The following is a 41,524-nucleotide window of genomic DNA, read 5'->3' on the forward strand; positions in this document are numbered from 1 at the left end:
CAGGGCCAGCAGCTCGCCCTCGACGACCAGGTCGCGGACCTTGACGATGTTCGGGTGGGTGAGCCGCAGCAGCACCGAGCGCTCCCGCAGGAACCGCATCACGACATCGGGGTCGGCGGCGAGCTCCTCGCGCAGGATCTTGATCGCCACGAGCTGCCCGGGCGCGGTGCCGGGGACCTCGACGTCGGCGCGGACCCGGGCGCGCCAGACGGTGCCGGTGGCCCCTCGTCCGAGGGTCTCCTCCAGCAGATACTTGCTCCCGACTGGCCGCACTTGTCGCACTCCTCGCCGTGCCGCCCGCGCGGGCGGCTCCTCCGCCGGTGCGGTGAGCCTGCCGGGCCCGTGTTTCCGGCCACTCTAACGGGGCCCGTTCACGTTTTTGAGGCGACCGGCAGGGCGTTCGCCCGGGTTGGGGGACATCCCCTACGGGAAGACCCGCAGGGCCCACCGGCGGTTCCACCGGGGCCGCCGGGCCTGCCTCCCCGGGCACCGGTTGACCTGACTCTCCGTCGCCCACGAACATGGCGATGATCGCAAGATCGTCAAATCCGGTACCGTGCGCGGACTGTCCGTGACGGATGGCAGGATGACACTCGCCACTCTTGTGGCCCAACCGGTGTCGCGGGCACCCCCGCTCCCACGCGGCGGCCCGGGCAGCGGCACAACGGCGTCACACCAGCAGAAGGGACCGCGGGCGAGATGCAGATCCGGCTGACCGTCCTCCGACCGCGCAGCGGCCCGGCAGTCGCCGGCTCCGCCATCCCCTACGTGGACGTGCTGGTCACCGCACCCGTGGGCACCGCGCTCGGCTCCCTCGCCGGGGCCCTCGCGGGCGCCGTCGGCGTGCGCGGACCGCGGGCCGCCACCCACGTGCACCTCTACGCCGGGGCGCGCCGGGTGGACGAGCACACCCTCCTCGGCCACCCCCCGCTGCTCGACGGCGCCGTCCTCTCCCTCAACGAGCCGGACCCGACCGCCGACGACCCGGACGACACTCCCGCCGCCGCCGAACTCCGTGTCGTCGGCGGCCCCGACGCCGGCGGCGTGCACCGGCTGCACGGCCGGGAGATCCGGGTCGGCCGCTCCGGCGAGGCCGACGTCCCGGTCGACGACCCCGACGTCTCGCGGCTGCACCTCGCCCTGCACCTCGCCGAGGACGGCACCGTCACCGTCCGCGACCTGGGCTCCACCAACGGCACCACCGTGGACGGGCGGATCGTCCCGCCCGGAGCACCCGAGGAAGCCGTCCCGCTCGACGGCACCGGCCTGCTGCGGCTCGGCGAGACCACCCTGCGGGTGACCGTCCCCGACACCCAGGACGGCTCCGGGGCGCCGGCCCGCGCCGCCCTCCCCGACGGCCACGGCCACCTCCAGCTCGCCGCCCCCGCGCCGGTCCGGCCCGCCCCGGCGCTCACCGAGCCGCCCAGTGCGCCCGAACCGCCCACCGGCCGCGGCCGCGGCCTGCTCTCGCTCCGGCTCGGCCGCGCCGCCGCCGAACCGCCCGAGGAGAGCGCCGAGCGCCACCACGCGGCCGTCCGCACCCGGCAGGCCGCCGCCCAGCGCGAGCGCTGGCCCGACCTCGCCACCCTGCTGCTCAACGCGCTCGGCCGCGGCCCCCGGCTCTGGGAGCGCGGCCCCGGGCACCCCGACGCGCTCACCCTCCGGCTCGGCACCGCCGACCGGCCCGGCGGCCCCGGCACCTCGCCCGGCACCGTGCTGCCCGCCGTCCCGGTCACCCTCGACCTGCAGACCGCCGGCAGCCTCGGCCTCAGCGGCCCGCGCGAGCGGCTGGACGCGCTGACCCGCGCCGTCGTCGCCCAGCTCGCCGCCCTGCACCCGCCGACCGGGCTCAGCCTGGTGGTCGTCGACGCCGACCCGGCGCGCACCCCGCAGGACCGCGTCGACACCTGGGCCTGGGCGCTGTGGCTGCCCCACCTGCGCCCCGCCGAGGGCCAGGACTGCCGACTGCTGCTCGGCCTCGACGACGAACAGGCCACCGCCCGCCTCACCGAGCTCACCACCCGGCTCAGCGGCCCGATCGGCCTCGGCGGCCACCCCGCCACCGTGGTCGTGGTCGACGGCCGCCCCGCCACGGAGGCCGCCCGGCAGGCCCTCGACCTGCTGCTGCGCCAGGGGCCGGCGGTCGGCATCTTCCCCGTCTGCCTCGCCGAGCAGCCGGAGCTGCTCCCCCGCGGCCTCGGCGCCACCGCGCTGATCACCGGCGAGGTCGGCACCCAGCTGTCGCTCGACCGCCCCGGCCCGATCGCCCGCGGCCGCGAGACCCTGCACGAGATCTCGCTCGACGCCGTCTCCGACGCCTGGGCCGAGCGCCTCGCCCGGGTCCTCGCCCCGCTGCGGGAGGCCACCCCGGCCAACCGGGGGCCGCTGCCGGACGCGCTGCGGCTGCTCGACCTGCTCCAGCTGGACACCGTCACCCCGGCCAAGCTCTCCGCCCGCTGGGACGCCCACGCGGGCGGCCTCGGCGCCGCCACCGCCCTGCTCGGCACCACCCGCGACGAGCTGTGCGTGCTCGACCTCGCGGACCCCGAACTCACCCTCCCCTCCCCCGACCCGGGCGGGCCGCACCTGCTGATCGGCGGCGCGCGCGGCTCCGGCAAGACCGAGCTGCTGCGCACCCTGATCGCCTCGCTCGCCGTCTCCGAGCGGCCCGAACGCCTCGCCGTCAGCATCGTCGAGGGCCGGGCCACCGAGGACGGGCTGGCCGGCTGCACCGAACTCCCGCACGTCACCGGCCTGGTGAACGCGGGCAGCGACCCGCGCGCCGCGCTGCTCGCCGCCGAGGCGCTGGAGGACGAGCTCGCGCTGCGGGAGCGGCTGTTCGACGGCCTGGACTTCGCCTCCTGGCACGCGGCCCGCATCCTCGACGGGGAGGCCGTCCCGGTCCCCGCCACCGTGGGCGCGCCGACGGTGACCGGCACCGCGACCGCCGCGCGGATCATCCAGCCGCGCAGCCCCGAGGCCGCGGTGGCTCCTGCGGCCGCCGCCGGGCCCTGCCCGCCCCGGCTGGTCGTCGTCGTCGACGACTACGACGCCCTGCTCGCGCCGACGTCCCCGGCGGGTCGGCCGCTCGCCCGGGCGCTGGCCGCCGTCGCCAGGCGAGGGGGCCAGCTCGGGGTCCACCTCGCGGTGACCACCGGCAGCCCGGAGGAGACCGCCGGCACCGAGGTCGACGACGCCGCCCTGCTGCGGATCGCCCTGCGGACGGACGACCCGGCCGACTCCGATCTCCTGATCCACCTCGGCGACGCTGCGGCCCTGCCGGACTCGACCCCGGGCCGCGGCTACCTGCGTCTGCCGGACGGCGGGGTCACCGCGTTCCAGGCGGCCCGCATCAGCGGCCGGATCCCCCGGACGGCGACCCTGCGCCCCACCGTCGTCGCCATCGACCCGCTCACCCTCGGCGCCCCGCCCGCCCGCCGCCCCGTCCGCGAGCTGGGCAACGGCCCCACCGACCTCGCCCTCCTCGCCAGCGCCCTCCAGCGCGCGGCGGCCCGCTGAGGCGGAGGGCAGAGGAAAGAGGAAGCGGGCCCACGTCCGGGAACGCGGGCCCGCTGTGTCCGATCCCTCTCAGACCTCGAACTCCCCCGCCCGCACGCCGGCGACGAACGCCGACCAGGCGGCAGCGGTGAAGACCAGCGAAGGCCCCGAAGGATCCTTGGAGTCACGCACGGGCAGCACGCCGACAACTCCGTCCGCGACCTCGACACACTCGTTGTCCGGCCCGCTGAACGAACTCTTCCTCCACATGGCCACAGAGTGGTCGAAGGTCTGCATCATGCGCCGAACTCCTTGATCGAGTTGCTCAAGACACGGTGAGAAGGCGGAGAGGTGGAGGCGGGCCCACGTCCGAAGACGCGGGCCCGCTGTCCGGTCTGCCTCAGAAATCGAACTCCCCGGCACAGACCCCGGCGACGAACGCCAACCAGGCATCAGCGGAGAAAACCAACGAAGGCCCTGACGGATCCTTCGAGTCACGCACGGGCAGAACCCCGGGAACCCCGTCAGCAACCTCAACGCAGTCCCCGGTCTCCCCACTGAACGTGCTCTTCCTCCAGTTCACGCGACTGAGATCGGGAACAGACACCTTCAGCACCTCCGCTTGATACCGCCCTACAACTCTCCTCCGACCCGGGCCAGCAGGTCGAGGCTCTCGGAGACGCTCAACGCACTGGACCGCAGCGAGTCGAACGTGAGCGTATAGGCAGACGTCTCCTCCTGTGTCTCCAGATAGAGCATTCCTGCCCGATGCTCCAGACACACAACATCGGAGAAGGCCGAAGTCGGGAAGCTGAAGAGCACAAACGAGCCCATGATTCCCGCGTGGGCACCCGCGCTGAACGGAAGCACCTGCAACTCGATGTTCGGGCGGTCACTCACCTGCCGCAGGTGTTCCAACTGTGACCGCATGACCTCCACTCCGCCTACTTGCCCACGAAGTGCGGCCTCCCCCAGGATCACGCTGAGCCTGGACGACTCAGCGTGATCCAGAAACCTCTGCCGTTGCAGGCGCACCGCCACAAGCTCGTCGATCCGCTGCGGTGGGATGTCGAAAGGTGATGCCTGGTAGATCGCTCTTGCATAGTCCGCCGTCTGCAACAGACCCGCCACCATCATCGGCTGGAACGAGCGGATGTGGCTGGCGCTCTCCTCGTAGTCGATGTAGTCGACATACGAGGGCGGCGAGATGTCGAACTGCTGCGCCCAACCTCGCTCCGAGCTCTTCCGGTTGAGCGCGACCACCTCCTCCACGTACGCCGGGTCGTCCACGCCGTAGAACGTGAGCAGATCACGCAACTCGCTACTGGAGATCGGCAGCCAGGCATTCTCCATACGGCTGATCTTCGAACGATGGCAGTCGATCCGCTTCGCCGCCTCATCGGGCGTTCTGTCGGCCGCTTCCCGATGACGGATGAGCAAGCTCGCCACGCGACGACGTCGAACTGATGGACGCAACTGGGACAAGTGATCAACTCCCCGACTCCACAGGTGGAATGGCCTCAGAGTACCCATTTACCAAGATCGGAAATTGTTCTTCGAGGAACAGTTGCGAAGATTCCACCTCCAGGCGCATGCTACCCAAAGTGGCTGACTCGTCCACGTTGAGTGATGATCACTCGGGCATTCCCGTGCCCGTCACCCTCCACCGGGCTGCCAGTTCGCCCGGACACCCCCCAACCCACCGGAGGTGGCTCCCCCATGCCCGGAACCGACAGGCCCACCGGCCCGACCCCCGCACGCGACGCCTGGCTCCCCCGCTCCCGCAGATCGCCGCAGCTCGCGCGGCGGATGCTGCGCGAGCTGCTCGACACCGTGCCCGGCGGCCACGACTTCCTGGAGGTGGGCGAGTTGCTCACCTCGGAGCTGGTCGGCAACGCCGTGCTGCACTCGGGGATGCCGGGGCGGCTGATCCGGGTCTTCTTCGACGTCGACGACACCCGCCTCCGCATCGAGGTCCACGACGCGAGCGCGCACCCGCCCGTCCCCCGGCAGCCGACCGCGACCGACGGGTGCGGTCGCGGCCTACTCCTCGTCGAGGCCCTCGCCCTCAAGTGGGGCCACTCCCCGCGCACCGAAGGCCCCGGCAAGGTCGTGTGGTGCGAGTGCGGCCCCTACCCGATCGGAGCCGCGCCGTGACCCCGATACCTGAGGGTGGGGCCGAGGCCACCGCCCTCGGCCCCACCCTTCTCTCCGAACACTTCGCACGCTCCGTGGCGATTGTGCTACGTTCCGCACTATCAACAGAACATAGAAGACCCCGGCGGTGCTGGAACACCCCGGGGTCCGGCACCAGGAGCAGCAACTCCAGATGCAGATTCATCGTAGCGCCCACGCGCGCTCATTCACCGTGCTTCCCAACGGCCTGTTGCAGGACCGGCGGCTCAGTTACACCGCCCGCGGACTCCTCGCCGACCTCCTCTCCCGCCCCGACGGGTGGCGCGAGGACGGCCGGCACATGGCGGACACCAGCCCCCAGGGGCGCGGCACTGTCCGGCGGGCACTCAAGGAACTCACCGACGCCGGGTACTACCGGGTCGTCCGCGTCCGGTGCTCCAACGGGACGATCCGCTCCGAGGCCCACGTCTTCGACCTCCCGCAGCTCTCACCACCGGCACGACCGAGTGTCCCCCACCCGGTCGCCGGTGAACGGGGTACCGGCCGCCCTGACGCCCCTCCCGTAAAGAACCCGGAAGAAGTACCCACCCTCCCGGCCGAGTTGCCCGACGAGCAGACTCGCGAAGCCGTGGCCGCACTCTTCCGCGCCATCCGGCCCGAACCGCGCCTGCGCCTCGGGCTCGCCGAGGCGCAGGCGCTCGCACCGCTCGTCCGCCGGTGGCTCGAACACGGCAGTACCGCCACCGACCTGGCCCACGCCCTGCTGCCCGGCCGGCCCACGCCCCTGCACTCGCCGGTCGCACTCCTCCGCGACCGGCTCCGGCGCAAACTCCCGCCCCCGCGCGCCGGGGCCGCGCCCGCCACGTACTCCGAGTGCCCCCTCTGCCACGACCCGGTCCCCCGCCCGGGCCCCTGCAGCCCCTGCGCGGCGGTCACCTCCCACACCCCCACCACCCCAGGATGCGCCGCCACCGGCGCCGCCCTCGCCCGCGCCGCCCTGCGCCGAAGAGAACATCCCTGCCAGGGCGCGCCCTTGACGGGCTTCTTGCCCTCCGCAAGGGTACGAACGTAACAATGGGCACCCGGCTCGCTAAGGGAGGACACCATGGAGCTGGATTTCATCGGTATCGACCCTGAGACCGGCAAAGAGGGCTCGCCGACAGCGTGGGTGGACCGTGCACGCGGGGAGATCGTGATCCAGGGCTGGAACGCCGGCGAAGAGCTGGTAGCCACGATCGGGGGAACCTCGTGGGCCCCCGGCCACGCTGCCGGAATACCCGCCAGTGAGACCGTGATCAGGATCCCGGCCCGAATGATTCCGATCCTGAGGGAGGCGTGCAATGTGGCTGAACGCACCGGCCTTTGAGCAACTGCTGCGCTCCGCACAGCACTCCGCGATCCATCTGGAGCTGCGCGACACCTACGCCGTGCCGGACGAGGCGCAGGCCGTCGAGCACTTCCGGCAGACGGGCGAGTCGGACCTGGACCCGGCCTCGGAGTACTGGCAGGACTGGACAGCGATGCTGCGCGAGGCGACAGCCCGAGGTGTCGTCGTCCGGCGTGCCCGGATCGTCTCCGAGCCGGTCACGCTCTACACCCGCTACCTGCACGCCATGACCCCGGTCAACATCGCGATCGGGGAGGAGGTTCACTGGCTTCCCCGCCGCGACGCATCCGACCTGGCTCTGCCCGGCAACGACTTCTGGGCCTTCGACGGCCGCTGCGCCCGCTTCAACCACTTCACCGGTGACGGTGACTGGGCGAACGAACGCACCTCGTACACCGAGGACGCGTCCGTGGTGAAGCTCTGCGTAAACGCCTTCGAAGCGGTGTGGGAACGGGCGATCCCGCACCACCGCTACACCGTCTGACCGTTCGAGCGACCGCTACCGTGCCCGCATCCCCGTCGTCCAGTGCCCGAGCAGCCCGGGCCGCCGTCGCGGCACGCCTGCGCGAACTGATGCTGGATGCCCGGATCGACGGCAAGGAGCTCTCGGCACGCTGCCGGTGGCACCCGTCGAAGACGTCCCGCATCCTGAGCGGAAGATCCACACCCTCCGAGGACGACATCAGGCGTTGGTGCGGAGCGTGCGAGTCGGACGACCAGGCAGACGATCTGATCACGGCATCCCGTGCTGTGGAACTGATGTACCTGGAATGGCGCAAGCAGCACCGCCACGGCATGCGCCGGGTCCAGGAGGACTCCCTGGCGCAGCACACCGGCACCGCACTCTGCCGTGCCTACGTCTCCAATGTCGTCCCCGGCTTCCTCCAGACCGAGGGCTATGCGACGGCGCTCATGCGCGGTATTACGGCCTTCCAGGGCACCCCGGACGATGTCGCCGATGCCGTGGCGGCCAGGTTGAAGCGCGGTCGCCTGCTGCACGAGGGCAACCACCGCTTCGTGGTCCTGGCCGAGGAGGCCGTCCTGCGGTACCGGATCAGCGACCGGGAGACGATGTCCGAGCAGCTCCGGCATCTGCTCTCGGTGATGCCGCTCCCGTCCGTCGCCCTGGGTGTCATCCCCTTCTCCGCCCCGCGTCGCGTGTGGCCGCTGGAAGCCTTCTACCTCTTCGACGACGAGGAAGCCTCGATCGAGACACTGACAGCCGAGATCAGTGTCGTGCAGCCACGTGAGCTCGCGGACTACCACCGGGCGTTCGCGGAACTGGCCAGGATTGCCGTCTACGGAGCCCCCGCCCGCGCCCTGATCGCCACGGCGATCGCGGCACTCGACTGAGAATCCGCAATCAGCCGCAATCGCGTTGAGTGTCCATCCGATTACTCCTTACCGTCGAACCGGCCGCGCACCCCGTGCGCCGGCCAGGTCGAACCCACCGAAGGAGCTCGGCATGAGCCTCGTGCACACGGAACGAATCATCGGACGAACCCTGGTCGACGACGCACTGTTCGAGCGCCTGGTGCATCGGGTCACCAGCGATCGGAGCATGGACCCGCAGCTCGCGGAACGGGTGGTGGACCAGGCCCTCGCGTTCCTCGGTACGTGCGCCGTCAGCTCCGACGCCGCGCTCTCGCCGTCCCACGTGGTCGACCACGGCTGGCACGCCTTCCTGCTGCACACCCACGAGTACGCCGCCTTCTGCGACCGGATCGCCAGCAGGTTCCTCCATCACCGTCCGGACGACGGCGGCAGCCCGGTGAACGGTGCGGACCTCATCGCCACGACGGCCGCGCTCCGGGCTGCCGGGTACCAGGTCGACCCGGAGCTCTGGGCCGTGTCGGCCGACTGTTCCGAGGGCAGCGGGGGCGATGGCTCCGACACCAGTGGAAGCGGCGGCTGCGCGCAATGCCACCAGGGCTGCCACAACTCCAACTGACCGGCCGGGCCGGGCGGCGCTGCGGCCGCCCGGCCTCCTCCCTGCCCCGAAGGAACGCCATGCGCCACCGATGGACTGACCTGCCGTCCGAAGTACGAAGCCTGATCGCCGAGAAGTCCGGCGTCGTCACCGCCGTGACGACGCCGGACGCGGGCGGGACCGCCGACTTCGCAGCCGTCGTGCACACCGCTGCCGACCGGGTCTTCGTGAAGGCCGCGCGGCTCGACAGCCCGGATCTCTGGATGGCCCGCAAGGAGGCACAGGCGGCGATTGCCGTCCGGGGAATCGGTGCCGGCCTGCTGTGGCAGGCGGAGGCCGACGGGTGGCTGGTCACGACGTTCGAGTACGTGCCCGGGCGTCACGCCGACCTGTCGCCCGGCTCGTCGGACCTTCCACTGATCGCGGGAACGCTGGCCGGCCTCGCCGACCGGCTCACCCCGGCGCCGCCGCTGCGGACACTCAGCCTCGCCCAGCGCTGGGAAGGCTCGGCACTGTGGTCCGAGATCGCGGACACCGACGGCCTGACCAGGTGGCAGTCCGAGCACCTGGACGGGCTCGTCTCCCTGGAGAGCCGGGCGTCGGAGGCGGTCGCGGGTAACACCCTCGCGCACACCGACATGACCGGGCCGAACATCCTGGTCTCCGGCGCCCGGGTCCGGATCGTCGACTGGTCGTGGCCCGCGCCCGCCGCGGCCTGGGTCGACACCGCCTCGCTGGTCCCCCGGCTGATCGCCGCCGGTCACACCGTCGAGCGGGCGCAGCGGTGGGCGATGACCGTGCCGCACTACGCCGTCGCCGAGCCCTCGGAGGTCGCGGCGCTGGCCGCCGTGATCGCCGCCCGATGGCGGTTGTACGCGGTCCGTGACGGGGGCGGGTGGGTCACCCTGTCGGAGGCGGCCGAGCGGTGGGTGGCCGGTCTGCTCCCGATCGCCACTACCCGGCCATGAAGAACTGGGCCACAATCGAACGGCCGTGGGGCCCGCTTGCACCGGGCCCCACGGCTTCTGTCGTGCTGTGATCAGGCGTTGTTCTGCTTCGGCTCGTCGCCCGGCTTGTCGGTGATCGAGCGGCTCAGCACCGCCGAGTGGCCGACCACCGTGCCCGCCTTGCCGAGGTCGCCGTCGGTGACGACGACCTCGCGCTCGCCGAGGAACTCGTGGGTCTTCGGCTCGAAGATCCACTCGGTCCGGACGCCGCTGTCCTCGTGCGCCACGGCCACGCCGTGACGGCCCGAGGCGTCCACCGAGTCCGCGACCGCGCTGACACCGGGGATCTTCGCCGCCGCCCGGTAGAGGGCGGCGCTGACGGCCGGCGGAGCGATCTGCTCGCGCAGCAGGTCCCCGATGGTCGTGAACGCCTGCTGGTCAGGGGTACGGCCCTGGCCCTTGGTCTCGGCGTAGATCTTCTTCAGCAGCGCGTCCGGGTCGGTCGGCAGACCGGCCAGGTAGTTGTAGGTGGGCGCGCCCAGGCTCGGCTTCTTGGCCGGGTCGAGCCACAGCCCGCCGTCGGGACGCGGCGCGGGGCGCTTGTCCCCTTCCTTGACGGCGGCCTCGCCGGCCTTGCCGAACTTCCCTTCCTCCTTCAGCACGCCCCACTGGCTGCCGTCCACCGACAGCCAGATCTGGCGGCGGTGCGGCGCGTCGACCTTGGTCTCGCCGGTGGCCAGGTTGGTCCCCGCGAAGGAAACCTTGCTGTCCACGTAGACGAACTGGTTCTTGCCGGGCTTCGGGTCGGGCTTGCCGGCCGCGGTGTCGGCGGCCTGGGTCAGCAGCTGGACGGCGGCGACCGGGGCGGCGTTCAGCGTGCTGCCGCCGCTCTCGGCCTGCTGCGCGCCCTGGACCTGCTGCTCGCCCTGCTGCTGGGCCAGCGGGGCCTTCGAGGCCGCGCCGTCACCGCCGCCCGGCAGGACCATCGCCAGGGCCAGACCGCCCGCCAGGGCCGGAATCGCCACCCAGCCGAGCTTCCCCCGCCGGACCCGCGTGGGCTTGGTGTCCCGGATCTCACTCATCAGATGTCCCCTCAACAGCCGGTGGCGGTCGGAGGAGAGTTCGGGCCGCGCCGGCGGCGGCAGCAGCCGGGCCAGTTCGGCACGCTCGTGCTCGTTCATCGGTTCGTCTCCCGTGTCGACCGGGCCGCATCGGCGCGGCCAACCCGTACCTGTCCGGGCTCGGGGCGGAGTTCCCGCCCTTTCCCGAGTTCTTCCTCGGCGAGTGCGCGGAGCTTGGTGCGGGCGCGCGAGAGCCGCGAACGCACCGTTCCGACCGGCACTCCGAGCGCCTCGGCGGCACTGGCGTAGTCGAGCCCGGCCCAGACGCAGAGGCCGAACACCTCCCGCTCGGCCTTCCGCAGCCGTTCCAGCGCCCGCCGCGCCGCGGCCAGTTGGGCGCTGTCGTCAAGCCGCCCGACGAGTTCGTCGGCGAAGTCCGGCACCACGTCCCTGACCGGCAGCCGCTCCATCGCGGCGCGGTGCCGCCGGGCCGCCCGGGTCGTGTTCCGCAGCACGTTGGCGGCGACCCCGAACAACCAGGGGCGGACCGGCTCGTCGCTCTCGCGCAGCTTGTGGCGCAGCCGCCACGCTTCCAGGAAGGTCAGTTGGACGATGTCCTCCGCGACCGCCCAGTCCCCCGAGACCCGCACCGCGTACCGGTACAGGTCGTCTGCCGACTGATCGAACAGCTCCCCGAACGCCCATTGGTCCCCGTTCCGTATCCGTCCCCGCTGTGACAGCTCCACACCTCCACCTGTCCGCGGCGCCGGAGCGGTTCCGAAGCGGTTGCGACCCGGTTGCGACCCGGCTGGGAAAACCGTTCCGAAGAGCGTTCCGCGGCCGGACACGAAGCGGCGGGCCCGCGTCCACCAGGGACGCGGGCCCGCCGTTCACCACGACAGCCTCGTCAGCGCATCGAACCCGTGCGGAGCAGGGTGCGGATGACACGCATCGCGACCGAGAGGCTGGACAGCTCGTAGTTGTCCGAACCCCTTATGTCGTCGAGGGTGCTCTTGGCGCGGTTCAGCAGGGTCGCGTTGAGCTCCGCCCAGGCGGTGTACCGCTCCTCCGGGGTGGCGCCCTCGGGGCCGCAGGCCAGGATGTCGGCGGTCAGCGCCGCGTGGGCCGCGAAGAGGTCCTCGCGGATGGCGGCGCGGGCCATGGACGACCAGCGGTCGGTCCGGGGCAGCTCGATGATGCGGTCGAGCAGGTGGGTGATCTGCAGCCGGTCGGCGAGGTCGTAGTAGAGCTCGGCGACCTGGGCGACGTCCTTGCCGGACCGGTCCGCGACCTCGGTGATGTCCAGGGTCGGGAAGGTGGAGGACAGGCCCGCGATCCGGGTGGCGAGCTCCTCCGGCACACCGGCGGCGGCGAGTTCCCCGTAGATGTGCTCGAACCAGACCAGGTCGTCACCGCGCAGCGGCTTGGGCAGCGAGCCCCACACCTGGTTGACCCGGTCGTGGAAGAACTCGATGGTGCCGGCGATGTCCAGCGGCTGGCGCCGGTTGTTGAGCATCCACCGGGTGGCGCGCTCGACCAGGCGACGCGAGTGCAGCCGCATCCTGGTCTGCGCCGGGGCCGGGACCCGGTTGTCCAGGCCCTCGATCTCGGCCCAGATCTCCTCCAGGCCGAAGACGGCCCGGGCGGCGGTGTGGGTGCGGGCGACCTCTTCGTAGGTCGCGCCGGTCTCCTCCTTCAGGCGGAAGGCGAAGGTGCAGCCACCGCGGTTGATCGTGTCGTTGACGATCAGCGTGGTGATGATCTCGCGGCGCAGCGGGTGCCGGTCGATCTGCTCGGCGAACCGGGCCCGCAGCGCGCTGGGGAAGTACTCGTGCAGCGCGGTGCGGAAGAACGGGTCGTCGGGCAGGTCGGTGGCGAGCAGCTCCTCGGCGAGGGTGATCTTGGTGTAGGCGAGCAGCACCGACATCTCGGGCTGGGACAGGCCCCGGCCGTTCTGCTGGCGCTCGCGGATCTGCCGCTCGGTGGGCAGGTACTCCAGGCCCCGGTCGAGCTGGCCGGCCGCCTCCAGGCGGTTGATCATCCGGGAGTGGACGTTGACCATGCTGTGCGCCTGGGCGACCGCGTTGGCCAGCACCACGTTCTGCGCGTAGTTGTTGCGCAGCACGAGGTGGCCGACCTCGTCGGTCATCTCGGCGAGCAGGGTGTTGCGCTGCTTGACCGTCATGTCGCCGTCGGCGACGACCTGGTTGAGCAGGATCTTGATGTTGACCTCGTGGTCCGAGGTGTCCACACCGGCCGAGTTGTCGATGGCGTCGGTGTTGATCCAGCCGCCGGCGCTCTCGGGGCCGCCGGTGGACGCGTACTCGATCCGGCCGAGCTGGGTGCAGCCGAGGTTGCCGCCCTCGCCGACGACGCGGGCGCGGACCTGCTCGCCGTTGACCCGGATGGCGTCGTTGGCCTTGTCGCCGACCTCGGCGTTGGTCTCGGTGGACGCCTTGACGTAGGTGCCGATGCCGCCGTTCCAGAACAGGTCGACCGGCGCCTGGAGGATCGCCTTCATCAGCTCGGCGGGGGTGAGCCGGGTGTCGGAGACGCCCAGGGCGGCCCGGACCTGCGCGGTGAGCTGGATCGACTTGGCGCTGCGCGGGAAGATCCCGCCGCCGGCCGAGATCAGCGACCGGTCGTAGTCGTCCCAGGAGCTGCGGGGCAGCTCGAACAGGCGGCGGCGCTCGGCGTACGAGGAGGCCGCCTCCGGGTTCGGGTCCAGGAAGATGTGGCGGTGGTCGAAGGCGGCGACCAGGCGGATGTGCTCGCTGAGCAGCATGCCGTTGCCGAAGACGTCGCCGGACATGTCGCCGATGCCGATGACGGTGAAGTCCTCGGACTGGGTGTCGACGCCGAGTTCGCGGAAGTTGCGCTTGACGGACTCCCAGGCGCCGCGGGCGGTGATGCCCATGCCCTTGTGGTCGTAGCCGGCCGAGCCGCCGGAGGCGAACGCGTCACCCAGCCAGAAGCCGTAGGACTCGGCGACACCGTTGGCGATGTCGGAGAAGGTCGCGGTGCCCTTGTCGGCGGCGACGACCAGGTAGGTGTCGTCCTCGTCGTGGCGGACCACGTCGGCCGGGTGGACGACGTCGCCGCCGACCAGGTTGTCGGTGATGTCCAGCAGCGCCGAGATGAAGGTCTTGTAGGACGAGATGCCCTCGGCCAGCCAGGCGTCGCGGTCCACCGACGGGTCCGGCAGCTGCTTGGCGACGAAGCCGCCCTTGGCGCCGACCGGCACGATGACGGTGTTCTTCACCATCTGCGCCTTGACCAGGCCGAGGATCTCGGTGCGGAAGTCCTCGCGCCGGTCGGACCAGCGCAGACCGCCGCGGGCGACCTTGCCGAAGCGCAGGTGCACGCCCTCGACCTGCGGCGAGTAGACCCAGATCTCGAACGCCGGGCGCGGGGCCGGCAGGTCCGGGATCGCCTTCGGGTCGAACTTCATCGACACGTAGGAGTGCCACTCGCCGGTGCCGTCGTGCTGGAAGAAGTTGGTCCGCAGGGTGGCCCGGATGAGGTGCAGGAACGAGCGCAGGATGCGGTCCTCGTCCAGCGAGACGACCTCGTCCAGCGCGCCGGCCAGCTCCTCCAGGATGCCCTCGGTCAGCTCCAGCGCGCCCTGCTGGTGGCTGGGGCTCAGCCGGGCCTCGAAGAGGTTCACCAGCAGGCGGGTGGTGTGGGTGTTGTTGCGGAGCGCGTCCTCCATGTAGTCCTGGGAGAACGTGGAGCCCGCCTGGCGCAGGTACTTGGCGTACGAGCGCAGCATCATCGCCTGGCGCCAGGTGAGACCGGCGGTCAGGACCAGCTCGTTGAAGCCGTCGTTCTCGGCCTTGCCGGTCCAGGTGGCGGCGAAGGTGTCCTGGAAGCGGTCGCGGGCCTCGTCGGTCAGCTCGACGGCCTCGCGCAGCCGCAGGCCGAAGTCGTACACCCAGGCGGTGGTGTGGTCGGAGCGGGTCAGCGCGTACGGGTGCTCGTCGAGCACCTCGACGCCGAGCCGCTGGAGGACCGGCAGCACCTCGGTGAGCGAGATCGGGCCGCCCACCCGGTAGATCTTGAAGCGGCGCTCGTCGTCGCCGGCGCCGACCGGCTGGTAGAGGTTCAGCCGGAAGTCGCCCTCGCCGTGCAGCGCCTCGATCTGCTTGAGGTCCGCGACCGCGGTGCGCGCCGTGAAGTCGGCGCGGTAGCCGTCGGGGAAGGCGTTGGCGTACTTGCGGGAGAGCTCGGCGGCCCTCTCCTCGCCCAGCTCGACGTGCAGCTGGTCGTTGAACCCGTCCATCCAGAACCGGGCGGCCTCGGCCAGCTTGGCCTCGATCCGCTCGATCTCGACGTCCGTGAGGTGCGGCAGCTCGCTGCCGGGGGTGACCCGGACGACGAAGTGCAGTCGGGTCAGCACCGACTCCGTCGACCAGACCGTGTAGTCGATCGAGGCGCCGTTGAGCTCCTGCATCAGGATGTCCATGAGGCGCAGCCGGATGCGGGTGGTGTAGCGGTCGCGCGGCAGGTAGACCAGCGCGGAGAAGTAGCGTCCGTACTCGTCCTGGCGCAGGAACAGCCGCAGTCGGCGGCGCTCCTGGAGGTAGAGCACGCTGGTGGCGATCTGCAGCAGTTCCTCGGCCGGGGTCTGGAAGATCTCGTCCCGGGGGAAGGTCTCCAGGATCTGCAGCAGGTCGCGGCCGTCGTGGCTCTCGGTGGAGAAGCCGGATTCGACGATGACGTCCTGGACCTTGCGGCGGACGACCGGGATCCGGCTGACCGACTCGGTGTAGGCGGCGGCCGAGAACAGGCCGAGGAAGCGGCGCTCGCCGATGACCTCGCCGTTGGCGTCGAACTTCTTCACGCCGACGTAGTCGAGGTAGGACGGGCGGTGCACGGTGGCCCGGCTGTTGGCCTTGGTGAGGACGAGCAGCTTCTTCTCGTGGGCCTTGGCGCGCACCGGCGCCGACAGCCGGCCGAACGCCTCGCTGACGGCGTGGTGCTGGTCGTCGTGGCCGATCGGGTCGGAGCGCAGGATGCCGAGGCCGGTCCCGGCGACGGCCTTGAGGACCTCCTCGCCCTCGTGCTCGACCAGGTCGTACTCGCGGTAGCCGAGGAAGGTGAAGTGGTCGTCGGCGAGCCAGCGCATGAGCTCCCAGGCTTCGCCGACCTCCTGCTCGGGCAGGCCGGCCGGGGGCTGCTCGGCGAGCTCGTCGGCCAGACGCAGCGCGGAGTCGCGCATCTTGGTCCAGTCCTCGACGACCTCGCGGACGTCGCCGAGCACCCGGCGCAGGCCGGTCTCCATCTCGCGCAGGTCGTCGCGGTCGGTCTCGCGGTCGACCTCGATGTGCATCCACGACTCGACGGTCGCGTCGGCCGGCCACTCGGCGCCGGCGGCCTGGCTGCGGGCGCAGGCGTCGACGTCGAGGATCTCCAGCAGCTTGCCGGTGATGTCGCGGCGGACGACCAGCTGGGGGTGGATCACGATGTGGATCGCGCGGTCCTGGCGGGACAGCTCGTTGGTCACCGAGTCGACCAGGAACGGCATGTCGTCGGTGACGACCTCGACCACGGTGTGGCCGCAGGACCAGCCGTTCTCCTCGACCGAGGGGGTGTGCACCCGCACCTCGGCGGTGCCCTGGGGACGCTTGAGGCCCAGGCGGTAGTGCGAGGCGGCCGCGCCGTAGACGTCGACCGGGTCGCGGTCGAGCAGGTCCTCGGGCGCCGTGTGGAGGTAGTAGTGGTGCAGGTACGCGGACAGAGCGCCGTTGCTCAGTCCCTCCCCCGGCGCCGCTCCCCCCACCTGGCTGTTCTCAGCGGCTGCTGCTGCCTTCCTGAGCAGTTCGGCCTTGGCTGCGTCCAGCTTGGTCTGCATGACTTCTTGGCTCCTGTCGCGCGCCGTTGCGTGACTCGGTGGTGGTCTCGGTGTCCATCGCCGGGGTCTTCCGCAATCCTGCCGCACCATCCAGCTGAAAGGGCCCATGCACGCATGGAACACCTCTGCAGCGGGTAGGACGCAACGTTCGGCCTGCGGAGCCACCCGACGACGCCAGCCAGCCTAACGGGATCAATCGAAGGTGTCAGGGGACAAGCAGGCGCAAACCCGCAGGAAGATCGGGCCGTCCTGGACAGCTTGTCCAATCAGCCTGCCGGTTTGCGCCGAAAGCCGGAACTTCGTGCGAAGCACGTGTGCGGAGCGTCGGCTTTCAGCCCATGTGCGGGTGAACGTGGGTGGTCGGCGGCACGAACGTCTCCTTGATCGACCTCGCCGAGGTCCAGCGCAACAGGTTCTGCGGCGCGCCCGCCTTGTCGTTGGTGCCCGACGCCCGGCCACCGCCGAACGGCTGCTGGCCCACCACGGCGCCGGTCGGCTTGTCGTTGATGTAGAAGTTCCCGGCCGCGAACCGCAGCGCCTCCACGGCCTGCGCGATCGCGTAGCGGTCCTGGGCCGCCACCGCGCCGGTCAGCCCGTACGGCGCGCCCGCGTCGACCCGGCCGAGCACGTCGTCCCAGCGGGAGTCCTCGTAGACGTGGACGGCCAGGATCGGGCCGAAGTACTCGGTCCGGAACATCTCGTTGCGGTGGTCCGAGGAGACCAGCACGGTCGGGCGGACGAACCAGCCGATCGCGTCGTCGTACTGGCCGCCGGCCGCGAGCGCCACCGTCGGATCGGCCTTGGCCCGCTCGATCGCGTCCCGGTTGCGCTCGAACGCGCGCCGGTCGATCAGCGCGCCCATGAAGTTCGACAGGTCGGTGACGTCGCCGACGGCCAGCGCGTCCACCTCGGCGAGCAGGTCGTCCTTGATCCGCTGCCAGAGGCTGCGCGGCAGGTACGCGCGGGAGAGCGCCGAGCACTTCTGGCCCTGGTACTCGAAGGCGCCCCGGATCAGCGCCGCCTTGAGGATCTCCGGATCGGCCGAGCGGTGCGCCAGCAGGAAGTCCTTGCCGCCGGTCTCGCCGACGATCCGGGGGTAGGCGCGGTAGCCGCCGATGTTGGCGCCGATGGTCTGCCAGAGCGACTGGAAGGTCGCGGTGGACCCGGTGAAGTGCAGCCCGGCCAGGGCCGGGTCCGCCAGCGCCACCGCGGACAGCTGCTGCCCGTCACCGGTGACCAGGTTGATCACCCCCGGCGGCAGCCCGGCCGCCTCCAGCAGCCGCATCAGGTGGTACGCGGCCAGGGTCTGGGTCGGCGCCGGCTTCCACACCACGGTGTTGCCCATCAGCGCCGGCGCCGTCGGCAGGTTCCCGGCGATCGCGGTGAAGTTGAACGGGGTGACCGCGTAGACGAAACCTTCCAGCGGGCGGTGGTCGACGCGGTTCCACACCCCGGGCGAGGAGACCGGCTGCTCGGCCAGGATCCCGCGGGCGAAGTGGACGTTGTAGCGCCAGAAGTCGATCAGCTCGCAGGCCGAGTCGATCTCCGCCTGCTGGGCCGTCTTGGACTGGCCGAGCATGGTCGCCGCGTTGAGCGTCTCCCGCCACGGCCCGGCCAGCAGGTCGGCGGCGCGCAGGAAGACCGCCGCCCGGTCGTCGAAGGACAGCCCGCGCCACTCCCGCCCGGCCGCCAGCGCGGCGTCCACGGCGGCCCGGGCGTCCTCCCGGGTGGCGTTGCCCAGGACACCCAGCTTCGCCGCGTGGTGGTGCGGCTGGACGACGTCGATCCGCTCGCCGCCGCCGAACCGCTGCTCGCCGCCGATGGTCATCGGCAGCGGGACCGGATCGGCGGCCAGCTCGTCCAGCCGGCGCACCAGCCGCTCCCGCTCCGGGCTGCCGGGCGCGTAGCCGAGCACCGGCTCGTTGCCCGGGACCGGGACGTCGGTGACTGCGTCGATGGGCATGGCGGGCTCCGCTCCTGGTGGGGGCGGCCGGCCCGTTCCGACGACGGGCGCGGCACCCGTCCAGCCTGACCAGCGCGGGGGCGCCGCGCCTGCCCGGACACGCCGACGGTGGAGTGGCGCGCGCCACGTCGCGGTGCCGGGGGGGAACCCGGCCGGTTTCCCGAGGAGGTCCCCGGGGAGGTGCCGAGAGCCGGTGCCGGTGGCGGCGACTCAGCCGGCGATCCGGCCGGCCAGCTCCACCGCTTCCGCCAGGCTGTCCACCACCGGCACCCCGACCGGCTCCAGCTTCTCCCTGGTGTGCGAGCCGCCGGTGTACAGCACGGCGTGCGCGCCCGCCTCCAGCGCGGCCAGCGCGTCGTCCGCCGCGTCCCCGATCAGCACGGTGCGGGCCGGGTCCACCCGCGTGCCGAGCGCCGCCAGGTGCCGGACCAGGTACTCGGCCTTCTGCCCGCCGGCCGGGCCGCTGCGCCCGTCCACCCGCAGGAACTGGCCGGTCAGGCCGAAGCCCTCGACGATCGGCAGCAGCCGGTCGTGCGCGTACATGGACAGCAGCGACTGGCTCCGTCCGGCCGCGCGCCAGCCGTCCAGGAGTTCACGGGCGCCGTCGGTGAGGCCGCAGGCGGTGCTCAGCTGGTGGTAGCGGTCGTGGAACGCGTCGTCCAGACGCAGCCACTCGGCCTCGGAGGGCAGCCGGCCGAGCAGCCGCTGGTAGAACCGGGGGATCGGGATCTCGTACTGCTCGCGGTACTCCTGCAGCGTCATCGGCGCCACGCCGATGGTCGCGAAAGCGGCGTTGCTCGCTCCGAGCACCGCTTCCATGTCGTGGAAGAGCGTTCCGTTCCAGTCCCAGACGATATGAGTGCGCACGTCTGTACGGTAGCGCCGGGCCGGACCCAACCGGTAGGACGGGGCTCACGACGGCCGGGGCCCGGAGCGGGGCCCGGGCCGGGGCTCGGGCCCCGGCGGCGGGCTCAGGCCAGCAGGGCGGCGATCTCCTGGGTGGCGAACCACAGCAGGTCGTGGTCCTCGGCGCCGTCCACGGTGAACTGGGCGTCCTGGTCGCCCGCGTCCGCGGCCACCACCGCCCCGACCGCCGCCGCGACATCGGCCACCACGTCGCGGTCCGCGACATCGGCGTGCACGGCGGCCGCCTTGGCCAGCTTCACCGGCCCGGCCAGCACCACCCGGCCCAGCGAGGACTGGTCCTGGTACTCGTCGCCGGGGAACGGCGTCACGGCGGAGTCGGCGACGTCGAGCGCGATCACGACCCGCCGGCGCGGGGCGTCCGGCTCGGCGGCCAGCAGGCGCAGCGAGGACTGGGCGGCGCGGTTGAGCGCCGCGTACTCCAGTTCCTCCAGGTCGTCGCTGACGTACCACTCGCGCAGCGCGGGGGTGACGGCGTACGCCGCGGGCTGCTCCAGCGCGCCGCCCGCGTGCGCCGCCGCCAGGCCGGTCAGGGTGGTGGGCACGTACACGCGCATCGGTGGCACTCTCCGGTTCGTCCAGCGGCACAGCTTCCAGCGTCCCCAAGAATAAGCTCCGGACACGGCATCGCGATCACCCGTGCGTCCCCCGGTCCTCCCGCGGAGCCTCCCGGCCGACCCGCCCGCCCCGGCCGACCCGCCGTCCGGACTCAGCGGGCGGCCGCCAGGACCCGGCGGCAGGTGTCCAGCGCGCTCTCCAGGACCGGGCCCCGGCGGGACGGGTCCATCATGTTCGGGCCCATCACGGCCAGGTCCGCCGGTGCGGGCGCGAGCAGGTGGACCCGGACGCCGCCCGCCCGCAGCAGGCCGGCCTCCCGCAGCAGTTGCCGGGTCACCGCCCGGCGGTAGCGGCCGAGCAGCTGGACGAGCAGCTCGCGCGGGAGGTCGCGCCCATGCCGGGCGCGCGCGAAGCCGGACGCGCCGGGGACGGACTCCGAGTGCCCCGGTTGCGGACGACCCGGCGGGTCACTCAGCAGCGCCATGGGCGCCAGTACGTACACCTCGTCGAGGCCCCGACCGAGCAGCAGGTCGGCGTTGGTGGCCGACCAGCAGCCGCCGTCCACGTACTCCGCCCCGCCCACCCGGACCGGGGCGAACCAGCCCGGGATCGCGCACGAGGCCATCACCGCCTCGCCGAGACCGGCGGGCGGAGCGTCCGGGTCCCCGAAGACCACCCGGTGGCCGCCGCGGTAGTCCACCGCGACCACCCGCAGCGCCGAGGCGCGGCCGCCGCCGCCGAGCGGGGCGGCCCCGGCCCGGGCCGCCCCGGTCCCCCCGGCACCACCGAGCAGGCCCTCGCCGGAGCGGCCGGCGTCGTACGCGTCGGCGTCGGACGGACCGGCGGACCGGTCGCCGTACAACCCGTCGACCAGCGCGCCCACCGACTCCAGCGAGCCCCGGCCGTGCGGGGCCATCGCCGAGACCAGGGTGAGCAACGGGTACTCGCGCGGATGGCGCACGGCGTCCCGCAGCAGCCTCGGCGAGCCGATGCCCGCCCGGGGCCGCGGTGGCAGCGCCCCGCCGACCGCCAGGTCGTAGTCGAAGTCGGCCCCGGCCAGCGGCCCGGTCGTGATCGGCAGCCCCCGCTGGTGGTCCCGGAGCTGGTCCGTGCCCACCCCGGCGGCCAGCAGCGCGCCCAGCACGGCTCCGGCGGAGGTCCCGAGCACCACCTCGGCGTCACCGGGCCGACGGCCGGTCGCCTCCTCCACCGCGCAGAGCGCGCCGACCGTCCAGGCCGCGCCGAGCATGCCCCCGCCGCCCAGCACCAGGCCGCACCGGGGGGTTCCCCCGGCCCGCGCCGGCGCCGGTCGTGTCCCGGACACCCATGTCGTCATGGCGGCCGCCTGTCCTCGTCGGGGCGGTGCCGGTCCGGGGCGGGCGCGCGAACGGCGGCCCGCTCCGGCTCCGGACTCCGATCCTGCGCGCCGACCGACCGGATCCGCAACGCCCGTCCTGGCGAACGCGACCGTCCTCTTTCGGGCTTTTCCGCCTGTCCCGGCGCGTCAACCCGGTGCCGACCGGCCCCGTCCCGGACCCGCCGCCCCGGGGGTCGAATCACCCGGATAGGTGAACTTTCCCGAGGGTCGGGCGCCCCGCGCAAAGCCGTTGCCGCCCACCGCGGACGGCCGCTAGCAAGGAACCCGTCCGCACCCGCACCGTCCCGACCGCACGGCTCCGACCGCTCCCACCGACCGCTCCGGCCCGGCCCGGGCCACGACCCGTCCGCCGCCCCGAGGAAGGCCCATGACCAGATGCCCGCACCGCACCGCGCCGCCGCTCGCACCGCCCGCCGTCCTGTCGGCGCGTCCGTCCCGCCCGGCCGGCACCGCCCGGGACCACCGGGCGGCCGCCGAACCGCGACGTCCCCGCCGACCCCGGACGGCCTGCGCCGACGGACCGGGCCCCGACCCGCGGGTCGGCCTGAGCGCACGGTTCGCGCACCGACTGGTGGAGGTGCTGACCGGCGCCCGACCGTCCGGCCAGTTGCTGCGCCACACCACCCTGGACTGCTACGGCCAGCTGTCCGCCCTGGTCCGGGCCGGCACCCTGCGCGGGACCAGGGGCGGCGAACGGCCTCGGCTCGGCCCGGTGCACGACCGTTCGCCCGCGCCGGGCGCCGTCGAGGCGTGTGTCCGGGTGGACCTCGGTGGCCGGCACCACATGGTGGCGTTCCGGTTGGAGCCGCGCGGGCCCTCCGGCCAGTGGCAGTGCACCGCCGTGGAGGCCCGATGAGCCGCCCCGGCCCGCCCCCGTACCCGCCGTCCTGCCCGTCCCCCTGCCCGTCGCCGCACCCGGACCCGACGGGCCGGGGAACGGCGCCCGGAACGGCGCCGGGCGCCACCCCCGTACGGGAGTGGCGCCCGGCGTGGCGGCCGACCGGACCGGTCGGTCCCGCCTCAGCCCTTGCGGCGGCGGCCCTTGGCCGACTTGGCGGCCTTGCGGCGCTCGGCACGGGTCAGACCGTCGCCCTCGTCCTCGGCACCGAGGTCGTCGAACTCGCCCTCGACCACACCGCCGCCGACCTCCTCCGAGGGGGCCGTGTAGTGCAGCCGCTGCGGCTTGGGAGCCTCCAGGCCCTTGGCCTTGATCTCCGGACGCGGGGCGTCCTTCTCCAGCTTGTCGAGCAGCACCTGGGCGTCCTCGACCGGGACCTCCTCGACCTGCTGCTCGACCTGGACCTCCAGGTTGAACAGGTAGCCGACGGACTCCTCCTTGATGCCCTCCATCATCGCGGTGAACATGTCGAAGCCCTCGCGCTGGTACTCGACCAGCGGGTCGCGCTGCGCCATGGCCCGCAGGCCGATGCCCTCCTGGAGGTAGTCCATCTCGTAGAGGTGCTCGCGCCAGCGGCGATCCAGCACCGAGAGGACGACCCGGCGCTCCAGCTCGCGCATGATCTCCTCGCCGAGCTGGTCCTCACGGGCGCCGTACTGGCCCTGGACGTCCTCCTGGACGGCCTTGGTGAGGAACTCCGGGGTGAGGCCCGCGGCGCCGCCGGCCTCCTCCTCCAGCTCGGCCAGGTCAAGGGTGACCGGGTAGAGCTGCTTGAGCGCGGTCCAGAGCTTCTCCAGGTCCCAGTCGTCCTCGAAGCCCTCGCCGGTGGCGGCGGTGACGTACGCCTCGACCGTGTCGTCCATGAAGTGGCCGACCTGCTCCTGCAGGTCCTCGCCCTCCAGGACGCGGCGGCGCTCGCCGTAGATGACCTCGCGCTGGCGGTTCAGCACCTCGTCGTACTTGAGGACGTTCTTGCGGATCTCGAAGTTCTGCTGCTCGACCTGGGTCTGCGCGGAGGCGATGGCCCGGGTGACCATCTTCGACTCGATCGGCACGTCCTCGGGCACATTGGCCATCGAGAGCACGCGCTCGACCATGCCGGCCTTGAACAGACGCATCAGGTCGTCGCCGAGGGACAGGTAGAAGCGGGACTCGCCCGGGTCGCCCTGACGGCCGGAGCGGCCGCGCAGCTGGTTGTCGATCCGGCGGGACTCGTGCCGCTCGGTGCCGAGGACGTAGAGGCCGCCGGCCTCCTTGACCTCGTCCTGCTCCGCCTTCACGGCCGCCTTGGCCTTCTCCAGCGCGGCCGGGAACGCGGCCTCGTACTCCTCCGGGCTGTCCTCCGGGGTGAGCCCGCGCTGCGCCAGCTCGGCCGCCGCGAGGTGGTCGGCGTTGCCGCCGAGCATGATGTCGGTACCGCGGCCGGCCATGTTGGTGGCGACGGTGACGGCGCCCTTGCGGCCGGCCTGGGCGACGATCTGCGCCTCGCGCTCGTGGTGCTTGGCGTTCAGCACCTCGTGCGGGATGCCGCGCTTGCGCAGTTCCTGCGACAGGTACTCGGACTTCTCGACCGACACGGTGCCGACCAGCACCGGCTGGCCCTTCTCGTGCTTCTCGGCGATGTCCTCGACCACGGCCGCGAACTTGGCCGGCTCCGACTTGTAGATGAGGTCGGGCTGGTCGATCCGCAGCGGGTCCTTGTTGGTGGGGATCGGCACCACACCGAGCTTGTAGATCTGGTGGAACTCGGCCGCCTCGGTGGTGCCGGTACCGGTCATGCCCGCGAGCTTGTCGTACAGGCGGAAGAAGTTCTGGAGGGTGATGGTGGCCAGGGTCTGGTTCTCGTTCTGGACCTCCACCCCTTCCTTCGCCTCGATCGCCTGGTGCATGCCCTCGTTGTAGCGGCGGCCGGCCAGAATACGGCCGGTGTGCTCGTCGACGATCATGACTTCGCCGTTCATGACGACGTAGTCCTTGTCGTTCTTGTAGAGCTCCTTGGCCTTGATGGCGTTGTTCAGGAAGCCGACGAGCGGGGTGTTCACCGACTCGTAGAGGTTGTCGATGCCGAGGTAGTCCTCGACCCGGGTGACGCCCTCCTCCAGGATGCCGACGGTGCGCTTCTTCTCGTCGACCTCGTAGTCGCGGTCGATCTTCAGGCGCAGCACCAGCTTGGCGAAGTCGGCGTACCACTTGGTCGCCTGGTCGGCCGGGCCGGAGATGATCAGCGGGGTCCGGGCCTCGTCGATGAGGATCGAGTCGACCTCGTCGACCACGGCGAAGTTGTGGCCGCGCTGGACCAGCTCGTCCTTCGACCACGCCATGTTGTCGCGCAGGTAGTCGAAGCCGAACTCGTTGTTGGTGCCGTACGTGATGTCCATCCCGTACTGACGCTTGCGCTCGGCGGGCGTCATGTTGCCGAGGATCACACCGACCTCGAGACCGAGGAAGCGGTGCACCCGGCCCATCCACTCCGAGTCGCGCTCGGCGAGGTAGTCGTTGACCGTGATCAGGTGCACGCCCTTGCCGGTGAGCGCGTTCAGGTACGCGGGCAGGGTGCCGACGAGGGTCTTGCCCTCACCGGTGCGCATCTCGGCGACGTAGCCGTGGTGCAGCGCGGCGCCGCCCATGATCTGGACGTCGTAGTGCCGCTGGCCGAGCACGCGCTTGGCGGCCTCACGGACGGTGGCGAACGCCTCGGGGAGGATGTCGTCCAGCGACTCGCCGTCGGCGAGCCGCTGCCTGTACTCGTCCGTCAGGGCGCGAAGCTCGGCGTCGGTGAGGTTGACGAAGTCCTCTTCGATGGAGTTGACCTGGGCGGCAATCCGCTGCAGCTTGCGAAGGATCTTGCCTTCGCCGGCGCGCAGGATCTTGTCGAAGACGGACACGAGAGCGGGCTCCTTGCCTGTATTGGCACTGGACGACTGCACGGCGGATCCACCCCACCGCACGGGCCATCGTATGCGAGGAGCCCAACGCCTCGGGAGGTGCGTCAGCACGGTATTCCCGTGTCACCCCTGCGAGCACATACCCCGATAGCGTTCCCCACCGGGGCAAACCGGGCAGCCGTCCGGAGAGTTGGGCGCCCGGGACTGTTAATCGGATGCTCGGATTCATCTCTGGACGAAATAATCCGCCCATGGAAGAAAGCCCCGAACCCCGCGCCGGGGAGCGGTCCGGCCCGCCCGCAGCCGGTCCCGCCCGCGAGCCCGTCGCCCTCACCACCGAGCGCCTCGTCCTTCGCGCTCCGCGCGAGTCGGACATCGACGCGATCAACGCCGCCTGCCAGGACCAGGAGATCCAGCGCTGGACGGTCGTCCCCAGTCCGTACTCGCGCGGCGACGCGGAGTACTTCGTGTCCGACCTGGCCCGCAACGGCTGGCGGACCGGCGAGAACCTGGTCTGGTGCGTGTTCGAGCGCGAGTCCGGCGCGCTGGTCGGCAGCCAGGGGCTGATGCTCCCCGCCGGGCGGCCCGGCGTGGCCGAGATCGGGTGGTGGGCGACCAAGGAGTTCCGCGGCCGCGGCTACACCGTGGAGGCGGCCACCGCGGTGGCCCGCTACGGACTGGCCGAACTCGGCCTGCGCCGACTGGAATGGCTCGCCTACGTGGGCAACGACGGCTCCCGCGCGGTCGCCGCCAAGGTCGGCTTCCGGTTCGAGGGCACCCTGCGGGCGTACGCCGAGCAGCGCGGACAGTTCCACGACGCGTGGATCGCCTCCCTGCTGCCCGGCGACCTTCCCGGCTGAGCCGCCCCGCCCCCGGCGTCCGGCTGCCGCCCGGCCCCGCCCCGGCCGCACCACCGCCCCGACCGCACCGCCCCGACCGCACCGCCGCACCCTCGCCCCGCCCGCCCGGAACACCAGGACTCCTGCCGGGCGGGCGAATTGTCGGTGCCGGCCTCTAGGCTCCCCGGCATGACCGCCTCGACCCCTGGCTCGGCCCCGACCCCCGGCCCCTCCTCCCGCCCCGCCCCGGTGGCCGTGCTCGGCGCCGACGACGCCCGCCGGATCGCCCTGCGCGCCCAGGGCCTGCTCGGCGCGCCCGACCGCCGCGCCGGGGTGCCCGGGATGCTGCGCCGGCTCGGCTCCGTCCAGCTCGACACCATCTCGGTACTGGCCCGCTCCCACGAACTCGTGCCGTACGCCCGGCTCGGCGCGGTCGGCCGCCCGGCGGTCGAGGCGGCGTACTGGGGCGCCGGCGCGACCTTCGAGTACTGGTCGCACGCGGCGTGCATCCTGCCGATGGAGGAATGGCCGCTGTTCGCCTTCCGCCGCCGTCGCTACCGCGCGAAGGACCACGTCTGGGGCAAGCAGAGCGAGGCGGCGACGTACCGCTCGGTCCTGGACCGGCTGCGCGCCGAGGGCCCGCTCACCTCCACCGAGCTGGGCGGCGCCAAGAAGACCGCCGAGTGGTGGGACTGGTCGGACACCAAGATCGCGGTGGAGCGGGCCCTGGCCTTCGGCGACGTGGTGTGCACCGAGCGCCGGAGCTGGAAGCGCGTCTACGCGCTGGCCGAACAGGCCGTCCCCACCGAGCTGTTCGCCGCCGAGCCGGACGACGCCGAGTGCCTGCGCACCCTGGTCGCCCAGTCCGGCGCGGCCCTCGGCGTGGGCACCCGGGCCGACATCGCCGACTACCACCGGCTGCGCGCCGAGCAGGTGGACGCGGCGCTGCCCGACTCCGGCCTGGTCCCGGTCGAGGTGGCCGGCTGGGGCCCGGACGGCGCTCCCGGCGCGGCCTGGGCGGACCCGGAGGCACTCGCCACGACGCCGCGCGGCCGCCACCGCACCACCCTGCTGTCGCCGTTCGACTCACTGGTCTGGGAGCGTCCGCGCACCGAGCGGATCTTCGGCATGCTCCACCGGCTGGAGGCGTACACCCCCAAGCACAAGCGGGTGCACGGCTACTTCGCGATGCCACTCCTGGCCGGCGGCCGGCTCGTCGGCCGGGTCGACCCGGCCCGCGAGGGGAGGACCCTGGTGGCGCGTCAGGTCTCACTGGACTCGCCCCGGCACCTGGAGGCACTGGCCGACGCGCTGCGCGAGGCGGCCGGCTGGGTGGGCTGCGACGCCGTCCGGGTCGAGACGCTGCACGACGAGTCGCTCCGCCCGGCGCTGGAGCGACTGCTGGCCTGAAGCGACCGCCGGCCCGAACGCCCCGGCCCCGGACGCTCCGCCCCCGGACGCGCCGGGTGCCGGGTGCCGGGGCCCGTCGACCCACCGGGCCCCGCGGTCAGCCTATTTCGAGGATCTTCTCCCGCATCGCGTACACCACGGCCTCCATCCGGGAGTGCAGTTGGAGCTTCTCCAGGATGTTGCGCACATGGTTCTTCACGGTGTTCTCGCTGATGAACAGCTCCTTGGCGATCTCCCGGTTGTTCATCCCGGTGGCCACCAGCTTCAGCACCTCCAGCTCCCGGTCCGTCAGTCGCGGCGCGGGCACCAACTCCCGCTCGTCGGAACGGCGCTGGATCATCGACTTGAACTCGGTGAGCAGCTTGGACGCCATCGACGGGCTGATCTGGGACTGCCCGTCGGCGACCGCGCGGATCGCGGTGGCGACCTCGTCGGTGGAGATCTCCTTCAGCAGGTAGCCGGTGGCCCCCGCCTTGATCGCCTCGTAGAGGTCGGCCTCCTCGTCGCTTATCGTCAGCATGATGATCTTGGTACTGGGAGCCACGTCCTTGATCGCGGTGCAGGCTTCGATCCCGCTGCGGCGAGGCATCCTGACGTCCATGAGGATGATGTCCGGCAGCAGGTCGGCCGCCTTGAGCACCGCCTCGGCACCGTCCCCCGCCTCGCCGACGACGGTGATGTCCTCCTCCTCGGCCAGCACGATCTCCAGGCCGCGGCGGAACAGCGCGTGGTCGTCCACCACCAGGACCCGGATCGGCTCCCCCCGGCGCGGCGCGTAGTCGGGCTCCGTCCCGAGCCCCGGCGACACCCCCACGACCGGCACTGTCGCGGGCCCCAGCCCGAAGTGATCCCCCATCCGCTCCTCCCCCGTCGCCGGTCGTCGTCGGCCAATCATTCCACGGCCGGGGCACCTCGCGGTCACCCTCCGGTGCCGTTCGCCCCGCAGCGGGTGACCTGTTCGCCGACCGGCGGGGCCGCGGGCCGCCCCGGAACGCCGGGGACCCCGGCGGCGGTCGCCACCGGGGTCACCCCTCTCCTGCTGTCCGGACGGTCAGTCCTCGTCGTCGCCCGCGCCGATCGCACCGCCGGCGCCGCCACCCTCGACGGTCGAACCGTCGGCCTTCAGGTGGATCACGCCGTAGTGGTAACCGTGCCGGCGGTACACGACGCTCGGCAGGCCACTGTCCTTCTCCACGAACAGGTAGAAGTCGTGGCCGACCAGCTCCATCTCGTAGAGCGCCTGGTCGAGCGCCATCGGGGCGGCCGGGTGGGTCTTCTCCCGGACCACCAGCGGGCCTTCGCCCTCCACCTCCAGGGATCCCATCATGGTCTTGCGGACGGCACCGTTGGTGCTGCTCTCCGCCGGCTTCGGCTCGGGCAGCGCGGCCAGGGCCGCGGTCGCCTCGGCGACGCTGATCGGGGTGCGGCCGCTGCCGCCCTTGTGGACCCGACGCCGGTCCGCGGACTTGCGCAGTTGGGCGTCGAGCTTCGCCGAGGCCAGATCGAGCGCCGCGTAGGGGTCAGCGGCGGCGGCCTCGGCCCGGATCACCGGGCCACGGGTACGGAGGGTGATCTCCACGCGGTCGGACCGGTCGGCCTGCCGCGGGTTGTGTTCCTTGGACACCTCGACATCGAGGCTGATCGCCTTGGTGTCGAACTTCTGGACCTTCTCCAGCTTCTCGGCCACGTGATCCCGGAACCTCTTCGGCACCTCGGTCTTGCGGCCCTTGACGACGATGTCCACGCAGAACTCCGATCCCTCGTTCTGTCGCCGGCCCGGGTGCTACCGGGCCGGACTGAGACCAGCCGGACCAGCCGAAACTTCCGCCGGCCCCCCGCCCCACCTGCAACGGTGGGAACGACTGGCCCTCACCTCACTTCCTCCCCACCAGGGACGGTTGAAACCCCCTGGAGCCTTATCGAACACCTCACACGGGGTTTTCGCCTCTCCGGCGGAGAGTTCGGGTATGACGGAGTGATGGGCCGGCGGTCAAGCTGCTGCACCCCTGTCTACCCTCCCGCGAGTGAAACACAGGTAAATACCTGGACAACACCCCCCGTACGGCGCATTCTTTGCTCACTCTCCGTGCCCCCACCCGCGAGGAGGAGCCGTGGCGCGCACCACCGCACCACCCCGCCGACCGCTCTCCCGGCGGCTCTTCGTCCACCCCCTGACCGGTCTCCTCGACGCGCTGCTCCCGGCCTCCTGCGCGGGCTGCGGCAGCGACCTGGGCCACTTGTGCCCGGAATGCCGCGACCTACTCACCAGCACCCCTCCGGCGCCCGCCGCGGCCCTCCCCGGGGCCTACGCCGCCGCGCCGTACGACGGTCCGGTGCGGCGACTGCTGCTCGCCCACAAGGAGCGCGGCGCGCTGCGGCTGGCCGGCCCGCTCGGCGAGGCACTCGCCCGGGCGGTGCGCTCCGCGCTCGGCCCCTCCCCGGGAGCGGCGCCGCTGCTGCTGGTCCCGGTCCCCTCCGCCCGGGCGGCGGTCCGCGCCCGGGGGCACGACCCCACGCTGCGGCTGGCCCGCGCCGCCGCCGGGTCCCTGTGCCGGGAGGGGTTGGACGCCCGCGCGGTACCGCTGCTGCGACACGCCCGGCCGGTCGCCGACCAGGCCGGGCTCTCCGCCGCCGAACGCCACCACAACCTGCGCGGCGCGCTCACCGCGCGCCCGCCCGGCCGCTTCCACCGTCACGGCGCGGCCGGGCGACACCCCCGGCCCGGCCCCACCGACCCCGGCCGTCTGCCCGGCCCCACCGGGTGCCGACCGGTCCTGGTCGACGACCTGGTGACCACCGGCGCCAGCCTCGTCGAGGCCGCCCGGGCACTGTCCGCCGCCGGACTGCCGCCCGCCGCGGCCGCCACGGTCGCGGCGGCCGTCCCGCACCGCCGCCGGGTGCCGGGTCTCAGCCCGGATAGATGAACGCGGACACCTTGTAGGGCAGCACCAGCTCCCGCCACTGGTTGTTCACCAGCCGGTACGGCTTGCCCACTTCCTTCTCCAGCGCCAGCACCGGCGGCACCGGCAGCGCGTTGGTCCCCCGGGACTCCGACGCGGCGACCGCGCCCATCTGGCCGCCGCCCAGCAGCCGCGCGTCCCGGTTCTGCGACCCGTCGGTGCTGATGTACTGCAACTGCTGGGCCTTGTCCTTCTCCTTGCCCAGCACCAGCAGTTGGTCCGCCTCCGCCCAGGACACCGACAGCACCTCCTGGAACGCCGGGTTGGCCAGCCGCAGCCCGGTGATCCTCGCGGTCGGGGCGTCCTTCGTGCCGCCGTGGACGAGCAGCCCCAGCCAGAGCCGCTGGTCCTTGCTGTCCTTGCCCTCCTTCAGCAGCAGGGCGACCCGGACGCCGTCCGAGGACACCTGGATGCCCTGCACCGAGCGGCCGGCCAGATCGTCCACCGCCACCGGGACGGCCTGCTTGTCCCGCACCATCAGCACCCGCGGCCCGGTCGGATCGCGGTCCACCACGTACAGGTCGCCGCGCCCGTCCCAGGTCGGCGAGACCAGCCCGTCGTCGCCCTTCGAGCCCGGACGGCTCGGGGTGGAGAGCACCGGCTGCGGCATGACCGGCAGCGAGTCCAGGAACGGCACCGTGAAGAGCTGGTGGCCGTCGGCGCTGATCGCCGCGGCGCGTTCGCCGTCCCGGGCCACCGCGACCGCGCCCAGCGGCCGCCCGCTCTGCTGCGCCCGTCCCAGCGGTCCGTGCACGGGCTCGCCGACGGCCTCCCCGCGCGCCTCGTGCAGCACGCCGTCGTCGGCCCGCTGGTAGAACTGCCGGGTGGACATCTGTCCGGCCAGCGAACCCGGACCGGTGGCCGGCTCGTCGGCGCGGCTCGCCTGACAGGCCGGTCCACCGTGCTGGGCCTTGAGCTCCAGCCGTTCGACCTGTCCGGTGCCCTGGTCGGCGAGGGTGTAGAGGAGCTGGGTGGCCATCCGCCGGCAGGCGGTGGCACTGCCGAGGTCGACCCCGATCAGCGTCACGTGCCCGGTGCGGTTGTCGTCCAGGGTCACCGACTCGACCGCCGCCGGACCGAGGCCCGCCGGGAAGGCGGAGCGGGAGACCGGCGTCAGCCAGGTCGACGGCCCCGAGACCAGCGCGCGGGCCGCCGAACCCAAGGGGTCTATTCGCCGCCGCAGGTAGATCGGGTCGGCGATCAGCACGTCCTGGTTGGTCACCGAGGCCGCGGTCGGCGCGGACGGGTCGGGCGCGGCGTAGAAGAACCGGTCGACCTGGCGGTAGCTGTTGCGGAAGTTGACCTCGTTGAGGATCAGCCCGTCCGGCAGCTTGTCGATCCGCCACTCGCCGGCCTTCTCCCGCACGAAGGAGAAGTTGAACTCGATCATGCGCGGCGACTCGCCGATGTACGAGTGCCGGTCGTCCACCTGGGAGACCAACTGGCCGTCGACCGGGATCGACACCTCGGTGTCGGTGTCGGTCACGCTCAGCTTGAGGTGGCTCGGATTGGAGGCGAGCACCTTGATGCCCGCCTCCGGGTTCCAGCTGGTCCGCGCGTCCGGGGTCAGGTACTTGCGCGCCGTCACATAGCTGTCGTCGGCGGTCAGCGCGTCGAGGAACCCGGCCAGCAGGTCCTGCGGCCCGGCCCCCTTGGCGGGCTCCACCGGGAACACCCTGACCTGGAGGTTCTTCTCCGCCGAGGTCTTGGACAGCTCGATCTTGGCGACGCCGCCGGAATCCGGCATCGCCGCGCAGCCGCCGACCAGCAGGGCACCCACCAGCGCGCCCGCCGTCCCGGCCAGCCGCGGCTCAATCCTGGCGCTGGTCCTTCGCACGCTGCGACCCCTCCGTGTCCGTTCCACCCGTGCCGTCCACCCCTGCGGCCCCGTCCGGCCCCGCGGCCCGCTGCGCCACCGACGGCCGGCCCGGCGTCGGGTCCACCATGACCTGGGCCCCGGTCGCACCGTACCCCGCACCGACCGGCAGCACGTCCGACGGATCCGCGCGCGGGCCCTCGGCCGCCCGCCGGCCGAGGCCGGGGCCGATGCTCAGCACGCCGCCGAGCCCGCTGCCGAACCCGCCGCCGGAGGTGTCCGGCGTCTCCGGGACGGCCTGCTCCTCGGTCGCGGTCAGCGCCGTCGCCCCGGCCGGGCGCGCGGCCCGGCGGTACGGCGTCCCGTAGGTGCCCAGGCCCCGGTTGTTGCGGGAGTCCTCCGGCTCCAGCCGGAACGGCGCCCGGCTGATCTCGCCGCCGCGGGTGCGCGGCATGGTGAGCCGGAAGTGCGAGCCGCCGCCCGGCTCCCCCCACGCCTGCAGCCAGCCGCCGTGCAGATGCGCGTCCTCGACCGCGATCGACAGGCCGAGGCCGGTGCCGCCGGTGGTCCGCACCCGGGACGGGTCGGCCCGCCAGAAGCGGTGGAACACCCGGGACGCCTCGCCCGGCTTGAGGCCGATGCCGTAGTCCCGGACGCCGATGGCGACCGCGCCGTCGCGCGAGCCCAGCCGGACCACGACGTCCCGGCCCTCGCCGTGCTCCAGCGCGTTGACCACCAGGTTGCGCAGGATGCGCTCGATCCGCCGGGAGTCGACCTCGGCCAGCACCGGTTCGCCGTCGCCGCGGATCACCACGGCGCTGCCCTTGGCCTGGGCCAGCGGATCGGCGGCCTCGACCACCCGGCCGACGATCTCGCGCAGGTCGACCGGTTCGGCGTCCAGGACGGCCGCGCCCGCGTCGAAGCGGCTGATCTCCAGCAGGTCGGCGAGCAGCGACTCGAAGCGGTCCAGCTGCCCCTGGAGCAGCTCGGCGGAACGGGCCGCCATCGGGTCCAGGTCCTCGCGGCTGTCGTAGATGAGGTCGGCGGCCATCCGGACGGTGGTCAGCGGCGTGCGCAGCTCGTGCGACACGTCGGAGACGAAGCGCCGCTGCACCCGGGACAGCTCCTCCAGCTGCCGGATCTGCGCCTGCAGCGCGTTGGCCATCCGGTTGAACGACTCGCCCAATCGGGCGATGTCGTCGGTGCCGGTGACCTTCATCCGCTCTTCCAGATGCCCGGCGGCCAGCCGCTCGGAAATCCCTGCGGCCATCCGGACCGGTGTCACCACCTGGCGCACCACCAGCCAGGCGATGCCGCCCATCATGATCACCACGAACACCCCGGCGGTGGCCAGAGTGCCGGTGACCAGGCCCAGGGTCTTGGTCTCCTGGCCGAAGGAGAAGACGTAGTACAGCTGGTAACTGCCGTTGCCGGGGCCGGTGAACTGCTGCCCGAAGACGAGCCCGGGCTCCGTGCCCACGCCGCTCTCCGGCGAGCGCTGGATCCGGGTGGGCTGGCTGAAGGTCTGGCCGGGCTCCTGCGCGACCCTGGCCTTCAGGCTGTCGGGGATGCTGCTCGGCAGGATGTCCGCGGAGTACCGCGGGCCGAGGCCGGCCTTGTCGGGCTGGACGGTCTGGCCGGTGCCGGGCAGCATCGCGATCACCGAGTAGACGTTCTGCCCGCTCGCCGCCAGGTCGCCGACCTGCTGGAGCAGCCAGGTGCCCAGGCCCTCGGGGGCCGAGTCGGCGGTCACGGTCCGCAGCCGCAGGTCGTCCGCGTCGTCGATCTTCTTGAGCTCGGTCTGGAATCCCGCGAGCGCCTGGTCCCGGGCCGCCGACCGCTTGGTCTCCAGCAGCCCGGTGCGGACCTGCGCCACCACGACGACGCCCAGCACCATCACCACCACGACCGACAGCAGCAGCGTCGCCGCCACCACCCGCAGCTGGATCGACCGCCGGTACAGCGCCGCCACCCGGTGCAGGGGTCGGCGCAGCTGACGGTTCAGCAGCGCGAGCAGGGCGACCGGCCCCCGTCGGCGGCGGTTGCGCACGGTCGAACTCAGTACGTCCCCGCGCACAGCGCCGCCACCTCCGTCGGTCGCGGTACCCGGCGGGGTTTCGTCGGCCCGGTACATCACGTCAGCTGGGCCCGGCCTTGTAGCCGACGCCGCGGACGGTCACCACGATCTCGGGGCGCTCCGGGTCCTTCTCGATCTTGGAGCGCAGACGCTGCACATGGACGTTGACCAGACGGGTGTCCGCCGCGTGCCGGTAGCCCCAGACCTGCTCCAGCAGCACCTCGCGGGTGAACACCTGCCAGGGCTTGCGGGCCAGCGCGACCAGCAGGTCGAACTCCAGCGGGGTCAGCGGGATGCCCCGGCCGTCCCGCTTCACCGAGTGGCCGGCCACGTCGATCACCAGATCGCCGATGGTCAGCTGCTCCGGAGTCGGCTCCTCGGCCCTGCGCAGCCGGGCCCGCACCCGGGCGACCAGCTCCTTGGGCTTGAACGGCTTGGTGACGTAGTCGTCGGCACCCGACTCCAGACCGACAACGACGTCGACCGTGTCGGTCTTGGCGGTCAGCATGACGATCGGAATACCGGACTCCGCCCGGATCTGCCGGCAGACATCGATGCCGTCCCGGCCGGGCAGCATCAGGTCGAGCAGAACCAGGTCCGGCTTGGTCTCCCGGAAGGCCGCTAGCGCCCTGTCCCCATCCGCGACGAAAAACGGCTCAAAACCCTCACCCCGCAGCACAATGCCGAGCATCTCGGCCAGTGCGGAGTCGTCATCAACGACGAGGACGCGTCCCTTCATGGGTCCATCTTCTCATTACCGGATTGTGACCTGCCGCACAGCAGTCCCATTGCTCCAGAACGGCCAACTGGCGATCCGGTCCATTTCAAGCCAAACCAGACCAATTCTCTGCCCTCTTCCACCCCCGGAGCCCCCGACGAAGCCCACGAACCGTCCGCCCCCCGACCGTTGCCGTTCAGCAACCGGCTCGCCCTGGGGCACGTCCGGGCACCATGACACGATGGGCGCTGCGCGCGGGTAGAAGATCCACCCGGTGCCGCGCCCCCGAAGCCCTCCGAGGAGCAGTGATGACCGACACTCCGGGCTGGGCCTCGCCCGGCTCGTCCGAGCCGCCCCGCGACGGCGCCCGGCCCACCGCCGACGCGCCCGCCGCCGTGCCCGGCCAGTCGGCACCGCCCCAGAACACCCCGCCCGCCTGGGAGACCGCCTCCGGGGCCCCGCAGCCCCCCTACGCCGGGCAGCAGCCCGGCTGGGGCACCCGGCCGGGCCCCGGCGGACCCCCCGGCTGGGGACCGCAGCCCCCCGGCGCCGGGTACGGCTGGGCCGCGCCGCAGAGCCCCAAGCCCGGAGTGATCCCGCTGCGGCCGCTCGGCCTCGGCGAGATCCTCGACGGAGCGGTCTCCACCGTGCGCAAGCACTGGCGGGTCACCCTCGGCCTCGCCCTCGGCGTCGCGGTCGTCCAGCAGGGCGCCTCGCTCGGCGCCCAGCTCGCCATCCAGGGGGACACCGGCGACCTCACCCCGGTGCTGACCGCCCTGATCAGCCTGCCGCTCTCGATGCTGCTCGGCGTGGTCGCCTCGGCCCTGCTGACCATGGTGGTCAGCCGCGCCATCCTCGGCCAGGCCGTGTCGATCGGGGACGCCTGGCGCGACGCCAGGCCCCGGCTGCTCCAGCTCGTCGGCCTCACCCTGCTCACCGGTCTCATCGCCGGCGGCATCGTCCTGCTGGGCTTCGCCCCGCTGATCGGCTACCTGGTCGCCGGGGCCGAGGAACCGGCGATCGTCGGCCTGCTCGTGATCGTGGGCCTGCTCAGCCTCCCGGTCGCCGTCTGGATCGGCATCCAGCTCAGCCTGGCCGCACCCGCCCTCATGCTGGAGAAGCAGGGCGTCATCACCGCCCTCTCCCGCTCCCGCCGGCTGGTCCGCCGCTCCTGGTGGCGGATCTTCGGCATCACCGTGCTCAGCCAGATCATCGCCGCGGTCGTCGCCGGTGTGATCAGCACCCCGTTCACGATCGCCGGCATGGTGATCGGCTTCGACGACTTCGTCGGACAGGTCGACGCCGGGAGCACCGCCGGCCTGCCCGCCGCGATGCTGGTCACCATGGCGATCGGCGGCGTCCTCTCCTCCACCGTCACCCTCCCCTTCACCGCCACCATCGGGGTGCTGCTCTACGTCGACCAGCGGATTCGCCGCGAGGCCCTCGACATCGAGCTCGCCCGCGCCGCCGGCCTGCCCGAGCACGGCGGCACCGGCTGGGGCGACCAGGCCGGCCCCGCGCCCGCAAGGCTCTGAGCCCGATGCCGATCCGGGGGGAGATCGTCGTGCTCGCGGGTGGCGCCCCGGTCACGACACCACGCGACGCGGCCCGGGACGCGGCCCGCGACGAACTGCTCAACGCCGACTACCACCGCCACGACCCGAGCCTCCAGCAGCGCGTCCTCGACTGGATCACGGACCGGATCGACCAGGCGCTGGGAGCTCTCGTCGGCGACGGCACCAGCGGCGCCACCGGCCTGGTCCTGTTCCTGCTGGTCGCCGCGGTCGTCGGCGCCGCCCTCTGGTGGCGCCTCGGCGCGCCCGGGCGGGCCGCCCGCACCCACCCCGGGGTCTTCGGCGACCTCGGTCCGCGCAGCGCCGCCGACCACCGGGCCGACGCCGAACGGCACGCCGCCGACGGCCGGTGGACCGAGGCCGTCCGCGAACAGATGCGCGCGCTCGTCCGCGGCCTGGAGGAACGCACCCTGCTCGACGCCCGCCCCGGCCGCACGGCCGACGAGGCCGCCGCCGAGGCCGGCCGCGCCCTGCCCGACCACGCGGCCGAGCTCACCGCGGCCGCCCGCGCCTTCGACGACATCGCCTACGGCGAGCGCACCGCCGACCGGGGCGCCTACCAGTCGCTGCGCGACCTCGACCGGGACCTCGAACGCGCCCGCCCGGTCCTCGCCCCGGCCGCCGGAGGAGCCGCATGACCAGCGCCACCCCCGCGCCGCCGACCGACCGGACCACCCCGGAGACCGCCGCCGCACGACCCGCGCCGTCCGCCACCAGCACCGCCCCCACCGGCCGCGGCCTGTGGCGACGCGCCCGCTGGTACCTGCTCACCGCCGCGCTCCTGCTGCTCGCCGCCGTCCTGCTCGCCGCCGTCAACCAGGAACGCCGGTACCCGCCGCTCGACCCCCGCTCCTACGAGCCCGCCGGCAGCCACGCCCTGATCGCCCTCCTCCAGCGCGAGGGGCTCGACGTCGACCTCACCGCCGACCCCACCGTCCGGCCCACCGGCGCCGACACCCTCGTCCTGCCCGAACCCGACCTGCTCACCCCCGAACAGCTGACCGCCGTCGCCGCCGCCCGGTACGGCCGACTGGTCCTGATCGCCCCAGGCCCCGCCGCCCTCAGCGCCCTCGTCCCCGGCGTCCGCACCTCCGACGAGAACGGCGGCGTCCCCTACGCGGGCGTGCGCACCACCGACCCCGGCTGCTCCCTCCCGGAAGCCGTCCGGGCCGGCGGCGCCCACCTCGGCGGCCTTCTCTACACCGCCGGCAGCCGCGGCGAGGGCTGCTACCCGCGCGGCCACGGCTACCCCCTGGTCACCGTCACCACCGGCCGGAACACCGACGTCGTGGTCCTCGGCAGCGGCCAGTTCCTCACCAACGAACTGCTCGGGAAGGACGGCAACGCCGCCCTGGGACTCGGCCTCCTCGGCTCCCGGCCCCACCTCGGCTGGCACCTGCCCGACTACACCGCCCCGGTCGCCGAGGGCGGGCGGAAGAGCTTCCAGGACTTCATCCCCGAGGGCTGGACCTGGGCCGGCTACCAGCTCGGCATCGCCGTCCTGCTCGCCGCGCTGTGGCGCGCCCGGCGGCTCGGCCCGGTGATGAGCGAACGGCTTCCCGTCGTGGTGCGCGCCTCCGAGACCACCGAGGGCCGCGCCCGCCTCTACCGCCGTGCCAAGGCCCGCGGCCGCGCCGCCGACGCCCTGCGCCGCGCCACCGCGCTGCGCATCGCCCCGGCCCTGGGCGTCCCGCCCGTGGCCGGCGCACCCGACCCCACCGCGCTCTGCGCGGCCGTCGCCGACCGTCTCCCCGAGCGGCCCGGCGGGGACGCGGCGACCCTGCTGTACGGCCCTCCCCCGACCGACGACGCCGCGCTGCTGCGGCTCGCCGACGACCTCGACACCCTCGAAAGGCAGGTCCGGAAGCCGTGACCGAGAAGGCCACCACCCAGCTCCGCATCACCCCCGGCCCGGCATCCGCCACCACCGGCACCACCGTCCCCGGCGGCACCCTCCCCGGTACCGCCGGCGACCCCCGGCTCGGCGACCCGCGCGAGGCACTCACCGCCCTGCGCGCCGAGATCGCCAAGGCCGTCGTCGGCCAGGACGCCGCCGTCACCGGCCTCGTCGTCGCCCTGCTCTGCGGCGGCCACGTGCTGCTCGAAGGCGTCCCCGGCGTGGCCAAGACCCTGCTGATCCGCACCCTGTCCACCGCGCTCGACCTGGGGACCAAGCGCATCCAGTTCACCCCCGACCTGATGCCCGGCGACGTCACCGGCTCGCTGGTCTACGACGCCCGCACCGCCGAGTTCTCGTTCCAGCCCGGCCCGGTCTTCACCAACCTGCTGCTCGCCGACGAGATCAACCGCACGCCGCCGAAGACCCAGGCCGCCCTGCTGGAGGCCATGGAGGAGCACCAGGTCACCGTCGACGGCGAGCCGCGCGCCCTGCCGGTGCCGTTCCTGGTCGCCGCGACCCAGAACCCGGTCGAGTACGAGGGCACCTACCCGCTGCCCGAGGCCCAGCTCGACCGCTTCCTGCTCAAGCTCGTCCTCCCGCTGCCCGACCGGGACCAGGAGTTCCAGGTCCTCGCCCGGCACGCCGCCGGCTTCGACCCGCGCGACCTCGCCGCGGCGGGCGTGCGCCCGGTCGCCGGCCCCGAGCACATCGCCGCCGCCCGCGAGCAGATCGCCAAGCTGACCGTCGCCCCCGAGGTGCTCGCCTACATCGTCGACCTCTGCCGGGCCACCCGGCAGTCGCCCTCGCTCTCCATCGGCGTCTCCCCGCGCGGCGCCACCGCGCTGCTCGGCGCCTCCCGCGCCTGGGCCTGGCTGGCCGGCCGCGACTACGTCACCCCCGACGACGTCAAGGCGCTCGCCCTGCCCACCCTGCGGCACCGCGTGGCCCTGCGGGCCGAGGCCGAGATGGAGGGCGTGACCGCGGACTCCGTGATCCAGGCCGTCCTCGCCCAGACCCCGGCCCCACGCTGAGCCCCGTCCGGGACCTCACCACCCCGGGCCTCGCCGCCCCAGGTACCACTGTCCCAAGTACCACCGCCCCACGTTTCGCCGCCTCACCGTCGGCCCCGACGAAGGAACGCACCGCATGGCCATCACCGGGCGAACCGCCCTGCTCGCCGCGCTCGGCGCCCTCGTCACGGGCCTGCTGCTGCCCTCCTGGACGGGGATCGGCGCCGTCACCGGCGCGATCCTGCTCGGTGTCGCCCTCGACCTGTTGCTCGCCGCCCCCGTCCGCGGTCTGCGGATCGACCGGGGCGGCGACACCACGGTCCGGCTCGGCGAACCCGCCTCGGTCGAACTGACCGTCACCAACCCGGCCGGACGCCTCCTGCGGGCCCGGATCCGCGACGCCTGGGCCCCGTCGGCCTGGCGACCCGGCACCGGGTTCGCCGCTTCCCGGCACACCCTGGGCGTCCCCGGCCACGAACGCCGCCGCGTCACCACCGTCCTCACCCCGACCCGGCGCGGGGACCACCACGCCCACAAGGTGACCGTCCGTTCGCTCGGCCCGCTCGGCCTGGCCGGGCGTCAGGGATCGCACCTCGTCCCCTGGACGGTCCGCGCCCTGCCCCCGTTCGCCAGCCGAAAGCACCTGCCCTCGCGGCTCGCCCGGCTGCGCGAACTCGACGGCCGCACCTCGGTCCTGACCCGCGGCCAGGGCACCGAGTTCGACTCCCTGCGCGAGTACCTGCCCGGCGACGACATCCGCTCCATCGACTGGCGCGCCAGCGCCCGCCGCCACACCGTCGCCGTCCGCACCTGGCGCCCCGAGCGGGACCGGCACATCCTGGTCGTCCTCGACACCGGCCGCACCTCCGCCGGCCGGGTCGGCGACGCGCCCAGGCTCGACGCCTCCCTCGACGCGGCACTGCTCCTCACCGCCCTCGCCACCAAGGCCGGCGACCGGGTCGACCTGCTCGCCCACGACCTGCGCAAGCGGACCGCGGTGGCCGGCCGCTCCCCCAGCGAGATCCTGCCGGCCTTCACCAACGCGATGGCCGTGCTGGAACCCGCCCTCTACGAGACCGACATGCGCTCGCTGGTCGCCACCGCCCTGAAGATGGCACCGCACCGCTCGCTGATCGTGCTGCTCACCGGCCTGGACGCGGCCCCCGTCGAGGACGGCCTGCTCCCGCTGCTGCCGCTCCTCACCAAGCGCCACGAGGTCGTCCTCGCGTCGGTGTCCGACCCCCACCTCGACGAGCTGGCCGCCGGCCGCGGCACGGTCGAGGCCGTGTACGGCGCCGCGGCCGCCGAGCAGACGCGCGCCGACCGCCGCCTCACCGCCGACCGTCTCACCCACGCCGGCCTCACCGTCCTCGACGCCCCGCCCGCGTCCCTCGCGCCCGCCCTGGCCGACACCTACCTCGCCCTCAAGGCCGCCGGCCGCCTCTGACACACGGACTTCCCGCCCCCGTCCAGGGGGTACGAAGAAGCCCCGCCACCGATCCGGTGACGGGGCTTTCGAATGTCTTTCGGCAGCTGGTGGACCTCCCCCACCGGGGCGGCCCCTCAGCGCTTCCAGGGGCCCTTCCCGGCACTCTTCAGGGCCCGGGAAACGTGCTCCGCCACTGAATCCGACGGCATTCCCACCCGAGCGGCAGTTCTGATTCCCCGTGCCGGCCCGGGAGATACCTGGACGGAAACGTGGGCGGAACGCGAAGAACCCCCGTCGGTTTCCCGACGGGGGTTCTTCACAATGATTGTTCGGCGGCGTCCTACTCTCCCACAGGGTCCCCCCTGCAGTACC

Annotated in this window: 34 protein-coding genes (1 of these 34 cut by a window edge); 17 read left to right on the plus strand and 17 right to left on the minus strand. The window is 72.9% G+C overall.

Annotated features, from left to right (window positions below; all coding sequences use genetic code 11):
- Nucleotides 1-273, minus strand: partial view of a serine/threonine-protein kinase gene (locus ACIQ9P_RS25240; protein ID WP_402360263.1) — the 5' portion only. It extends 1,695 nt beyond the left edge of the window; only the first 273 of its 1,968 coding nucleotides appear in the window; the start codon lies at nucleotides 271-273; its stop codon lies beyond the left edge, outside the window.
- Between the two features lie 426 nt (nucleotides 274-699).
- On the opposite strand from ACIQ9P_RS25240, the gene ACIQ9P_RS25245 reads away from it, so the two are divergent.
- Nucleotides 700-3,519 (plus strand): FtsK/SpoIIIE domain-containing protein, encoded by a 2,820-nt coding sequence (locus tag ACIQ9P_RS25245; protein WP_402360265.1) that lies wholly within the window; start codon nucleotides 700-702, stop codon nucleotides 3,517-3,519.
- 69 nt (nucleotides 3,520-3,588) lie between these two features.
- Here the strand turns inward: ACIQ9P_RS25245 and ACIQ9P_RS25250 are convergent, their stop codons facing one another.
- The 3 genes from ACIQ9P_RS25250 to ACIQ9P_RS25260 form a co-directional block, all read right to left on the minus strand.
- The gene (locus ACIQ9P_RS25250; protein WP_402360269.1) at nucleotides 3,589-3,798 is read right to left on the minus strand and encodes a DUF397 domain-containing protein; all 210 of its coding nucleotides are present in this window, start codon (nucleotides 3,796-3,798) and stop codon (nucleotides 3,589-3,591) included.
- A 100-nt stretch (nucleotides 3,799-3,898) separates the two neighbouring features.
- Nucleotides 3,899-4,114, minus strand: coding sequence for a DUF397 domain-containing protein (locus ACIQ9P_RS25255; protein WP_402360272.1), 216 nt, complete (start codon nucleotides 4,112-4,114; stop codon nucleotides 3,899-3,901).
- A 17-nt stretch (nucleotides 4,115-4,131) separates the two neighbouring features.
- Nucleotides 4,132-4,947, minus strand: a complete 816-nt coding sequence (locus tag ACIQ9P_RS25260) for a helix-turn-helix domain-containing protein (protein ID WP_402360274.1) — start codon at nucleotides 4,945-4,947, stop codon at nucleotides 4,132-4,134.
- Between the two features lie 270 nt (nucleotides 4,948-5,217).
- On the opposite strand from ACIQ9P_RS25260, the gene ACIQ9P_RS25265 reads away from it, so the two are divergent.
- The 7 genes from ACIQ9P_RS25265 (at nucleotide 5,218) to ACIQ9P_RS25295 (ending at nucleotide 9,919) form a co-directional block, all read left to right on the plus strand.
- Nucleotides 5,218-5,655, plus strand: a complete 438-nt coding sequence (locus tag ACIQ9P_RS25265) for an ATP-binding protein (protein ID WP_402360277.1) — start codon at nucleotides 5,218-5,220, stop codon at nucleotides 5,653-5,655.
- Between the two features lie 172 nt (nucleotides 5,656-5,827).
- Complete coding sequence (locus ACIQ9P_RS25270) at nucleotides 5,828-6,706, plus strand: hypothetical protein (RefSeq protein ID WP_402360280.1); 879 nt, start codon at nucleotides 5,828-5,830, stop codon at nucleotides 6,704-6,706.
- 33 nt (nucleotides 6,707-6,739) lie between these two features.
- Nucleotides 6,740-7,000 (plus strand): hypothetical protein, encoded by a 261-nt coding sequence (locus ACIQ9P_RS25275; protein WP_402360283.1) that lies wholly within the window; start codon nucleotides 6,740-6,742, stop codon nucleotides 6,998-7,000.
- Complete coding sequence (locus ACIQ9P_RS25280) at nucleotides 6,975-7,505, plus strand: DUF6879 family protein (RefSeq protein WP_402360286.1); 531 nt, start codon at nucleotides 6,975-6,977, stop codon at nucleotides 7,503-7,505. The genes ACIQ9P_RS25275 and ACIQ9P_RS25280 overlap by 26 nt, the downstream gene beginning before the upstream one ends.
- Nucleotides 7,506-7,525: 20 nt before the next feature.
- Nucleotides 7,526-8,374, plus strand: coding sequence for a DUF5753 domain-containing protein (locus ACIQ9P_RS25285; RefSeq protein WP_402360288.1), 849 nt, complete (start codon nucleotides 7,526-7,528; stop codon nucleotides 8,372-8,374).
- 112 nt (nucleotides 8,375-8,486) lie between these two features.
- Nucleotides 8,487-8,972, plus strand: coding sequence for a glycine-rich domain-containing protein (locus ACIQ9P_RS25290; RefSeq protein WP_402360291.1), 486 nt, complete (start codon nucleotides 8,487-8,489; stop codon nucleotides 8,970-8,972).
- A 59-nt stretch (nucleotides 8,973-9,031) separates the two neighbouring features.
- The gene (locus tag ACIQ9P_RS25295; RefSeq protein ID WP_402360294.1) at nucleotides 9,032-9,919 is read left to right on the plus strand and encodes a hypothetical protein; all 888 of its coding nucleotides are present in this window, start codon (nucleotides 9,032-9,034) and stop codon (nucleotides 9,917-9,919) included.
- Between the two features lie 71 nt (nucleotides 9,920-9,990).
- Here the strand turns inward: ACIQ9P_RS25295 and ACIQ9P_RS25300 are convergent, their stop codons facing one another.
- The 7 genes from ACIQ9P_RS25300 to ACIQ9P_RS25330 form a co-directional block, all read right to left on the minus strand.
- Nucleotides 9,991-11,079, minus strand: coding sequence for a CU044_5270 family protein (locus ACIQ9P_RS25300; RefSeq protein ID WP_402360297.1), 1,089 nt, complete (start codon nucleotides 11,077-11,079; stop codon nucleotides 9,991-9,993).
- Nucleotides 11,076-11,705 (minus strand): RNA polymerase sigma factor, encoded by a 630-nt coding sequence (locus tag ACIQ9P_RS25305; RefSeq protein ID WP_402360300.1) that lies wholly within the window; start codon nucleotides 11,703-11,705, stop codon nucleotides 11,076-11,078. Before ACIQ9P_RS25305 ends, ACIQ9P_RS25300 begins: the two co-directional genes overlap by 4 nt.
- Before the next feature lie 161 nt (nucleotides 11,706-11,866).
- Nucleotides 11,867-16,813: an NAD-glutamate dehydrogenase gene (locus ACIQ9P_RS25310; RefSeq protein WP_402360304.1), complete on the minus strand. Its 4,947-nt coding sequence runs from the start codon at nucleotides 16,811-16,813 to the stop codon at nucleotides 11,867-11,869.
- Between the two features lie 331 nt (nucleotides 16,814-17,144).
- Nucleotides 17,145-18,770, minus strand: coding sequence for an L-glutamate gamma-semialdehyde dehydrogenase (gene pruA / locus ACIQ9P_RS25315; protein ID WP_402360371.1), 1,626 nt, complete (start codon nucleotides 18,768-18,770; stop codon nucleotides 17,145-17,147).
- A 216-nt stretch (nucleotides 18,771-18,986) separates the two neighbouring features.
- A complete protein-coding gene (locus ACIQ9P_RS25320; RefSeq protein ID WP_402360307.1) occupies nucleotides 18,987-19,643 on the minus strand; it encodes an HAD family hydrolase in 657 nt (218 codons plus the stop codon).
- A gap of 104 nt (nucleotides 19,644-19,747) precedes the next feature.
- Nucleotides 19,748-20,257 carry a DUF6912 family protein gene (locus ACIQ9P_RS25325; protein WP_402360309.1) on the minus strand — a complete coding sequence of 170 codons (510 nt, stop codon included), beginning with the start codon at nucleotides 20,255-20,257 and terminating at the stop codon, nucleotides 19,748-19,750.
- Between the two features lie 152 nt (nucleotides 20,258-20,409).
- Nucleotides 20,410-21,594: a patatin-like phospholipase family protein gene (locus tag ACIQ9P_RS25330; RefSeq protein WP_402360312.1), complete on the minus strand. Its 1,185-nt coding sequence runs from the start codon at nucleotides 21,592-21,594 to the stop codon at nucleotides 20,410-20,412.
- Nucleotides 21,595-22,003: 409 nt separating this feature from the next.
- Between ACIQ9P_RS25330 and ACIQ9P_RS25335 the strand changes: the two genes are divergently transcribed.
- Nucleotides 22,004-22,492: an Rv3235 family protein gene (locus ACIQ9P_RS25335; RefSeq protein ID WP_402360315.1), complete on the plus strand. Its 489-nt coding sequence runs from the start codon at nucleotides 22,004-22,006 to the stop codon at nucleotides 22,490-22,492.
- Nucleotides 22,493-22,656: 164 nt separating this feature from the next.
- On the opposite strand, the gene secA is transcribed toward ACIQ9P_RS25335, so the two are convergent.
- Nucleotides 22,657-25,419: a preprotein translocase subunit SecA gene (gene secA, locus ACIQ9P_RS25340; protein WP_402360318.1), complete on the minus strand. Its 2,763-nt coding sequence runs from the start codon at nucleotides 25,417-25,419 to the stop codon at nucleotides 22,657-22,659.
- A gap of 251 nt (nucleotides 25,420-25,670) precedes the next feature.
- Between secA and ACIQ9P_RS25345 the strand changes: the two genes are divergently transcribed.
- A complete protein-coding gene (locus ACIQ9P_RS25345; RefSeq protein WP_402360321.1) occupies nucleotides 25,671-26,279 on the plus strand; it encodes a GNAT family N-acetyltransferase in 609 nt (202 codons plus the stop codon).
- 168 nt (nucleotides 26,280-26,447) lie between these two features.
- Nucleotides 26,448-27,668: a winged helix-turn-helix domain-containing protein gene (locus ACIQ9P_RS25350; protein WP_402360324.1), complete on the plus strand. Its 1,221-nt coding sequence runs from the start codon at nucleotides 26,448-26,450 to the stop codon at nucleotides 27,666-27,668.
- A 97-nt stretch (nucleotides 27,669-27,765) separates the two neighbouring features.
- Here the strand turns inward: ACIQ9P_RS25350 and ACIQ9P_RS25355 are convergent, their stop codons facing one another.
- On the minus strand, nucleotides 27,766-28,524 hold the full coding sequence (locus ACIQ9P_RS25355) for a response regulator (protein ID WP_402360326.1): 759 nt from the start codon (nucleotides 28,522-28,524) through the stop codon (nucleotides 27,766-27,768).
- 195 nt (nucleotides 28,525-28,719) lie between these two features.
- Entirely contained in the window at nucleotides 28,720-29,412 is a 693-nt protein-coding gene (gene hpf / locus ACIQ9P_RS25360; protein ID WP_402360329.1) for a ribosome hibernation-promoting factor, HPF/YfiA family, read from the minus strand.
- Nucleotides 29,413-29,860: 448 nt separating this feature from the next.
- Between hpf and ACIQ9P_RS25365 the strand changes: the two genes are divergently transcribed.
- The gene (locus ACIQ9P_RS25365; protein ID WP_402360374.1) at nucleotides 29,861-30,592 is read left to right on the plus strand and encodes a ComF family protein; all 732 of its coding nucleotides are present in this window, start codon (nucleotides 29,861-29,863) and stop codon (nucleotides 30,590-30,592) included.
- On the opposite strand, the gene ACIQ9P_RS25370 is transcribed toward ACIQ9P_RS25365, so the two are convergent.
- From ACIQ9P_RS25370 to mtrA, 3 genes are read right to left on the minus strand one after another with little or no spacing between them, the layout of a single operon-like run.
- Nucleotides 30,576-32,465: an LpqB family beta-propeller domain-containing protein gene (locus tag ACIQ9P_RS25370; RefSeq protein ID WP_402360331.1), complete on the minus strand. Its 1,890-nt coding sequence runs from the start codon at nucleotides 32,463-32,465 to the stop codon at nucleotides 30,576-30,578. The genes ACIQ9P_RS25365 and ACIQ9P_RS25370 overlap by 17 nt on opposite strands.
- Nucleotides 32,440-34,578, minus strand: coding sequence for an MtrAB system histidine kinase MtrB (mtrB, locus tag ACIQ9P_RS25375; protein WP_402360334.1), 2,139 nt, complete (start codon nucleotides 34,576-34,578; stop codon nucleotides 32,440-32,442). The genes ACIQ9P_RS25370 and mtrB overlap by 26 nt, the downstream gene beginning before the upstream one ends.
- A 4-nt stretch (nucleotides 34,579-34,582) precedes the next feature.
- Complete coding sequence (gene mtrA, locus ACIQ9P_RS25380; protein ID WP_030247322.1) at nucleotides 34,583-35,260, minus strand: MtrAB system response regulator MtrA; 678 nt, start codon at nucleotides 35,258-35,260, stop codon at nucleotides 34,583-34,585.
- 287 nt (nucleotides 35,261-35,547) lie between these two features.
- Between mtrA and ACIQ9P_RS25385 the strand changes: the two genes are divergently transcribed.
- From ACIQ9P_RS25385 to ACIQ9P_RS25405, 5 genes are all read left to right on the plus strand, one after another.
- On the plus strand, nucleotides 35,548-36,774 hold the full coding sequence (locus ACIQ9P_RS25385; RefSeq protein WP_402360337.1) for a hypothetical protein: 1,227 nt from the start codon (nucleotides 35,548-35,550) through the stop codon (nucleotides 36,772-36,774).
- A 5-nt stretch (nucleotides 36,775-36,779) separates the two neighbouring features.
- Complete coding sequence (locus ACIQ9P_RS25390; RefSeq protein ID WP_402360339.1) at nucleotides 36,780-37,451, plus strand: DUF4129 domain-containing protein; 672 nt, start codon at nucleotides 36,780-36,782, stop codon at nucleotides 37,449-37,451.
- Nucleotides 37,448-38,686: a DUF4350 domain-containing protein gene (locus ACIQ9P_RS25395; protein WP_402360342.1), complete on the plus strand. Its 1,239-nt coding sequence runs from the start codon at nucleotides 37,448-37,450 to the stop codon at nucleotides 38,684-38,686. The genes ACIQ9P_RS25390 and ACIQ9P_RS25395 overlap by 4 nt, the downstream gene beginning before the upstream one ends.
- 137 nt (nucleotides 38,687-38,823) lie before the next feature.
- Nucleotides 38,824-39,744 carry an AAA family ATPase gene (locus ACIQ9P_RS25400; protein ID WP_402360377.1) on the plus strand — a complete coding sequence of 307 codons (921 nt, stop codon included), beginning with the start codon at nucleotides 38,824-38,826 and terminating at the stop codon, nucleotides 39,742-39,744.
- 115 nt (nucleotides 39,745-39,859) lie between these two features.
- Nucleotides 39,860-41,170 (plus strand): DUF58 domain-containing protein, encoded by a 1,311-nt coding sequence (locus ACIQ9P_RS25405; RefSeq protein ID WP_402360345.1) that lies wholly within the window; start codon nucleotides 39,860-39,862, stop codon nucleotides 41,168-41,170.
- The last annotated feature ends 354 nt before the right edge of the window (nucleotides 41,171-41,524 follow it).

It is taken from the genome of Kitasatospora sp. NPDC094019 (assembly GCF_044764505.1).
Taxonomy (GTDB): Bacteria; Actinomycetota; Actinomycetes; order Streptomycetales; family Streptomycetaceae; genus Kitasatospora.

Bases quoted from the DNA above. Each gene is read 5' to 3' on its own strand.
- ACIQ9P_RS25385 (WP_402360337.1), top strand. From the start codon at position 35,548: ATGACCGACACTCCGGGCTGGGCCTCGCCCGGCTCGTCCGAGCCGCCC.
- ACIQ9P_RS25300 (WP_402360297.1), bottom strand. From the start codon at position 11,079: ATGAACGAGCACGAGCGTGCCGAACTGGCCCGGCTGCTGCCGCCGCCG.
- ACIQ9P_RS25355 (WP_402360326.1), bottom strand. From the start codon at position 28,524: ATGGGGGATCACTTCGGGCTGGGGCCCGCGACAGTGCCGGTCGTGGGG.
- ACIQ9P_RS25270 (WP_402360280.1), top strand. From the start codon at position 5,828: ATGCAGATTCATCGTAGCGCCCACGCGCGCTCATTCACCGTGCTTCCC.
- ACIQ9P_RS25345 (WP_402360321.1), top strand. From the start codon at position 25,671: ATGGAAGAAAGCCCCGAACCCCGCGCCGGGGAGCGGTCCGGCCCGCCC.
- ACIQ9P_RS25395 (WP_402360342.1), top strand. From the start codon at position 37,448: ATGACCAGCGCCACCCCCGCGCCGCCGACCGACCGGACCACCCCGGAG.
- ACIQ9P_RS25335 (WP_402360315.1), top strand. From the start codon at position 22,004: ATGACCAGATGCCCGCACCGCACCGCGCCGCCGCTCGCACCGCCCGCC.
- ACIQ9P_RS25245 (WP_402360265.1), top strand. From the start codon at position 700: ATGCAGATCCGGCTGACCGTCCTCCGACCGCGCAGCGGCCCGGCAGTC.
- ACIQ9P_RS25350 (WP_402360324.1), top strand. From the start codon at position 26,448: ATGACCGCCTCGACCCCTGGCTCGGCCCCGACCCCCGGCCCCTCCTCC.
- mtrA (WP_030247322.1), bottom strand. From the start codon at position 35,260: ATGAAGGGACGCGTCCTCGTCGTTGATGACGACTCCGCACTGGCCGAG.
- ACIQ9P_RS25330 (WP_402360312.1), bottom strand. From the start codon at position 21,594: ATGACGACATGGGTGTCCGGGACACGACCGGCGCCGGCGCGGGCCGGG.
- ACIQ9P_RS25390 (WP_402360339.1), top strand. From the start codon at position 36,780: ATGCCGATCCGGGGGGAGATCGTCGTGCTCGCGGGTGGCGCCCCGGTC.
- ACIQ9P_RS25275 (WP_402360283.1), top strand. From the start codon at position 6,740: ATGGAGCTGGATTTCATCGGTATCGACCCTGAGACCGGCAAAGAGGGC.
- ACIQ9P_RS25280 (WP_402360286.1), top strand. From the start codon at position 6,975: ATGTGGCTGAACGCACCGGCCTTTGAGCAACTGCTGCGCTCCGCACAG.
- ACIQ9P_RS25265 (WP_402360277.1), top strand. From the start codon at position 5,218: ATGCCCGGAACCGACAGGCCCACCGGCCCGACCCCCGCACGCGACGCC.
- mtrB (WP_402360334.1), bottom strand. From the start codon at position 34,578: ATGTACCGGGCCGACGAAACCCCGCCGGGTACCGCGACCGACGGAGGT.
- ACIQ9P_RS25325 (WP_402360309.1), bottom strand. From the start codon at position 20,257: ATGCGCGTGTACGTGCCCACCACCCTGACCGGCCTGGCGGCGGCGCAC.
- ACIQ9P_RS25250 (WP_402360269.1), bottom strand. From the start codon at position 3,798: ATGATGCAGACCTTCGACCACTCTGTGGCCATGTGGAGGAAGAGTTCG.
- ACIQ9P_RS25290 (WP_402360291.1), top strand. From the start codon at position 8,487: ATGAGCCTCGTGCACACGGAACGAATCATCGGACGAACCCTGGTCGAC.
- ACIQ9P_RS25405 (WP_402360345.1), top strand. From the start codon at position 39,860: ATGGCCATCACCGGGCGAACCGCCCTGCTCGCCGCGCTCGGCGCCCTC.
- ACIQ9P_RS25310 (WP_402360304.1), bottom strand. From the start codon at position 16,813: ATGCAGACCAAGCTGGACGCAGCCAAGGCCGAACTGCTCAGGAAGGCA.
- ACIQ9P_RS25295 (WP_402360294.1), top strand. From the start codon at position 9,032: ATGCGCCACCGATGGACTGACCTGCCGTCCGAAGTACGAAGCCTGATC.